We start from the raw sequence: 57,671 nt of genomic DNA, 5'->3' as shown, positions 1-57,671 counted from the left end.
AGCACACGCAGCAGCCACCACAGCACACGCAGCAGCAGCCACCACAGCACACGCAGCAGCAGCAACAGCCGCAGCACACGCAGCCGCCGCCGCGGGGCAAGCGGCGCGGGAAGGTGCTGCTCGTGGTGCTTGCGACGGCGGTCATCGGTGGTGGGGCCGTCTTCGGAGTCCTCCAGTGGAAGAACAACGACTCCTCGTCCACCGGCGGCAACCAGGCCTCCACCTCTGCGGGTCAGCAGGGTGGCGACGCCCCGGCCAGCGGCGGGGACAAGGGCGACGACCCGGCCGACGGCAAGGACAAGCCCAAGGAGGACAAGCCCAAGGAGGGCGAGGCTCCGGCCGGCTGGCACATGGTGAAGGGGAACGGCTTCAGCCTGCCCGTGCCCGACGGCTGGAAGCGGGTGGACCCCAAGCCCGGCCAGTACGACTTCACGCCGGACGGCGGACGCCACCTCATCCGTATCAACGTCGACCCCTCGCCCGACTACAGCAACCCCTACGACCACCTGGTCCGGCTGGAGAAGAACATCAGCACGACCCTGCCCCAGTTCCGCCGGGTGCGGTTGGAGCAGGACACCTACCGCGACCGGAAGAGCGGCGTACTGGAGTTCACGTTCCGGGAGGGCGGCAGGGCGCCGGGCCCGCGCTTCGCGATGGACATGCTCTACATCGACGAGACCGGCCCCGAGTACGCGATGTACGTGACCGGTCCCGCGGCGGAGCGGGGCGTGACCAAGGAGCGCTTCGACGTCCTGACGAGGGGCTGGAGCACCACGCAGTAGCCCCGTCGCGGACCCGTCGTCGGCCCCGTCACGGACCCGTCTGCGCACGTGATGCCGGGGTGGTGACACGGTCACGGCTCTGCATCGCTCAACCACCCCAGTGGTAACCGGAAGCGGGCGCCCGTCAGGATGGGTGCATGACGAACGACGGGGGACAGGCGTACGAGCCCACCAGCTATGGGCTCCGACCGCCGAACGCACCGCACGCACCCCAACCACCGCAGTACAGCGCACCGCAGGGCCCCACCCAGGCGTATGTGCCCGCCCAGGCGCCCCAGGAGCACCAGCCGGCCGACCCGGAGGCCGGTCGCACCGTCGGCGGCCGCTACCGGCTGGTCTCCCGGCTCGGCCACGGCGGCATGGGTACGGTCTGGCGCGCCCACGACGAGGTCGTGGACCGGGACGTCGCGGTGAAGGAGCCCCGGGTCCCCGACCATCTGCCCGAACGCGAGCGGCAGAACGTCTATCTGCGCATGCAGCGCGAGGCGCGGGCCGCCGCCCGGATCGAGCACCCCTCCGTGGTCACCATGCACGACGTGGTCGTCGAGGACGGCAAGCCGTGGATCGTGATGGAGCTGATCCAGGGGCACTCGCTGGCCGACCGGCTGCAGGAGGGCACTCTCGACGTGCGCGAGGCCGCCCGCATCGGGCTCGCCGTACTCGGCGCGCTGACTGCCGCCCACCAGGCGGGAGTACTGCACCGGGACGTCAAGCCCGACAACGTGATGCTCGGGCAGGGCGACCGGGTGGTCCTCAGCGACTTCGGGATCGCCCAGGTCGAGGGCGAGCAGGGGCTCACCGAGACCGGCGGGTTCGTCGGCTCGCCCGAATTCATCGCGCCGGAACGGGTGTTGGGGCAGCGGCCCGGCCCCGCCTCCGACCTGTGGTCGCTCGGCGTCGTGCTGTACGCGGCCGTCGAGGGCATGTCCCCGTACCGCCGTTCCCACACCCCCGCCACCCTCCAGGCCGTCCTGTCCGCGGACCCGCAGACGCCCGCCCGGGGATCCGGGGCCTTCGGTGCGCTGGTGATGAGGCTCCTGCACAAGGATCCGGCGGCCCGCCCGAACCCGGCGGAGGTGCGCCAGGCGCTGGAGAAGGCGACGGGACAGGCGCCGCCGCCCCCGGCGGCCGTGACCCGGGTGATGCAGCCGGGGACCGCCGCGGACTGGGTGCCGCCGGTGTTGCAGCGCAGCAAGAAGGCGCGCTTCGGGCTGCTCGGCGGCGCGCTGGTGGTCGCGCTCGCGCTCGTACTGCTCCTGGTGAACCCCTTCGCGGGCGACAAACCGCCGGAGGGCTGGAAGATGCACCGCGAACTTCAGAGTGTCACCGCGGAGATCTACCTCCCGGGCGACTACAAGAAGATCGAGGACGACAAGGCCTCGCTGGAGAAGTATTACGAGCCCGGCTACGTCTTCCAGGTGCAGTTCGAGCGGACCGCCCTCGCCGACCTGGACAACACCGACGTGAAGCCCACCAAGGAGGCCTGGGCGGAGTACTACCGCAAGGGTGGCGCCAACGGCATGGACGTGAAGAAGGCCGAGATCAAGAGCAGCGTCACCAGCTGGCAGGGCAAGCCGTCCTTCGACACGGTCGTCGACTACACGCCGTACTCCACCAGCGACAGCGACAAGGACCCAATCCGCTACCGGCACCACGAGCGGCTGCTGCTCAGCAAGGAGAAGAAGGCGTACTGGCGGCTCAAGGTGAGCATGCCGTCGGACGGCAAGTTCGCGGCCGAGGGCGAGCAGCTCTTCAACGACATCACCAAGTACCTCAAGATCTTGGATCTCTAGGTTCGACTCGGGGAAGCACCCCTGATCAGGGGCTATGTGCCAGCAGCTGCTGGCGCGGTCGTGAGGGGCCGGTGAAAAGCCATTACCGACGGGTACCCAAAGCGTCCGCCGGGCCATACGCTCGCTCGTATGACGGACTCGCAGGCCCTCACGGCACCCCTCGGCACCAACCCCGTGGCCACCCCGCCCGCAGGCGCACGCACCGCGGCCGATGTGATCACTCCCGAAGTGGTCGCCCAGCTGACCCGCGGAGTGGTCGGTTCCGGAAGGACCGCCAGCCATGCGCCGCTCACCGGCGAGAAGCTGGCCGACCTGCCCGAGTCCACGCCCGAGGACGTGGCCGTCGCCTTCGAGCGGGCCCACACCGCACAGCCGGCCTGGGCGGCCGTGCCCGTCAGGCAGCGGGCCGCGGTACTGCTGCGCTTCCACGACCTGGTCCTCCAGCGGCAGGCCGAGATCCTCGACCTCGTCCAGCTGGAGACCGGCAAGGCCCGCCTCCATGCGCACGAGGAGATCCAGGCCGTTGTGATGGCCGCCCGGCACTACGGCCGCCAGGCCCCCGCGTACCTGAAGGCCAAGCACCACACCGGCGCCGTACCGGTCCTCACCAAGGTGACCGAACAGCGTCAGCCGCGCGGCGTCGTCGGTCAGATCTCGCCGTGGAACTACCCCTTCGAGCTGTCCGTCGGCGACTGCCTGCCCGCCCTTGTCGCGGGCAACGCCCTGGTGATGAAGCCCGACACCGAGACCGCGCTGTCCGCCCTGTGGGGCCGTGACCTGCTCGTCGAGGCGGGCCTGCCGCCCGAGGTCTTCCAGGTCGTCCTCGGCGAGGGCCCCGTCGTCGGCCCCGAGGTCGTCAAGCACGCCGACTACGTCTCCTTCACCGGCTCCACCCGTACCGGCCGCGAGATCGCCCAGAGCGCCGGCGCCCGACTGGTCGGCGTCTCCCTCGAACTCGGCGGCAAGAACGCCATGCTGGTCCTTGCGGACGCCGACGTGGAGAAGGCCGCCGCCGGAGCCGTCCGCGCCTGCTTCGCCTCCGCGGGACAGCTCTGCATCTCCATCGAGCGGCTGTACGTCCACGAGTCGATCGCCGACGACTTCGTGCAGCGCTTCGTCGCCCGTACGAAGGCGATGCGCCTGGGCAACTCCCTCGCGTACGGCGCCGACCTGGGCTCCCTCGTCGGTCCGCGCCAGCTGGAGACCGTGTCCCGGCACGTCGAGGAAGCCGTCAACAAGGGCGCCACCGTCCTGGCCGGCGGCACCGCCCGCCCCGACATCGGCCCCTACTTCTATGAGCCGACCATCCTGGAGGGCGTCGAGTCCCCGATGGCGGTCTGCTCCGAGGAGACCTTCGGCCCGGTCGTCTCGATCTACCGGTTCCGCGACGAGGACGAGGTCGTCGCGGAGGCCAACGGCACGCCGTACGGCCTGAATTCGAGCATCTGGACCAAGAACGGCAAGCGCGGCCACGCCGTCGCCGCCAAGCTGCGCACCGGCACCGTCAACATCAACGAGGGCTACAGCCCGGCGTACGCCAGCGTCCGTGCCCCGATGGGCGGCATGAAGGAGTCCGGACTGAGCCGCAGGCACGGCTCCGAGGGCATCCTCAAGTACACCGAGGCGCAGACCGTCGCCCAGCAGCGGCTGATCCCGCTCGCACCGTCCTTCGGGATGGACGACGAGAAGTACGCCGCGTTCATGACCACCAGCCTCAAGGTGATGAAGGCACTGCGCCTGCGCTGACGGCCAGGGCGGGTCCGACGGCCCGGGCGGCTGGGCGGGCCGGGTGGGTCGGGGCGGTCGGCGTCCCGCCCCACCCTCTTTCGCCTCTCTCTATTCACTTTTCAAGGAACGAGGAGTGCACGTGTCCGAGGAGAGCTCTGCCCAAAACCAGGACGCAGTCGAGGAGTTCGACCGCGAGGAGTTCGACTACGACGTCATCGTCGTCGGCTCCGGCTTCGGCGGTGCCGTCTCCGCGCTCCGGCTCACGGAGAAGGGGTACCGCGTCGGCGTCCTGGAGGCCGGGCGCCGCTTCACCCGCGACACCCTGCCCAGGAACTCCTGGGACCTGAAGAACTACCTGTGGGCTCCCGCGCTGGGCCTGTTCGGGATCCAGCGCGTGCACCTGTTGGGAAATGTCATGGTCCTGGCAGGTGCGGGCGTCGGCGGCGGTTCACTGAACTACGCCAACACCCTCTACGTACCCCCCGCTCCTTTCTTCGAGGACCAGCAGTGGGCGGGCATCACCGACTGGCAGGACGAACTCGCTCCGTACTACGACCAGGCCAAGCGGATGCTGGGCGTGCGCATCAACCCGACCATGACCCCGTCCGACGTCCACCTGAAGGCGACCGCCGAGGCGATGGGAGTGGGCGACACCTTCCATCTCGCCCCGGTGGGCGTCTTCTACGGCGACGGACAGGACGCCGGTGGCGACTGTGCTTCTGCTTCTCCAACGGCCAGGCCGGGCCAGGAAGTTCCCGACCCGTACTTCGGAGGGAAAGGGCCTGCTCGCAAGGGCTGCACCGAGTGCGGCGAGTGCATGACGGGCTGCCGCCACGGCGCGAAGAACACCCTCAACGAGAACTACCTCCACCTCGCCGAACAGGCCGGCGCCGTCATCCACCCCATGACGTCCGTCCTCGGCCTCTCCGAACATCCCGACGGCGGCTACCGCGTCGCCACCGCCCCCACCGACGCGCGCCGCAAGGGCACCCGCAAGATACTCCGCGCCCGCCGCATCGTCGTCGCGGCGGGCACGTACGGCACCCAGACCCTCCTGCACGCCATGAAGGACGGCGGCCACCTGCCGCGCATCTCCGCCAGGCTCGGCGAACTCACCCGCACCAACTCCGAGGCCCTGGTGGGCTCCCAGACCACCGACCGCCGCTACCGCCGGAAGCACGGCGCGCAGCCCGGCACCCCCGACGGGTCCAGGAAGGTCGACTTCACGCGCGGCGTCGCCATCACGTCCTCGATCCACCCGGACACCAACACCCACATCGAGCCGGTCCGTTACGGCAAGGGCTCCAACGCGATGGGTGCGATGTCCATCCTCCAGGTGCCGTACGCGGAGAAGTTCCCGCGCGCCCTGGGCTGGGCCGCCAACGTGGTCAGGCACCCGACGCTCGCCGCCCGCTCCCTCTCCAACCACCGCTGGTCGGAGAAGACCATCATCGGCCTCGTCATGCAGTCCCTCGACAACTCCCTGACCACATACCGCAAACCGGGCGGCATCGGGAAGGGCCTGCTGACCGCCCGCCAGGGCCACGGCGCCCCCAACCCCAAGCAGATACCCGAGGCCAGCCGTGCCGCGTCCCTCCTGGCGAAGGAGATCAACGGTTTCGCGGGCAGCAACGTCGGCGAACTGATGGGCACCCCGCTCACCGCGCACTTCCTGGGCGGCTGCCCGATCGGCGCGACGGCCGACGACGGCGTCATCGACCCGTACCACCGCCTCTACGGGCACCCGGGCATCTCGGTCGTCGACGGCTCGGCGGTCTCCGCGAACCTCGGTGTGAACCCCTCGCTCACCATCACCGCGCAGGCCGAGCGCGCGATGTCGCTGTGGCCCAACAAGGGCGAGCAGGACCCGCGCCCCGCCCAGGGGGCGGCGTACGTACGCCTGGCACCGGTCGAGCCGAAGACACCTGCCGTACCGGCGGAGGCGTTCGGCGCACTGCGGCTGCCGCTCCCGCTGCTGGAGGTTCCGGCGGTTCCGCCGAAGAAGGCCTAGGAATCCCGGCACGCGTCCTGGCACGTCGAGGGATCCCGGCACGTCGACGCGTCCCGGCACGTCGAGGGATCCGGCACACAGCAAGGTGCGGAGATCGGGAAACCCTGCCGACCGGCTCCGGGCGTCCCCGGAGCCGACCGCCTGGGGCGACCGGTCCGGCTGTCCCCTGCCGTCCGGCCGCACACGCTGGAGCGAGGTCCCACGACGTACCGGCCGAAGCCCGTACGTCACACGCCCCAGCCGGGGCCACGCGTGGCACCGGGACCAACGAAGGCACCTTCGCTCCGGTCACGCGCCGTACGAGTGACCGGAGGAACGCACGCGCCCCCGCGGGGCCGGAAGGTCCGCGGGTGCGGGTGCCTCCGGGGGAGCCGCCCGGCCTCAGACGCGGCCCCTGCACAGCTCCAGGAGCGTCATCGCGAGGGCCGTGCCGGGCTTGCCGAGGGCGTCCCTGTAGTGGCCGAGTACGTCCATCTCGCGGGACAGGTTGACCCGTCGGCCGCCCGAGGTGATCCGGGCCTCCTGGATGACCGCCGAAACGGCCATCCGTTCCTGGACGAGGCCGATGATGCGGTCGTCCAGGGCGTCGATGCGCTCACGGGCACCGGTGATGAGGGCGGCCGCGTCCTCGGTGCGGGCGCCGGTGACCTCGGTGATGGTGGGGGTGGTGCTCATGTCCGTGCTCCTGGGGTGAGGGGGCACCCGTACGGCCACCAGGCCCGGAAACGACAGAACGCCCCGGGCCTGTCGGCCCGGGGCGCCTGGGAAGTCGCTTGTCAGTTGCTACAAGCAGCACGACCGTGGCAGCCGGACGGGCCGGGTGCCATAGGTAAAGACGAAGGTCGTGTGCATGCGCATGGGAGGCATTATGGCCCCACTCGTGCGCGATGGCCAACGCGGGCCCGGACGATGGGACGAGCAGGGCCGGGCGGGCGGCCCGGACGGTGGTACAGCAAGGGGATCGGCCGCTCCCGGTAGAATCGACACTCCCGACCCCCTTTCACCGCCGGAAGGCCGCCCGTGCCCGCAGCGCCCCCCGCCGCCCCCGACGTCGTACTCGTCGTCGACTTCGGCGCGCAGTATGCCCAGCTCATCGCCCGCCGTGTCCGCGAGGCCCGGATCTACAGCGAGATCGTCCCGAGCACCATGCCTGTGTCCGAGATGCTCGCGAAGAACCCGAAGGCGATCATCCTCTCCGGCGGACCTTCCTCGGTGTACGCCGAAGGTGCCCCGTCCATCGACCGCGCCCTCTTTGAGGCCGGGGTCCCGGTCTTCGGCATGTGCTACGGCTTCCAGCTGATGGCCACCACGCTCGGCGGCACCGTCGACGACAACGGTGCCCGCGAGTACGGCCGTACGCCGCTCAAGGTCTCCAAGTCCGGCTCCACCCTCTTTGAGGGCACGCCGGCCGAGCAGCCCGTGTGGATGTCGCACGGCGACGCCTGCTCCGCCGCTCCCGAGGGCTTCACCGTCACCGCGTCCACGGACGTCGTGCCGGTCGCCGCCTTCGAGAACGACGAGAAGAAGCTGTACGGCGTCCAGTACCACCCCGAGGTGCTGCACTCCACGCACGGCCAGCAGGTCCTGGAGCACTTCCTCTACCGGGGCGCCGGCATCGAGCCGACCTGGACGACCGGCAACGTCATCGAGGAGCAGGTCGCCCTGATCCGCGAGCAGGTCGGCGACAAGCGCGCCATCTGCGGCCTCTCCGGCGGCGTGGACTCCGCGGTTGCCGCTGCCCTCGTGCAGAAGGCCATCGGCAACCAGCTGACCTGCGTGTACGTCGACCACGGTCTGATGCGCAAGGGCGAGACCGAGCAGGTCGAGAAGGACTTCGTCGCCGCGACCGGCGCCCGCCTGGTCGTCGTCGACGCCGAGAAGCGCTTCCTGGACGCGCTGTCCGGCGTCTCCGACCCGGAGACCAAGCGGAAGATCATCGGCCGCGAGTTCATCCGCGTCTTCGAGCAGGCCCAGCTGGAGATCCTCCAGGAGGAGGGCCCCGCGGTCGCGTTCCTGGTCCAGGGCACCCTGTACCCGGACGTCGTCGAGTCCGGCGGCGGCACCGGCACCGCCAACATCAAGTCGCACCACAACGTGGGCGGCCTCCCCGACGACATCGAGTTCGAGCTCGTCGAGCCGCTGCGCCAGCTGTTCAAGGACGAGGTCCGGATGGTCGGCCAGGAGCTGGGTCTCCCGGAGGAGATCGTCCAGCGCCAGCCGTTCCCCGGCCCCGGCCTCGGCATCCGCATCGTCGGCGAGGTCACCAAGGAGCGCCTGGACCTGCTCCGTGACGCCGACGCGATCGCCCGCGAGGAGCTCTCGGCGGCCGGTCTCGACCGTGAGATCTGGCAGTGCCCGGTCGTGCTGCTCGCCGACGTGCGCTCGGTGGGCGTGCAGGGCGACGGCCGCACCTACGGCCACCCGATCGTGCTGCGCCCCGTGTCCTCCGAGGACGCCATGACGGCGGACTGGACGCGCATGCCGTACGACGTGCTCGCCAAGATCTCGACGCGGATCACCAACGAGGTGGCGGACGTCAACCGGGTCGTGCTCGACGTCACGAGCAAGCCGCCGGGGACGATCGAGTGGGAGTAGTCCCCACGCGCTGAACCGTGCCGACGCCGCCGTCGCCTCTATGAGGTGGCGGCGGCGTCGCCGTGTGCAGTGCCACCGCCGCGCACCCCTGGTTTCCGGTAGTACCAGGAGGTAGCTTCCGCCCCATGACCGCCGAGATACCCGCGCCCCCGCCCGTACCCCTGGACCGGCTCGACTTCGCGATGCCGCCCGTCCACGACGACCCGGCCGACGAACGCAGGTACCGCAAGGAGCGTCTGGCGGGAGCGCTGCGGGTGTTCGCCTCGTACGGGTACGAGGAGGGCGTCTCCGGGCACATCACGGCACGCGACCCCGAATACGCCGACTGCTACTGGGTGAACCCCTTCGGGCTCGCCTTCGCCGACGTGACCGTGAGCGATCTGATCCTCGTCAACGGGGACGGCCAGGTCGTGCGGGGGAGCCGGCACGTCAACCAGGCCGCCTTCACCGTGCACGCCCAGGTGCACAAGGCGCGCCCCGACGTCGTCTCCGTCGCGCACACCCACTCCGTGCACGGGCGGGCCTTCGCCGCCCTCGGGGAGCTCCTCGACCCGATCACCCAGGAGTCCTGCGCCTTCTACGAGTCGCACGCGCTCTACGACGCGTACACGGGCGTCGCCGTCGACCCGACCGAGGGCCGCTGGATCGCCGCGGCGCTCGGCGGCAACAAAGCGGTCGTGCTGCGCAACCACGGGCTGCTGACGGTCGGGGACTCGGTGGACGCGGCGGCCTGGTGGTTCCACACGCTGGAGCGCTCCTGCCAGGTGCAGCTGGCGGCGCGGGCGGCCGGGAAGCCCGTACTGATCGGCCACAAGGAGGCCGTCGAGACGCGCGACCAGATCGGCGGCGACCTCGTCGCATGGATCAACTACCAGTCGATGTGGCGCCGGATCAGCAGGGCGGAGCCCGAGCTCCTGGGGTGAGCGCGCGAGCCCCGGACGACCCGGTGAACGACGTCGCCGGGCGGATCGCCTCGCACCCTCTGCCCGGCGACCACCCGCGGTCGATCCACTGACCGGCCCATCGCTCCGCCCCGCCTCCCCATGGGCCGCGCCACCCCTTCCGTGCGGCACAATTTCCTTTCAGCGCATGCACGTTGACGTGTGGTCAGTGGTTCGGACGGGGAAAGGGCGGCAGCTGCCGTGGCAGTGCAAGAGGCAAGACAGAGCACGCACGGCAGCGGGCACGGCGGAGGTTGTGTCTGCGGCGACTGCCCGAACGGTGCCCGCGAGGGCCACCGGCGCGCCGTGGCCGCCTTCCTGGCCAAGCGCGACGAACTGGCGACGGGGGAGGGGCTGCCCGCCGCCGTCGCGCACTCCGCGGGAGCGTCCCGGCAGTGGGTTTCCGACGAACTGACCCAGTCCGCACGGGATGTCGCGGAGCGTTCGCGCGAGGCCGGTGAGGTCTGGCTGCGCATGCTGTGGCGCCGGACGCTGTTCGTGGTGTGGGGAGCCGTGGTGGTCCTCGCGCTGGTGGAGGCGTTCACCGCCATCGGCGCGGGGTGGACCGTCGCCCGTACCGCGGGGCTTGTCGCCGCTCTCGTCACCGCCACTTTGCTGACGGGCGCCGCCAGGGTGCACCGGGCGCGCGGCGGGCTGCTCGCCCCGCTGATCGGCGAGGACAACCGGCTCTCCACCTCGCGCGCCGTCGCCGCGTCCTGGGTGCTGCTCGTGGTCTTCGCGGTGCTGGTGCTCGCCGTGCAGCTGGCCGGCGCGTCGAACCCGGCCGACCGCGACGCCCTGATCGCCGGGCTCGAACTGGCCCGGGGTGCCGGTGTGCTGACCGTCCTCGCGCTGACCTGCGCGATCGCCGTGATCGTACGGCGGGTGGTGGGCGTGCGCGTGCTGAAGCAGACCCTCCAGAAGGTGCGGGCCGACCGGCCGCGCGCCGCGGACCTGCTGACCGACGACTCGGGGCGGGGGAACTTCGGCGACGTCCAGTACGTTCTCGTGTCGACCGTGGCAGTCGTCTTCTCCGCCGTACGACTCGCCAGGCGGCCCGAGCAACTGCCGGACCTGCCGTGGGGGCTCGCCCTCCTCGTGGTGGTGTCGGCGGCCACGTACTTCGCCGGGAAGTACGCGGAGGGCGGGCGTCCGGTCGTGCTGTCCGTCGTCCGGGCCAGGGAGGCGGGCGACCTCGACGGCCCCGTCCGTACCGGTGACGACATCGAGATCCGCGGTGCGGGCTTCGTACCGCCCGGGGCGCAGACCCCGGACCGGCTGGCCCGCATGGTGGTGCGGATCGGGACGGTCCATGTGCACGTCCCGCTGGTGCCGGTGCCCGGCGGGTTCGCCAACCCGACCGACAGCGCGCTGACCGTGCCGGTCCCCGTCGAGGTGGAGCCCGGCCGGGTCGAGGTGCAGGTGGTGACGGCGGCCGGCGTCGAGACGAACTGCTGCCTGGTCGACATCACGGACTGAGCCCCGCCCGCCCGTCGAACGTATGGTCAGGTGACGGGACGTGAGGCGCGAGGAAGGCAGGGCCGGGCGATGGCATACGGGTACGGGACGGGCAGCACACGCGCGTACGGGACGAACGAACCGCGGGGCTGGAAGCACAGCGCGAGCCGCTTCGCGCTGCTGCCCCTGCGGGTCTTCCTCGGCATCACCTTCATCTACGCGGGCCTCGACAAGCTCACCGACAGCACGTTCCTCTCCGCGAGCGGCGACGGCTCGATCGGCGCCCTGATGGCTTCGGTGCGCGACAGCTCCGCCGTACCCTGGCTCGTCGACCTGGCGCTGAAGGCCCCCGAAGGCTTCGGCCACGCCATCGCGATCGGGGAACTCCTCGTCGGCATCGGCACGCTGCTCGGCCTCTTCGCACGCGTCGCCGCCGTCGGCGGGGCGCTGATCTCGCTCAGCCTGTGGCTCACCGTCAGCTGGCAGAGCACGCCGTACTACTACGGCAACGACCTCGCCTATCTGATGGCGTGGCTGCCACTGGTGCTCGCCGGGGCGTCGGTGTTCTCGCTGGACGCGATGCGCGCCTTGCGCCGCCGCCGGATGCCGTAACCGATCCAGCCGGCGGTCGCCGCCACGAAGAGGCCGCAGACGATCACCGGGAGCAGGGTCCACCACGGGGTGTCCCAGGTGCCGCTCGCATCGGCTGCGTACAGCACGGTCGCGGTCAGGAAGGTGAGGCCCAGGACCGCGCGTCCGGGCAGGAAGTCATGACGCAGCACGTTCCACCGCCACCTGTCCGACGCCGACTTCGAGGTGCAGGGAGACCGTGCCCGCGGGCTTCGCGTCGGGCGGTGGGTCGAGGGTGCGGACCTGCTGCTGGTCGGTGCGGATGTCGATGTCTTCCGGGCTCTGACCGGGCAGCTCGATGTCGCCCACCCCCACCTCCATGTCGACCTGCACGGTCACGTCCTTGGGGACGACGACGCGCAGGGTGCCCGCACCGACCTCGGCCCTGGTGGTCAGGGTGCTGCCCTTCGGCACCACCACTTTGCTGAGGTCGAGGAGACCCTCGCCGGCACCGAGTTCGTACCTCGGCTGGACGGCCTCGACCGTCGCCGGACGCCAGTCGGTGCGGGCCCAGTCGGTGGTGATGTTCTTGGGGATGGTCGTGGCGGCCGCCAGCAGGCCGGCCGTGAGCAGACCGAGGAAGATCGTGCCCGCGCCGACCCGGCCGAGGAACGACGCGAGCAGCAGGCCCACCCCGAACACCGCGAGCGCACACGCCAGACCGGTCGCCAGGCTGGTGCCCAGGGGCTCCGTGTCCCAGGTCGCGGCCGTGCCCGCCGCGCCGGCGAGCAGCGCGGCGAAGAAGGTCAGGCCGCCGAAGGAGCGGGGACGCGGGTCACGGCGCACCGCACCCCCGTTCCTCTTCGAGGGGCGGATGTCCGCGGGCTCTGCGGACGGCCCCCAGAGGTAGCCGTGCGGCACGGGCCCGGTCGTGCCGTCCTTGACGATCGGGTCGCGCCACCAGGACGGGGCGCCGGGAATCGGCGGCGCCTTGGTCTCCGGGGGCGCCGCCACGTCGGCGGCCTGCGTGGCACCCGGTTCCTCCGAGGAGGCAGCGGCGGCCCGGCGCTGCCGGGACCACACGGCGCTGGCGCCGACGACCAGGATGAGCATGACGGAGAACCCGAAGGCGCCGCCGTTGTGCAGCATCGACAGGAACATTCCGCAGCCGACCAGGGCGAGCAGCACGGCGATCAGGGCCGGGCCGTCGACACGGCCGGTCAGCAGCCGCTTCGCCTCGTTCTCCTCGTCGCCCTCCTGGGGGACGAGAAGCCAGGCGAAGCCGTACGCGATCAGCCCGATGCCACCGGTCACGGCGGTCACGGCGAGCACGACACGGAAGATCACCGGGTCGACGTCGAAGTACTGGCCGAGCCCGCCGCAGACACCGCCGACCGCCTTGTGGCGGCGGCTGCGGCGCAGCTGGGGCTTGGGCCCGTCGGCCGGATCCGCGGGACCCGCCGGGCCCCGGGGCGCGGCGGCCACCGGTTCGTCGTGGACTTCTGTCATACGCCCCATGGTGACCGGCATCAGCCGCCCGCGGCACCTGGGGCGACCCTGGCTGATCCCTGATTTCCGCAGGCCGCGCCCTGCGGTATTCCTCAGGGGATTCTGGGGTTTTCCCCCATGTGCCCGGACCTGCGGGCGTGTGACCATCGAGGCATGTCGTCCACCGCCCCGAGCCGCCGAGCGGCCCGCCCGCCCACCGCCGAGCAGGACCCGGCGGCCACGCCCCCGCGCAAGCTCTACCGCAGCGCGGACGGGCGGATGCTCGGCGGGGTCGCCCGGGGTCTCGCGGGGCACCTGGGGCTGCCGGTCGTCTGGGTGCGGATCGCGTTCTTCGCCCTGTTCCTGATGCAGGGGCTGGGCGCGCTGGTGTATGCGGGGTTCTGGTTCTTCGTGCCGCTGGGGGTCGGCGGGGTCGGCGCCGAGCCGCGCAGCGCCTTCGAGACCCTCCCCGACGGGCGGCGCAGGCTGCGGATCCCCGACAAGGGGCAGATCGCCGCACTGGCCGCCCTGTGCATCGGCGCCGCGATCTTCGTCAGCAACGTGGACACGGCCGGCTCCGGGCGGTACGTGTGGCCGCTGCTGCTGACCGGTGCGGGTGTCGTCCTGGTGTGGCGGCAGGCCGACAACGCCCGCCGTGCGCACTGGACGGAGGGCGGCAGCCGCCGCCGGATGCTCCAGGTACTGCGCGGTCTCGCGGGCGTCGCCCTGGTCGGGGTGGGCCTCACGGTCTTCCTGGTCGTGCGCGGTTCGGCCGCCCAGCTGGGCAACGTACTGACGGCCGCGCTCGCCGTGATCGCGGGCATCGGGCTGCTGGCCGGCCCCTATCTCGTCCGCATGACTCAGGACCTGTCCGAGGAGCGCCTGATGCGCATCCGCGCCCAGGAGCGGGCCGAGGTCGCCGCCCACGTCCACGACTCCGTACTGCACACCCTGACCCTGATCCAGCGCAACGCGGACGACGGCTCGGAGGTGCGGCGCCTGGCCCGCGCCCAGGAGCGCGAGCTGCGCAACTGGCTGTACAGGCCGGAGGGCACCGGCAAGGACGAGGACGAGGAACCCACCACCCTCGCGGACGCGGTGAAGCGCGCGGCAGCCGAGGTGGAGGACAAACACGGAGTGCCTCTTGAGGTGGTGGTGGTCGGTGACTGCCCGCTGGACGACAAGCTGGCGGCACAGATGCAGGCCGCACGCGAGGCAATGGTGAATGCCGCCAAGTACGGTGGCGAGGGCGGTGCGGTACAGGTCTTCGCGGAGGTTGAGGGCCGCACGGTTTTCGTGTCCGTGCGGGACCGGGGACCCGGCTTCGACCTCGACGCGATTCCGGACGACCGGATGGGCGTACGAGAATCGATCATCGGCCGGATGGAACGGCACGGCGGCACGGCACGGCTGCGTTCCGCGCCCGACGGGGGCACGGAAGTCGAGCTTGAGATGGAGAGGGCGGCGGACGCATGACCGAGCAGAGCGCACAGACGGAGCAGGGACAGGCCCGGCACGTACGGGTGGTGCTGGTCGACGACCACCGGATGTTCCGCACCGGGGTGCAGGCCGAGATCGGCCAGACCGGGACGACCGGCGTCGAGGTGGTCGGCGAGGCCGCCGACGTCGACCAGGCCGTCACCGTGATCACGGCGACCCGGCCCGAGGTGGTCCTCCTCGACGTGCACCTGCCGGGTGGCGGCGGGGTCGAGGTGCTGCGCCGGTGCGCGCCGTTGATGTCGGACGCCGAGCGGCCGGTGCGGTTCCTGGCGCTGTCGGTCTCCGACGCGGCGGAGGACGTCATCGGCGTCATCCGGGGCGGCGCACGCGGGTACGTCACCAAGACGATCACCGGCGCCGACCTGGTGAACTCGGTGTTCCGGGTACAGGACGGGGACGCGGTGTTCTCGCCGCGGCTGGCCGGGTTCGTACTGGACGCGTTCGCGTCGACGGACGCGCCGCCGGCCGACGAGGACATGGACCGGCTCACCCAGCGGGAGCGCGAGGTGCTGCGTCTGATCGCGCGCGGCTACGCCTACAAGGAGATCGCGAAGCAGCTGTTCATCTCCGTGAAGACGGTCGAGTCGCACGTCTCGGCGGTGCTGCGCAAGCTCCAGCTGTCCAACCGGCACGAGCTGACCCGCTGGGCGACCGCCCGACGGCTGGTCTGACCTGCGGCTTCACCGGGCGTTCAGGTGCGGCAGGGGTGTGAGTCAGGTGACAGACACGTGAAAAGGGGCAACCGCGGTGGCGATCGGGCCATCTAGTACCCACGTGATGAGTCTGACCGGGACCCCCTTCTTCGTGACCGCGATCGCCCTGCTCGTGGTCGCGGTCGTCCTGCCGCTGGCCCTGTGGAGCCGGGTGCGCGGACCCGCCGCCGTGCGCGGCTTCGTACGGCTGCTGATGCTGGTGTTCGCGCAGGTCACCGCCATCACGGTGGTCTTCGTCGGGGTGAACAACGCCAACGGGCTGTACGACAGCTGGGAGGACCTGCTCGGTACGACGGACCGGGCGGGGACGGCGGCGGACCTCGGCCCCGACGGCATAGGCGGTCAGAAGCTGTCCGAGCAGCCGAAGGAAGCCGCGAAGTTCAAGCCGGTCGACGACGCCAGGATGGGGGCGGGCGTCCAGGTCACCGAGCTCAAGGGCCGGATCTCCGGGGTCGAGGGCGAGGTGTACGTGTGGCTGCCGCCGCAGTACGACGATCCGGCGTACAAGGACAAGAAGTTCCCGGTGGTCCAGCTGCTGCCCGGCTACCCCGGGTCCGCGAAGGCCTGGTTCGGCACCCTTGAGGTGAACAAGCAGCTGGGGCCGCTGATGGAGCAGGGCAAGGTCAAGCCGTTCATCCTGGTCTCGCCCCGCACCACCCTGCTCGGCGACCAGACCGACACCGGCTGTGCCAACATCCCGGGCAAGGTCAACGCGGACAGCTGGCTGAGCGTCGACGTGCGGAAGATGGTCTCCGACACCTTCCGCGCCTCGGACAAGGCCGCGGACTGGGCCGTCGGCGGCTACTCGGCGGGCGCGCACTGCGCGGCCAAGCTCGCCGTCGCGCACCCGGACCGCTACCGCGCGGGCGTCAGCCTCTCCGGTTTCAACGACCCGAAGGGCGAGCCCGCCGCCCTCACCGCCGCGACCCCCGAACTGCGGCGCGCCAACAACCCGTACATGATGCTGAAGGCGGCGAACAAGGCGGGGAAGCCGCCGCGCACCGCCCTGTTCATGTCGGGCGCGGCCGGTGACGGCTTCGAGGCGGGGACCGCCATGAAGGCGGAGGCGAAGGCACCGACGACGGTGCGGGCCGTGAAGCTGACCGGGCCCCACGGCACCAGCGTGTGGAAGCAGCAGGTGCCGGAGGTCTTCCGGTGGCTGTCGGAGCAGCTGGGCAAGTAGTCGCCGCAACCGGGCAGGCAGCCACCCTCGGTCAGTACCGGCGGTCGGCGCCGACGGTCCAGTACCGGCGGTCAGTACGGGCTGCCGGTCCCGCAGTGCGGGCCGCCGGTCCCGCAGTGCGGGCCGCCGGTGCCACAGTGCGGGCCGCCGGTGTCGGCTCGGTGCCGGTTCTCAGTACTGCCGGCCGTGGCCGCGCCCGCCGCGCAGTCGGCCCAGGAGCTGCCTGGCCTGCGAGCGCCTGCGCGGGTTCGCGGCCTCGCGGCGGCCTCGGGCGATGGTCCGGCGGCCCTGCGGGCTGCGCGCGTAACTCTTGATCCTGCTGATGATGCCCGGCATGACTGTGCCTCCCTCTATGAGGCCGTGGCGGCCACGGCCTCATAGAGGCGGTTACCCCGGGAAGAGTGGCCGACCCTGTCGATCAGGGGGCATTGCGCAGGGGGCCTCACGCGGGCCGTGTCGCCCCCGTCAGCGGCATCTCGTCGATCGGTGCGATCCGCACCGGGGCACCGGGCCGCGGGGCGTGGATCATCTTGCCTTCGCCGATGTACAGCCCGACATGGGTGATGCCGGAGTAGAAGAAAAGCAGATCTCCCGGCGCGAGTTGGGAACGCGAGACGCGTTCTCCCGCGTTGATCTGGGTGTAGGTGGTGCGCGGGAGCGCCACCCCGGCAGAGCGCCAGGCGGCCTGGGTCAGGCCCGAGCAATCGAAGGAGGAGGGGCCCGTGGCACCCCAGACATAAGGCTTTCCCAGAGCGGAGTACGCGAACGAAACGGCCTGCGAGGCACGGGCGTTGGGTGCCCGGACGTCGCCGCGAGGCATCTCGGTGCGATCCCCGCGACTGGCACGGTCGCCGCCACCCGCCTCGCCGTGCCCGTCCTGGGCGGCGTACCGGGCACGGTCGTCGGCGGTGAGCCGGGAGAGCAGTTCCTCCGCGCCGGAGATTTTCTTCTGGATCTCCGCCTTCTGCTTCTTCAACTCGCCCTGCTGTTCGGCGAGTTCGGTGAACCTCTGACCGGCGCTGCCGCGCAGGCGGGCGATCTCGGCCACCTGCCGCTGCGCGCCCTGCACCTTGACGGCCTGCCGGTCGCCCGCCCGCCCGGCGATCGCGGCCCGCTCCAGATACTGGTCGGGGTTCGAGGTCAGCGCGACCTGGAGCGCGGGCTCGATGCCCCCGGTGCGGTACTGGGCCGCGGCCAGCGAACCGAGCGAGCCGCGTGCGGAGTTGAGCCGCTCCGTCCTGCGTGCTGCCTCGTCCCGCAGCTGGTCGAGCGACTTCTTGGTCCGCTCGGCCTTCTCCTGCACGCCGTTGTACGTCTCGGTGGCGGCCTCGGCGTCGTGGTACAGCTTGTCGATCTTCGACTTGATCTGTGCCGGAGTGAGCGTCGGCTCCGCCTGTGCGGTGCCCTCCAGTGCGGTGGTGCCCGCGGCCCCTGCCAGTGCGAGGGTGACCGCGGTGGTGCGGGCGGTACGAACGGTACTGCCGGTGAGTGAGCGCTGCTTGGGCTTCCGGTGCGCTGCCACGAGGGCGTTCACGTCCTTCCACGGGTCCGTCCGGCCGGTGGGGGAGGGGAGTCGGCCGTCTGGGGAGGGACGCTAAACCTGGGCGTCACGGCACAGCCTTCGAATGAGCGCTAATGGCAGGAAGAGGGCGAGTGCTGATCGCAGATGATCGACGACTGGGATGCGGAATCACCACTTCCGCGCCCACTGTGATCGATGGGACGGAATGGCCCGCCCTGCCGCGATCCCCCTGCTAACGCCTGGCTAGGCTCCGCCCCATGGATGTACTGATCAATGTTTTCGTAGGACTCCACATCATCGGCATCGCCTCGCTCCTCGGCGGCTTCCTGACCCAGATGAAGGCGATGGGCGCGGGCACCGCCCGCTTCACGCCCCCGATGCTGCACGGTGCGCTGACCATGCTGGTCACCGGCATCGCCCTGGTCGGGCTCAACCAGGCCCAGGACCACACCCTCAACAACGTCAAGCTCGGCATCAAGCTGGCGATCCTGGTGGTGATCCTGGGCCTCGTCTACGTCAAGCGCGATGACGAGAAGGTGGAGAAGGCGCTGTTCGGCGCGGTCGGCGGGCTGACGGCGGTCAATATCTTCGTCGCCGTCCTCTGGACCTGAGTTCCGGCGGGACCGGTCAGGCCGGCCGTACGCTCCCGTAGATCGGCATGTAGTAGATCGACTCCTCGCGCACCTTCGCGTTCGGCTTCGGTGCGTGGATCATCATTCCGTTGCCCTTGTAGATGCCGACGTGGCTGATGTCGTCGTAGAAGAACACCAGGTCACCCGGTTTGAGGTCCTTCGTCGCGATCCGGGTGCCGACCTTCACCTGGTCCCAGGTGGTCCGCGGCAGGGTCACCCCGGCGGCCCGCCAGGCGGCCTGGGACAGCCCCGAGCAGTCGTACGAGGAGGGGCCGGTCGCGCCCCAGATGTACGGCTTGCCGATCTGGGCGCGGGCGAAGTCCAGCACCTTCGCGGCCTTCGTGGAATACGAGCTTCCGGAGCCGGAGCCGGAGCCGGAGCCGGAGTCAGAGCCGCTGCCGGAGCCCGAGCCGCTACCGGAATCCGTGCCCGTGCCTGTGCCCGTACCGGTACCGGTACGGGTACCCGACCCGGATCCGGACCCCTGCCCGGGCTCCTTCTCCTTCTCTTCCTCCCGCTCCTTCTCCCTGGCCGCCTCCTCCGCCTGCTGCCGCGCCAGCTCCTCCGCCTTGCGCTTGGCCTCCGCCTCGCGCTTGCGCTCCAGCTCCGCGAGCTTGGCCTTCTCCTCGGCGGTCAGCCGCGACAGCAGCCCGCGCGCCTGCCCGAGCTTGTCCTGTACGTCCTGCTTGGACTCCCGCAGCGAGGCCTGCGACGTGGTCAGCCGCTCCAGACCGCGGGTCGCCACGGCCCGGTGCTTCGCGGCGGACTGCTGCTGTGCGCTGTAGTCGGCGACCAGCTTCTTCTGCCGATCGGTGGTCCGCGCCATCAGCCGCCGCGAGTCGAAGTACGACTGCGGGTCGTGCGCCAGGAGCAGAGCGGCCGTGGAACCGACCGATCCGCTGCGGTACTGGGTGGCAGCGAAGGTACCGAGCGCCCGCCTGGCCTCGTTGAGCTTGTCGGTGCGCTGCGCGACGTCGTCGAGGAGCCCGTCGAGCTTCTCCTTCTGCTGCCGGGTGGCTTCCTTGGCCGCGTTGTACTTCTGGGTCGCCGTCCCGGCCTGCCGGTAGAGGTCGTCGACCTTCTTCTGCACCTCTTCGACCGAGGGCTTCGGCGAGGCGGGTGCGGTGGGCGCGGCCTGGGCGGACTGGGCGACCAGGCCGACGGTGACCAGGGCGGCGGTGGTGACGCCGAATCCGGGAGCGGTGGAACGTATCAGCGACGTGGCGCGGGTACGCGGCTTGCGATGCGATGCCAAAGCAGGCATTCCTTCCGTGGACCGCCTACCGGGTTAGCTGTCGGGTTCGGGCGGACTGACGGAAGGTGCCCTACGGCCCAGGTGTGTGTGGGGGACGGGCCGATTCACCCCGGTGATGCGTGTGGGTCCCCGGTTCCGAACCACCGTGCGGGCGGCGCGAATTCGGCGTGAGGGCACCGTTCCGGCGCGGTTCGCCGAGGGGGGTACGGGCCGCTCGCGCAGCACCGTAGCCAATCCCCGTGACGGGTGGGAAGCCTGATGTTCGATATGCCCGATACATTTTCGTGACCTTTGCAAGCGGTGAGGGTCGGGTCACGGAAGGTGGTCGCGGGTGGTGCTGGGCAAGGTCACGGACGGTGGTGGCGGAAACCGGGACCTGCTGTCAGTGCGGCCGCCTAGACTCGGTAGGCGATGAGCAGCCTCTTTGACGACAGCTTCCTGGCCGACCTCCAGCACAAGGACGACGCGGCCCCGCCTCCCCCGGAGGACACCGATGACGGTGCCCCCGCGGAGGAGGTTCCGCACGACCTCTTCCAGGGCGCCTTCGACGGCCCGCCGCCGCCCCGCGACGCGTACTACCGGGACGGCGCCCCCCGCCCGGTGGTCGACCCGGCGGCCCTGCTCGACGGGCTGAACGACAACCAGCGCGCAGCCGTCGTGCACGCCGGATCGCCGCTGCTCATCGTGGCCGGAGCCGGTTCCGGCAAGACCCGTGTGCTCACCCATCGCATCGCGCACCTGCTCGCGGCCCGCGGTGTGCATCCCGGCCAGATCCTCGCGATCACCTTCACCAACAAGGCCGCGGCCGAGATGAAGGAGCGCGTCGAGGCCCTGGTCGGCCCGCGCGCCAACGCGATGTGGGTGTCCACCTTCCACAGCGCCTGCGTCCGCATCCTGCGCCGCGAGTCCAAGAAGCTCGGCTTCACGAGCTCCTTCTCGATCTACGACGCCGCCGACTCCAAGCGTCTGATGGCCCTGGTCTGCCGCGACCTCGACATCGACCCGAAGAAGTTCCCGCCGAAGTCCTTCAGCGCCAAGGTCTCCAACCTGAAGAACGAGCTGATAGACGAGGAGACCTTCGCCGGCCAGGCCGCCGACGGCTTCGAGAAGACCCTCGCCCAGGCCTACGCGATGTACCAGTCCCGCCTCCGCGAGGCGAACGCACTGGACTTCGACGACATCATCATGACCACGGTGCATCTGCTCCAGGCGTTCCCCGACGTCGCCGAGCACTACCGGATGCGCTTCCGGCACGTGATGGTCGACGAGTACCAGGACACCAACCACGCCCAGTACACGCTGGTACGGGAGCTGGTCGGGCCCTCCGGCGAGGGCAAGGCCCCCGGTGAGCTGTGCGTCGTCGGCGACGCCGACCAGTCGATCTACGCCTTCCGCGGCGCGACGATCCGCAACATCCTCCAGTTCGAGGAGGACTACCCGGACGCGAAGACGATCCTGCTGGAGCAGAACTACCGCTCCACCCAGACCATCCTCACCGCCGCCAACGCCGTCATCGAGCGCAACGAGAACCGCCGCGCGAAGAACCTCTGGACCGACGCCGGCGCCGGATCCCAGATCACCGGGTACGTCGCGGACACCGAGCACGACGAGGCCCAGTTCATCGCCGAGGAGATCGACCGCCTCACCGACGCGGGCGACGCCAAGGCCGGCGACGTCGCCGTTTTCTACCGTACGAACGCCCAGTCCCGCGTCTTCGAAGAGATCTTCATCCGGGTCGGCCTGCCGTACAAGGTCGTCGGCGGCGTCCGCTTCTACGAGCGCAAGGAGGTCCGGGACATCCTGGCCTACCTGCGCGTGCTGTCGAACCCCGAGGACACCGTCCCGCTGCGCCGCATCCTCAACGTGCCCAAGCGCGGCATCGGCGAGCGCGCCGAAGCCATGATCGACGCGCTGTCGCTGCGCGAGCGGATCAGCTTCCCGCAGGCCCTGCGCCGCGTCGACGAGGCGTACGGAATGGCCGCCCGCTCGTCCAACGCCGTCAAGCGGTTCAACACGCTGATGGAGGAGCTCCGTACGATCGTCGAGTCCGGAGCAGGACCGGCCACCGTCCTCGAAGCCGTACTGGAGCGGACCGGATATCTCGCCGAGCTGCAGGCGTCCACCGACCCGCAGGACGAGACCCGCATCGAGAACCTTCAGGAACTCGCCGCGGTGGCCCTCGAATTCGAGCAGGAGAACCAGGGGGACGACGACGGCGAAGCCCCCGGCACCCTCTCCGACTTCCTGGAGAAGGTCGCGCTCGTCGCCGACTCCGACCAGATCCCCGACGCACCTGCTGAATCTGATGCTGACGCATCGGGCGAGGACGGCTCCGGCGTCATCACCCTCATGACGCTGCACACCGCCAAGGGCCTCGAATTCCCGGTCGTCTTCCTGACCGGCATGGAGGACGGCGTCTTCCCGCACATGCGCTCGCTGGGCAACACCAAGGAGCTGGAGGAGGAGCGGCGCCTGGCGTACGTCGGAATCACGCGCGCCCGCGAACGCCTCTACCTCACCCGTTCGACCATGCGCAGCGCCTGGGGCCAACCCTCGTACAACCCGGCCTCCCGCTTCCTGGAGGAGATCCCGGACACCCACCTGGAGTGGAAGCGCACCGGCGCGCAGATCCCGGCGGGCCCGGTCTCCGGCTCCAAGGCGGGCTCGGTGGCGTCCTCGCTGTCCTCTTCGCTGGCCAATTCCCGCTCCCGGGGCGGCCCTTCGGGCTTCGCCACCCGGCGTGCGGCGGAGAAGCCGGTGATCAATCTCGCCGTCGGAGACCGCGTCACGCACGACCAGTTCGGCCTCGGCACGGTGATGACGGTGACCGGGTCGGGTTCGGACGCGCAGGCCACGATCGACTTCGGCGGCGAGCGCCCGAAGAAGCTGCTGCTGCGGTACGCGCCGGTCGAGAAGCTGTAGCTCCGCACAGGTACGAATGAGGGCCCGCACCGGATGTCCGGTGCGGGCCCTTTCCCGTAGGCCTTCCGTACGAACGGTGCCGGGGGTTTACGTCGTCGGGTCGAGGCCGTGGCTGCGGTACCAGGCCAGCGGGTCGACGGCGGACTCGCCGCCCGGTCGTACCTCGAAGTGGAGGTGCGGCCCGGTGGAGTTCCCGGAACTGCCGGAGAAGCCGATGACGTCGCCGGCCTTCACGGGACCCGAGCGGATCTTGGTGGTGGAGAGGTGGCAGTACCAGGTCTCGACACCGCTCGGCGAGACGACCTTCATCATGTTGCCGTACGCGCTGTTGAACTCGGCGCTGACCGTGCCGTCGGTCGCCGCCATCACGGGCGTGCCCAGGTCGACGGGGAAGTCGATGCCGGTGTGCACGGCCGCCCAGTTGACGCCTGCCTGGCCGTAGTACGCGCTGAGTCCGTGCTGGGCGACGGGCAGGGCGTACTTGGGGCGGGCCGCCTCCTTGCGCGCGGCCTCTTCGGCCTTGCGCTTCTTCTCGGCGTCCTGGCGTTCCTTGAGGTCGATACGTTCCTGCGTACGGCTGGCGCGGTCGCCGAAGTCGCGGGCGTCGGCGCTCAGTCCGGCGAGCTGGGTGTCGAGCTTGTTGTTGACGGCGACGGGCTTCACGGTCGCCGGGTCGGCGGCGGCCATGGTCGTCGGCTTCGGCTTCGACTCGTCGGCACCGGCGATTCCGCCCACGGAGGCGGCGGCGACTCCTGCGACGCCCATGACACAGGCGGAGGGTACGGCGACGGTGAGGAGCGCGGAGCGTTTGGCGGGGGTGCGGCGGCGGCCGCGGCTCGCGGGGGCTCGGCGGGCGGCGCGGGGGCCGGCCGCCGCGGGTTCCGGCTCGGGGCCGGGGCCGGAGTCACCCGCGTCGTGTGCGTGCGGGTGCACGTCGTCGGGGGAGACCACGGGGAACTCGGCGGTGCTGAAGTCGGTGTCCCGGCCCTGGTCCTGCGTGAGGTCGGTGTCCTGAGCGAAGGCGGCGTCCGGCGGGAGCGCGGTGTCCTGCGGGAAGGCGGTGTCCTGCGAGAAGGAGGTGTCCTGCGCGAAGTCGGCCGGTGCGGCGGCCGGTTCCGGCGACTCGGCCGCGGCGGAGTTCCAGGCGGTGGCGTCGAAGGCCCCGGTTTCGAAAGAGCTGGTCTCGAAGGAGCTGGTCTCGAAGGCCGCGGAGTCGAAGGAGCCGGTCTCAGTGCTCGGGTCGTACGCCTGCCACTGGTGCCCCGACGACGAGTCGGCCGCGTACGCGAACTGCGTCGCGTCGAACTGGCCGGTCTCGAACGGATCCTGGTGCGCCTGATGCACCTGGTCCGCCTGGTTCCAGGCGCTCGCGTCCCACTGCCCGGTGACCATGGCGTCGTTGTCGTACGAGCCGGTGTCGTACGAAGCGCGGCCGCCCTGGGCGGGGATGTCCGCGCTCTGCGGGTAGCCGCCGAGATGGGACCAGGTGCCGGTGGAGTCGTAACCCTGCTGCGTGTGCGCGGTGTAGGCGTCGTACGCCACGTGCTGCGAGGAGCCGGTGTCCCACTGGGAGGTGTCGTACTGACCGCTGGGACTGTCCGTACCGGGCAGTCCGCCGAAGAGCGGATCGGTGTCAAAGCTGCCGGTGGGGTACGTGCCGTACCCGGCGTGGGGTTGCTGGTCGTTCACCAACGTCTCTCTCGCCTCGGCAGCAGGATCTGGTTTCCGGGGGGTACGGGGGGCACCCCGAGTGAAAGCAGTGGCGCGACTGTACCCGGCGGTATGCGGCGGCGACAATCTCCGGCAGGTTTTGCGCATTCAGGAAACGGGCATTCGGCCGTCTTTTGGCGGACGGCGGGCAGCGGCTTGGCGCTGCGTTCGGCAAATGTTCGAGGAATGCAAGGTCTTGATCACGTCACATTCACACCTTGAGCACCGTGGCTGCCGGTTATCCCGGGCGTCACGCGACGGAGATGCCCGGAGAGCCCGCGTCGGCCGCGCCCTGTGTCTGAAGGGCCTGCCGGATTCCGGCGGCGACGGCCGGGTGTACGGGCAGCGCGAGATGGCCGATCCCGCTGACCTGCACGTTCTGGGCGATCAGATCGGGGTGGTGGATACGGGCTGTTTCCACCGGCAGCATCAATTGATCAAGGTCGCTCCAGAAACTCACGAAACGGGTCCGGCAGTCGGGTGCGGGCAGCGCCAGTTCTTCGATCACCGAGGAGCCGGGACGCATCTGTCGTACGAGAGGGTGCGCGCTCATCGGTGGGGCTACACGCGTTCCCTCGTGCGGAGTTCCGAGTGTGACAAGTGTCCGTACGCGCGTGTCGCCGCCGAGTCGCTGCGCGTAATAACGGGCGATCAGACCGCCGAGGCTGTGCCCGACGATGTCGACCTCGCGGTGCCCCGTCCTGGCACAGATCTCCTCGACATGACGGCCCAGGAGTTCGGCGGCGGTGCGGATGTCGCAGGTGAGCGGCGAGTAATTGAGCGAGGCGAGATGGCACCAGCCGTGCCGGGCCAGCGAGCGGCGCAGCAGCACGAACACGGAACGGTTGTCGACGAATCCGTGCAGCAGCACGACCGGCGGGCGGGACCGGCCGGCGGTGGGTATCTCGGGCTCGGCGGGGCGCTCCGGCCGTATCCCCGAGGGATAGAGGAGCAAGTGCCCGAACAGGATGGCCAATTCGAGCGCGGTGGCGCGCAGCAGCGGGCCGAAGGGGGAGAGGAGGAGTGGCTGGGGCGGAACGATCATGGCGGCCGACCTCCCGAACGGCACGCGGGGGGACGGCCCTGTCCCCCGTGTGCCCTCATGGGGTGCCGTGGCGGAGGTCGGTGGAGCAAGGGAGTGGGCCGTACCACCGTGCCGTGCGGCTGACGGCACGGTGGTACGGCGACCTCGTTACGGCTCCCCGTGCGTGCGTCCCGGCTGCGGCGGCCGTGCGTGGCTGCGGTGCCGGCTGGTGCGGGTACGACGCACAGCGAACGTTTCCCAACGTGTGATTTCCCCCTCTCCGTCCACCGCGAAACGGCGCCGTGCGGGATGCTGTGGATAACGTTCGTTCACTTCCCTGTCCCTCCCGGGGCAGGGGACGTTGCGCCAACGGCGGCGCGGTGCGTACTGGGAGGCAGCAGCGATGGGTGTTACGGGACCGATCCGTGTGGTGGTGGCGAAGCCGGGTCTTGACGGACACGACCGCGGGGCCAAGGTCATCGCACGGGCGCTGCGGGACGCCGGTATGGAGGTCATCTACACGGGCCTGCACCAGACTCCCGAGCAGATCGTGGACACCGCGATCCAGGAGGACGCGGACGCGATCGGCATGTCGATCCTGTCCGGCGCCCACAACACGCTCTTCGTGAAGGTCATCGACCTGCTCCGGGAGCGCGACGCGGCGGACATCAAGGTGTTCGGCGGCGGGATCATCCCGGAGGACGACATCGCTCCGCTGAAGGCGAAGGGCGTGGCGGAGATCTTCACGCCGGGGGCGACGACGACGGCGATCGTGGAGTGGGTACGGGCGAACGTGCGGCAGCCGGCGGGGGCGTGAGCGATCCGGCCTGTCGGGGCCGCTTCAGCCTGCCCGGCATCTGAGGACACGCGGCGCGGCGCGGCCCCGTCAGGGGCGAGGGGCTGCACTGGACATGCGGCTCCGCCGCGCGGGCGCGACCAGCTACGACGCCCACCGGCCCCGTTAGGGGCGCGGGGAACTGCGCGATCAGCCACGACGCACCCGCACGTACAACCCACCCACCCGCCCCGCGGCGAGCGGTTTAGGTGGAGGGGCGGGGAGGGGCCCAATCCGCGAAGCGGCCCACCGGCCCGCACGGGACGCGGTCGCGGGGCGCGGGAGGTGCGGTGGCGAGGGCGTGCGGTCGGGAGGGTGGGGCTTCGCGTGGGGGCCGCCCCCTTGCCCACCCGTCCCGCCCCCGGGGGCGGCCCCGCTGCCCAAGGAGGCGGCGGCGGGGGGAGGGGGAGAGAGCGCGCGGGTGAGGGGCCGGGCCCGCTGCCCAAGGAGGCGACGGGGGGCGGCGCTTGCGCCTAAGGAGGCGACGGGGGCGGCGCTTGCACCTAAGGAGGCGACGGGGGCGGCGGTATCGAGGTGCCTGACCGCGCCCCTCTACCCCTCTCCCTCCAGTTCTCGCACCATTGCCGCCCGCAGTCTCAGCGTCCCCACCAGGCGTTGGAAGGCTTCCGACCAGTAGCCCCCTGCCCCCGGCGACGCGCCCTCCGCCTCGTCCGGTGTGGTGGTCAGGATTTCCAGGCGGTCCGCCTCGCCCGGGTCGAGGCACCGTTCGGCCAGTCCCATCACGCCGCTGAAGCTCCACGGATAGCTCCCCGCGTCCCGCGCGATGTCGAGCGCGTCGACAACCGCCCGGCCCAGTGCCCCCGACCACGGCACCACGCACACCCCCAGCAGCTGGAACGCCTCCGACAATCCGTGTGCCGAGACGAACTCGGCCACCCAGTCGGCCCGTTCCCCGTCCGGCAGGGTGGCCAGCAGCTTTGCCCGCTCGGCGAGAGAGGCCGTGCCCGTACCCGCCTCGGGCGGCACCGACGGAGCCCCCAGCAGTGCCCGCGCCCAGTTCGAGTCGCCCTGGCGTATCGCCGCCCGGCACCAGGCCGCGTGCAGTTCCTCGGCCCATCCGTCGGCGACGGGCAGCCGCACGATCTCCCGTGCCGTACGCCCCCCGAGCCTTGCCGACCAGGCGCCGAGCGGTGCGGACTCCACCAACTGGCCGAACCACCAGGACCGTTCACCCCGCCCGGCCGGTGGTTTCGCCACCACTCCGTCCCGCTGCATGGCCGCGTCGCACTCGTGCGGCGCCTCCACCGCGATACCGCCGGCATCGCCCGTACGGTCCAGGGCCACGCAGGACGTGGCCCGGTCCGCCATCCGTGCGCCGAACGCGGAGGCGGGCAGTGCGGAGAGGAGTTCCGCGGCGACGGCCCGGACGTTGCGGCTGCGGTCCGACAGCGCCTGCTCCAGGAACTCCTCGTCCCTCCCGCTCAACCCGGTGCGCAGCGAGTCCAGGAACATCAGCCGGTCCTCGGCGCGCTCCGTGGCCCAGGCCGTGGTGAGCAGGACGAGCGCGGCGGCCGGCTCCGCCGCCCGTACGGCACCGAGCAGTCCCACCCGCTCGGCGAACAGCCCCTCCTCCCACAGCTTCCGCACGGCCTCGGCGTCCTGTACGTCCGGGAGTGCGGTCCCGCCCGCGGTGCCGCGCAGGGCGTACTTCCACTCCGGGTTGAGCCGGGCCAGCCACAGTCCGCGCGACCCCGCGAACTCCAGGGCCTGGGGCCGCAGGTCCGTACGGGCCCGAGCCGCGTCGAGCAGGGCGGGCAGCAGATCGGCGGGCGCCTGGAAGCGGTGCCGGTTGGCGGCGGCGAGCCACTGGGGGAGCAGTTCGGTCAGGTCGGGGGCGCTGCCGCGGCGCCCGCCGGACTGGGCGGGGGCGGCACGGTCGGCGAGGAGCAGGGCGAGCCGGTGGCGGGCGGGTGCGGGGAGCGGCGGGCGGGTGTCCTCCGGAGCGGAGGGAGGCAGCTCGCCCGCCGGGGCGGGGGCCAGACCCGCTCGGCGGCGGAGGGTGTGGAGGGCGGCGGCGTCGAGGAGGGCGGTGGGGGGATCCTGCGCCGGGGATCTGGGACCGGGGACGACACCGGGACCGGGGCCGAGATGGGGGTCGGGAGGCGCCGGGCGGCGGTCGGTGCCCAGGAGGGCGGAGGTGACGAGGTCTTCCCAGGTGGTGGTCATTGAGTCCCTCCAGGTGAAGTGAAGTGAAGAGTGGGGTGGGGTTGTGGTGCGGGTGAGGGCGGCGTCAGTGCCCGTGTGGTGCACAGGCAGGGCCGGATGAGGGGCCGGAGGAAGTGTCGGGCGGGACGCCGGACGAAACGCCGGACGCGGCGTCGAGCGAGGTGTCAGGCGAGCGCGACCGGCATCGGTGAGGTGGAGGACCAGGCGGTCAGGGGAAGGAAGCCCTGGTGGCCGCATTCGCCGAAGACGGAGACCGGGGCGCCGCCGGAGAGGGCGGCGAGTTTCCAGAGGGCCGGTCTGCCCAGTGCCGCCCGAGCGACGGGGAGTGCCAACTCGCCGTCCGCGTCGGCGAGTTGCCAGCCGTCGGCGGACGGCACCGGTATCGCCGACGCGAGGGATACCGGCCAGGAGTCCAGCCACGGGTCGTCGCGCAGTGCCCGGGAGTATGCCTCCAGCGCCTCGGTGGCGGTGCCGCCCGGTGGTGGTGCGGCCACCGGGGACGGGGTCCCGAACTGCGCGCCCAGGCCGGCCCGCAGCTGCCCCGAACCGCCGTGCGGCAGCAGCTCGGCGTCGACGGTGAGGCCCACCGGGAGCACTGTCTCCGGGGCCCGGCCGGCCGCGCCGAAGGACAGCACCAGCGCGGTGCGGCCCGACTCCTGGCCGTACAGCCAGATGCGGCGGGTGGTGACCAGGCCGGCGGCCTGGTCGTACTGTGCGAGGACCAGCCAGCGGTCGCGGACCGCCGGGCCGTCGGGGGCGGACGGCAGGCCGACCCGCGTGCGTACCGTCGTCGCGAGCGGGGCGGGCAGTCGGTCCCGGCCCAGCCATGCCCCGTCGAGCAGGTGCAACAGCGCGCACTCCTCCAGGAGCCGCACCGGCCAGCCGGGGCCGGTCGCCGGTATCGACCCCAACTCCCGCACTCGCGCGGCCAGTCCGGGAGCCTGTGCGTCGACCATGCGGGCCGCGGTCTCTTCCCAGAGTCCGTACCCCGAACGCTCGGCGGCGGCCAGGCCGCCGCGCAGCAGGTCCGTCAGGCGCTGCTCCAGCTCCGAGGCGCCCGCTTCGATCCGGGCCGCCCGGCGCTCGGCACGCCGTCGGGCGGCCTCCGGATCGGCCGTCCTGTCGGCGGACGCGCCCTCCGCCGTCCCCTTCCCCTCGCGCGCGGCTCCGGCGGCTCCGGCCGCCCGCTCCCTGCGGCCCCGGAGCCACTCGGCGGCCCAGTCCGCGGGCTCCGCGCCCCGCACCACCGCCGGGTCCTCCGAGGCCCAGAGCAGCAGCAGTCCCAGTGCGTGCTTGCAGGGGAACTTCCGGCTGGGGCAACTGCACTTGGAGGCCGCCCCGGACCCCGTCAGATCGACGACGGTCTGATACGGCCTGCTGCCGCTCCCCCTGCACAGCCCCCACAGCGCGCCCGCGCCGTCGCACCCCGCGTCCGACCACGGCCCGGCAGTGCCGAGCCTGCTTCCCGCTTTGCGTGAGGCGGCATCAGGAGCCAGTGCCAGCACCTGATCCGCCGTCCAGCGCACCCCCAGCTGATTCATGTCTCCGACCGTAGAGGCCGCCACTGACAATCGCCCTGACCAGCGAATCGACCAGGGTGATCCACTTGACTTTACTTCCTCTTTGCGATTCTGTGCGGTCCTCAACACTTCCTGATCCGGGGGGATTCACCACATGAACCGCACCATCCGCGCCGCTGTCTGCGCCGCCGCCGTCACCGGCCTCATGTTCGGACTCGGCGCCTGCGCCGAGGTGGAGAAGGCCGTCAAGGCGGGCGCATCCGAGGGGGCGGACAAGGCCGCCAAGGAGCTGCTCGACAAGCCCTACGAGGTGACGTACGAGGTCACGGGCAAGGACGTCAAGACCATCGAGTTCGCCGCCGGGTCGGGCACTGCCGCGGAACCTCGGACGGAGGAGGACAAGAAGCCCGTCCTCCCGTGGAAGAAGACGGTCACGATGAACGGCGTCATGCCGCCCTCCGTCATGCCGAACGTTTCCGACGTGCTCAAGCCCGACCCCGACGTCACCTGCAAGGTCACGTACAAGGGCAAGGTGCTCAAGGAAGCCACCGGCGCGAAGGCCGTGGCCGGCGGCTGCATCGCCGTGGCGCCCATGGAGCGGTAGCCGGGTGGCGGACCCCGGGCCGGGGGAGGCGCCCCGGCCCGGACGAAGTACCCGCACAGGCCCGTCAATTGGGGTCTGACCTGCGACGACGCTTGATTGTCAGTGGCATGGTGCACGGTGGAATCCACATCCGGGAAATCTGGAGGGGGATTCCATGACCACGCCTGCAATCGACCTGGCCGCCACGTCCGAGGCCGGTACGGCCACCACGTCAGGGGCCCACGCGGCCACCACGTCCGGGGCCGGCGCGGCGGACGTTTCCGAGGCCCTGCGACCGCACGCCGAGGACGCGTTCGCGCAGGAGCTGAAGGCGCTGGCCGCGGCCGACGACCGGCCGCGGCCCGCCCGCTGGCGGCTCTCGCCGTGGGCCGTGGCCACATATCTGCTCGGCGGCGCCCTGCCCGACGGCACGGTGATCACCCCGAAGTACGTGGGCCCGCGCCGCATCGTCGAAGTCGCCGTCACGACACTCGCCACGGACCGCGCCCTGCTGCTGCTCGGAGTCCCCGGCACCGCCAAGACCTGGGTCTCCGAGCACCTGGCCGCCGCCGTCAGCGGTGACTCCACCCTGCTCGTCCAGGGCACCGCGGGCACACCCGAGGAAGCCATCCGGTACGGCTGGAACTACGCCCAGCTGCTCGCCCACGGCCCCAGCCGCGACGCCCTGGTGCCCAGCCCCGTCATGCGGGCCATGACCGAGGGCATGACCGCCCGCGTCGAGGAGCTCACCCGCATACCGGCCGACGTGCAGGACTCCCTGATCACGATCCTGTCGGAAAAGACCCTGCCCATCCCCGAGTTGGGCCAGGAGTGCCAGGCCGTCTCCGGCTTCAATCTGATCGCCACCGCCAACGACCGCGACCGCGGGGTCAACGACCTCTCCAGCGCGCTCCGCCGCCGGTTCAACACGGTCGTCCTGCCGCTGCCTGCGACCCCGGAGGCCGAGGTCGACATCGTGTCGCGGCGCGTCGACCAGCTGGGCCGCTCCCTCGACCTGCCGGGCGGCGCCGACGCCATCGACGAGATCCGCCGCGTCGTCACCGTCTTCCGCGAGCTGCGCTCGGGAGTCACCGCCGACGGCCGTACGAAGCTCAAGTCCCCGTCCGGCACGCTGTCCACGGCCGAGGCGATCTCCGTCGTCACCAACGGCCTGGCCCTGGCCGCGCACTTCGGCGACGGCGTGCTGCGCTCCGGCGACGTCGCCGCCGGCATCCTCGGTGCGGTCGTCCGCGACCCGGCGGCGGACCGGGTGATCTGGCAGGAGTACCTGGAGACGGTCGTCCGCGAGCGGGACGGCTGGAAGGACTTCTACCGCGCCTGCCGCGAGGTGACCGCATGACGACCGCCGCGGCTGTCGCAGCCGCCGCCGTTCCCGAGGGGCCACCGCCGAGCACCGCGGTCCCCGAGGTACCACCTCCGAACACCCCTGTTCCGCAAGGCCCTTGGCTGCTGGGGGTCCGCCACCACGGCCCAGGATCGGCCCGTGCCGTGCGGGACGCGCTCGACGCCGCGCGCCCCCGCGTCGTACTGGTCGAGGGCCCGCCGGAGGGCGACGCGCTGCTGCCGCTCGCCGCCGACCCGCAGATGACTCCACCGGTCGCCCTCCTGGCGCATGTGGTGGACGACCCGGGCCGGGCGTCGTTCTGGCCGCTGGCCGAGTTCTCGCCGGAGTGGGTCGCGATCCGCTGGGCGCTGGCGCACGACGTACCGGTCCGCTTCTTCGACCTGCCCGCGGCCCACTCGCTGGCGCTGCGGGCGGAGGACGGGGAGAACGGGTCAGGCGGGGAGAACGGGGCAGAGGGGGAGGACAGGGCTGATGGGGAGGGCGAGGGGCAGGAAGCGGAGGAGGCCGCCGCGCTGGCGGTGGATCCGCTCGCCGCGCTCGCCGATGCCGCCGGGTACGACGACCCGGAGCGCTGGTGGGAGGACGTCGTCGAGCACCGGGGAGCAGGCGGCGGCGACCCGTTCGCGCCGTTCGAGGCGCTCGCCGAGGCCATGGGGGCGCTGCGGCAGGAGTACGGGGACGGGGGACACCGTCGCGACCTGGTGCGCGAGGCCTACATGCGCATCCAACTCCGCACCGCACGCAAGGAGTTCGGGGCAGAGGTCGCCGTCGTCTGCGGTGCCTGGCACGTGCCCGCGCTCGGCGGGAAGCCGCCCACTCTCGCCGCCGACCGGGCCCTCCTCAAGGGCCTGCCCAAGGTCAAGGCCGAGCTGACCTGGGTGCCCTGGACCCACCGACGGCTCGCCCGGCACAGCGGGTACGGAGCGGGCATCGACTCGCCCGGCTGGTACGGACACCTCTTCGGTGCGGCGGACCGCCCCGTCGTGCGCTGGATGACCAAGGTCGCGGGACTGCTGCGCGAAGAGGACCGCCCCGTCTCCTCCGCCCACGTCATCGAGGCCGTCCGGCTCGCCGAGACCCTCGCCGTGCTGCGCGGCCGGCCCCTCGCCGGGCTCACCGAGACGACCGACGCGATCAGGGCCGTGCTGTGCGACGGCTCCGACGTGCCGCTCTCGCTGGTGCACGACAGGCTGATCGTCGGCGACGTCCTCGGTGAGGTTCCGGACTCCGCCCCCGTCGTGCCGCTGCAACGCGACCTCACCCGGCAGCAGCGCACGCTCCGCCTCAAACCTGAGGCGGCGGAGCGGGAGTTGGACCTCGACCTCCGCAAGGACACCGACGCCGCCCGCAGTCGCCTCCTGCACAGGCTGCGCCTCCTCGGCATCGGCTGGGGCGAGGCGGCAGAGTCCCGCGGCAGCACCGGCACCTTCCGCGAGGGCTGGCGGCTGCGCTGGGAACCCGAGCTGTCGGTGCGGGTTGCCGAAGCAGGGGTGTGGGGCACCACCGTCCTGGCCGCCGCGACCGCGAAAGCGGAAGCACAGGCCGCCGCCGCGACCGCCCTCGCCGACATCACCGCCCTCGCCGAGCAGTGCCTCCTTGCCGAACTGCCCGGTGCGCTCCCGGTGGTGATGCGGGCCCTCGCCGACCGCGCCGCCCTGGACAGCGACGTCGGCCACCTCGCCCAGGCCCTCCCCGCCCTCGCCCGCACGCTCAGATACGGCGACGTGCGCGGCACCGGGACCGCCGCCCTCGCCGAAGTCGCGGCGGGCCTCGCCGAACGGATCTGCGTCGGCCTGCCCCCTGCCTGTACGGGACTCGACGCGGACGGCGCCGCCGAAATGCGCCGCCACGTCGACGCCGTGCACACCGCGATCGGCCTCCTCGAACCGCCGGGCGGCGACGCCGACTCGCGCGACCTGCGCGGACGTTGGGCCCAGGTGCTGCGCAGGCTCGCAGGCCGGGACACCGTCGCCGGGGCCGTCCGGGGCCGCGCCGTCCGTCTCCTCCTCGACGACGGACGGCTCGACGAGGACGACGCCGCCCGACTCATGGGCCTCGCGCTCTCGCCAGGCACCCCGCCCGCCGACGCGGCGGCCTGGATCGAGGGCTTCGTCGGCGGAGCGTCCGGCTCGGGCATGCTCCTGATCCACGACGAACGCCTCCTCGGCCTCGTCGACAGCTGGCTCACCGGGGTGTCGCCGGACGCCTTCACCGACGTACTGCCGCTGCTGCGGCGCACGTTCGCCGCGTACGAACCGGGGGTCCGCCGCACCCTCGGCGAGCTGGTCAGGCGCGGGCCCGCACGGCCGGGCGGCGGCCCGGCGGCCGGGGCGGTCGGGGCGGGCGCGGAAGCGGGACCGCCGGGCTTCGGCCCCGTACTCGACCAGGAGCGCGCCGACGCCGTACTGCCGGTACTGCACCTGCTGCTCGGCACCAGCACCAGCACAGGCACCAGCACCGACCAACAGCAAGCGCACAGCGACCACCAGCACGACCACCAGCACGACCACACGGAGGTGACCACGCGATGACCACGGCAACAAGCGGTAAGGACCCGGCCGTCGACGAACGGCTCCGGCGCTGGCGCATGGTCCTCGGCGGGGACTCCGCCGACGGCACCGGCTGCTCGCTCACCGGCCAGGACGCGGCGATGGACGGCGCCCTCGCCGCCCTCTACGGCACCGCGGACGGCGGCCCCTCCCGTACGAAACGCACCGGCGAGCGGTCTGCCGGACTCGGCGCTTCCGCCCCTTCCGTGGCCCGCTGGCTCGGCGACATCAGGACGTACTTCCCCAGCTCCGTCGTCCAGGTCATGCAGCGCGACGCCATCGAACGGCTCGGCCTGTCCGCGCTGCTCCTGGAGCCGGAGATGCTGGAGGCCGTAGAGGCCGACGTCCATCTGGTCGGCACCCTCCTCTCGCTCAACAAGGCGATGCCCGAGACGACGAAGGAGACCGCGCGGGCCGTCGTGCGCAAGGTCGTCGAGGACCTGGAGAAGCGCCTCGCCACCCGCACCCGGGCCACCCTCACCGGCGCCCTGGACCGCAGCGCCCGCGTCAACCGGCCCCGGCACCGCGACATCGACTGGGACCGAACGATTCGCGCCAACCTGAAGAACTACCTGCCGGAGCAGGGGATGGTCGTCCCCGAGCGGCTGATCGGTTACGGCCGGGCCTCCCAGTCGGTCAAGAAGGAGGTCGTCCTCTGCATCGACCAGTCGGGATCGATGGCCGCGTCCGTCGTCTACGCGTCCGTCTTCGGTGCGGTCCTCGCCTCGATGCGGTCCCTGCAGACCCGGCTCGTCGTCTTCGACACCGCTGTCGTCGACCTCACCGATCAGCTGGACGACCCGGTCGACGTGCTGTTCGGCACCCAGCTCGGCGGCGGCACCGACATCAACCGGGCGCTCGCCTACTGCCAGTCGCAGATCACCCGGCCGGCGGACACCGTCTTCGTGCTGATCAGCGACCTGTACGAAGGGGGCATCCGCAACGAGATGCTGAAGCGGGTCGCCGCGATGAAGGCGTCCGGCGTTCAGTTCGTCACGCTGCTCGCGCTCTCGGACGAGGGCGCCCCCGCCTACGACCGCGAGCACGCCGCCGCCCTCGCCGCACTCGGCGCACCGGCCTTCGCCTGCACCCCGGACCTCTTCCCTGAGGTCATGGCGGCCGCGATCGAGAAGCGGCCCCTTCCCATACCGGACATGGGCTGAGGCGGCGTGACCTGCGGTCGGCCGGGGGTCCGGGGGTTGCCCCCGGGGGATGCAGCCCCGAGGTCATGGCGGCCGCGATCGAGAAGCGGCCGATACCTGTACCGGACGCCGCATGAGTGGACGCGAAGCGATACGAGGGGAGCAGGAGGGGACACTGCGTGACGCCGATCATGGCTCTGGGTGGCACCCTGTGACAGGTATCACCGCTCTGGTGTGACCTGCGATTTAGGGACCAACGTCCCTCGGGGATAACCTGCGAGACGGACATGCCGCGTACCGGACACCGTGTACGCCTCCCTTGTGACAGCGCCGTCACGTTGCCTTCGCGGCACGCCCATCGCATTGAACGCAACGCGATCACCAGAACCCGCGATCATCAGAAAAGGGACGGACGCGCGTGGACCTGTTCGAGTACCAGGCGAGGGACCTCTTCGCCAAGCACGGTGTACCGGTGCTGGCCGGTGAAGTCATTGACACGCCTGAGGCGGCGCGCAAGGCCACTGAGGGCATGGGCGGCAAGTCCGTCGTCAAGGCTCAGGTGAAGGTCGGCGGCCGTGGAAAGGCCGGCGGCGTGAAGCTCGCCGCGACCCCGGACGAGGCCGTCGCTCGCGCGACGGACATCCTCGGCATGGACATCAAGGGCCACACGGTCCACAAGGTGATGATCGCCGAGCTCTCCCCGGAGATCGAGGCGGAGTACTACGTCTCGTACCTCCTCGACCGCACCAACCGCACCTTCCTCGCGATGGCATCGGTGCAGGGCGGCATGGACATCGAGGAGGTCGCGGAGAAGACCCCCGAGGCCCTCGCGAAGGTCCCGGTCAACGCCAACGACGGCGTCACCATCGAGAAGGCCCGCGAGATCGTCTCCCTGGCGAAGTTCCCGGCCGACGTGGCCGAGGGTGTCGCCGAGGCCATGGTGACCCTGTGGGACACCTTCGTCGCCGAGGACGCCCTCCTCGTCGAGGTCAACCCGCTGGTGAAGACCAAGGACGGCCGCATCCTGGCGCTGGACGGAAAGGTGTCTCTCGACGAGAACGCCGACTTCCGCCAGCCCGACCACGAGGCGCTTGAGGACAAGGCAGCGGCCAACCCGCTCGAAGCCGCTGCCAAGGCCAAGAACCTCAACTACGTCAAGCTGGACGGCGAGGTCGGCATCATCGGCAACGGCGCCGGCCTGGTCATGTCGACCCTGGACGTCGTCGCGTACGCCGGTGAGAACCACGGCAACGTGAAGCCCGCCAACTTCCTCGACATCGGTGGCGGCGCCTCCGCCGAGGTCATGGCGAACGGCCTGGAGATCATCCTCGGCGACCCGGACGTCAAGTCCGTGTTCGTCAACGTCTTCGGTGGCATCACCGCCTGTGACGAGGTCGCCAACGGCATCGTCCAGGCCCTGGAGCTGCTCAAGTCGAAGGGCGAGGAAGTCACCAAGCCCCTCGTTGTCCGTCTCGACGGCAACAACGCGGAGCTGGGTCGCAAGATCCTCTCCGACGCCAACCACCCGCTGGTCCAGCGCGTGGACACCATGGACGGCGCGGCCGACAAGGCCGCCGAGCTCGCCGCAGCTGCGAAGTAAGGAAGAGGGACTCCAAACACCATGGCTATCTTCCTCACCAAGGACAGCAAGGTCATCGTCCAGGGCATGACCGGTGCCACGGGCATGAAGCACACCAAGCTCATGCTGGCCGACGGCACCAACATCGTCGGTGGCGTGAACCCGCGCAAGGCCGGCACGTCCGTCGACTTCGACGGCACCGAGGTCCCGGTCTTCGGCTCCGTCAAGGAGGCCATGGAGAAGACGGGCGCCGACGTGTCCGTCCTCTTCGTGCCGCCGGCCTTCTCCAAGGCCGCCGTCGTCGAGGCGATCGACGCCGAGATCCCCCTCGCCGTCGTCATCACCGAGGGCATCGCGGTGCACGACTCCGCCGCCTTCTGGTCGTACGCCTCGGCCAAGGGCAACAAGACCCGCATCATCGGCCCGAACTGCCCTGGTCTCATCACCCCGGGCCAGTCCAACGCCGGCATCATCCCGGGCGACATCACGAAGCCGGGCCGCATCGGCCTGGTCTCGAAGTCCGGCACGCTGACGTACCAGATGATGTACGAGCTCCGTGACCTCGGCTTCTCGTCCGCCGTCGGCATCGGTGGCGACCCGGTCATCGGCACGACGCACATCGACGCGCTCGCCGCGTTCGAGGCCGACCCCGACACCGACCTGATCGTCATGATCGGTGAGATCGGCGGCGACGCCGAGGAGCGTGCGGCCGACTACATCGCGAAGAACGTGACCAAGCCGGTCGTCGGCTACGTCGCGGGCTTCACCGCCCCCGAGGGCAAGACGATGGGTCACGCGGGCGCGATCGTCTCCGGTTCGTCGGGCACCGCCCAGGCGAAGAAGGAGGCCCTTGAGGCCGCCGGCGTCAAGGTCGGCAAGACGCCGACCGAGACGGCGAAGCTGGCACGCGCGATCCTGGCGGGCTGATTCGCAGGATCCGTACGGTTTCCTGTACGGCTTTACGTACGCGGAAGGCCCGCACCCCGGAAACGGGGTGCGGGCCTTCCGCGTTGTCCGGTCGCGGTCGCGGTCGCGGATGTGGGTGCGGATGCGGGTGCGGCTCGGATGCGGTGCGGGTGCGGGTGGGCAGGGGCGCTCAGCGGTACTGCGGAACCAGGCGTTCCGGGCCGTTCGCCGGTTCGGCGCGGAGCTTGGCGCGCAGTTGCATGTCGTACGCGGTGAGGCGCTGCGGACCGCTGTGCGCCGGAACTCCGCCGACCGGTTCGCCCGGCGGGCGCGGCGGTTCGTACTGCGTCGGGGCCGTCGACAGCGTGAACGCCGTCGCGCCGACGATCAGCGTGGTGAACGCGATGGCCGCCCGCGTCCAGAACCGGGCCTTGCGCTCGCTTCTCGTACGGACCGTTTCGCCCGGCGGCAGGTCGTCGGTCGACTGCGTCAGGGCGAGGGTGCTGAGACGTTCCTGCAGAAGCGCGGACCGGTCGGTGGGGGTAGGGGCCTCGGTCAGTTCCGGGAGCTTCTGCGCGACGACGGTACGGGCGTGCTCCAGGCGGTTCGCGGTGGCCGGGGTGCTGGCCTCGGTCTCGGCGGCGGTCTCGGGGAGGTCCAGGCCGAGGCCGTCGTAGAGGAGGAGGGTGCGGCGGTACGGGGGCGGGAGTTCGAGGAGGGCGTTGAGGAGGGCTTCCGGCCCGTCGGTCGTCCCGTTGCCGGTCTCGTGGTCTGTCCCGTTGGCCGTTCCGTTGCCTGTTCCGTTGCCCGTCCCGTCGGTGGTTCCGCCGGTCGTTCCGCCGGTCGGAGGGTCGATGTGGCGGTGGCTGCGGCGCAGGCGGTGCCAGGGGGACATCGCGTACTCGTACGCCGCAGCCCGCACCCAGCCCGCCGGATCGCGGTCGGTCGCGACCTCGGGCCAGCGCTGCCAGGCGAGGTGGAAGGCCCGCTCGACCGATTCGTGCGAGAGACGGTGCCGCCCGGTGAGGAGGTAGGCCTGGCGGAGGAGGGAGGGGGCGGTGTGGGCGTAGAGGCGGTCGAAGGCTTGGGAGGGTGAGGGGGCTTCCCTCGTCTGCTCCTCCGCTGCTGTGGCATCAGGAGTGGTCGGAGTGGCCGGAGCCGCCCGAGTCTCTGGAGCCGCTGGGGTCGCTGGGGCCGCCGGGGTCGCCAGGACCACCGGAGCCGCCGGGACCACCGAGGCCACCGGGGCTGACGAAGTCGGTGTGGGTGGGGTCGCTCGCGCAGTGGATTTCGTGGGGGTGGCCGGTGCGGACCTGGTCGGTGCAGGCTTGGCGGCTGTCGTGCGGACCGGTTCGGCCGTGCCCTTGGTGGTCAGTTCTTCGTCGATGCCGGTGAGCAGGCGTGCGTACACCTCGCGTTTGCGGCCCCGCGGGCTGGTGCGGCCCGTTTCCCAGGAGCGGACCGTCTCGCGGGTCACGCCGACGATCTCGGCCACCTGTACCTGCGACAGTGCCTTCGCCTCGCGCAGTCTGCGGCGTTCCTTCGGGGACGGCAGAGCAGGGGCGGCGGAGGCGGCGGGAGAAGGGGGTGTGGTGGGTGTGCTGCGGGTCATGGGAGCACCTCCGTGATTCCCGCGATTCCCGTGACTCCTGCGATCCCCGCGGTCCCCGTCGTACTGCACCGGGCGAAAAAGTACATAAACGTATATTGGGCGACACGTCGGCTGTTCGCGCGTTACGCGAAGATGGCGCGTGTCGTGGGCAGCATGGCCGCGTGAACCCGAATCCAGTGACCGAGCACGAGCACGAGCACGGCGGACGCCCCGAGCGAGAGTCCGAGCACGAGTCCGAGCACGAGTCGGAGCGCGTGTCGGAGCGCGAGAGTCAGCGGTACGGCGCCGGGCTGTCGGCCGCGTCTGCTGCGTCCGCTGCATCGGCCGTGTCGGCCGGGTCGGACGCGGCGTCCGTCGAGGCCGGGGCTGCCAGGACCGTCGGGCACGGCCCCGGGCGGAACGGGCCTTCCGCCTGGGGTGTCTGTCTGGTGCGCGGGGTGCTGGCCGCCGGGCTGGGGCTCGGCGCGTTCGCCGTACTGGTGATGGTGCTGTGGATCAGCTCGCCCTACCCGGACGCGGGGGCCGGCGCGGCGCTGCACGTCGCCGCCGGGCTGTGGCTGCTCGCCCACGGCGCGGATCTCGTACGTCACGACACCCTGAGCGGTGTGGCCGCGCCCGTCGGGCTGACCCCGATGCTGTGTGCCGTGCTGCCCGTCTGGCTCGCGCACCGGGCGGCGCGCGACGCGCTGGAGGAGGACGGCGGCGAGGACGGTGCGCCGCCGCGGAACGTGCCCTCCGGATGGGCTGCCTTCGGCGGGGTGACGGTCGGGTACCTGGCGGTGGGATGCGCCGTGACGCTGTACGCGGCCGGCGGTCCGCTGCCCGCCGCGCCGGGCACCGTCGCGGTGTGGCTGCCGCTCCTCGTGACCGTTGCCGCCGCTGCCGGGGTGTGGACGGCGTACGGGCGGCCGCACGGGCCGCTGCCCGGGTGGGTTCCGGAGGGCGTGCGGCGCGAGTTCGTACGCCCCCGACTCGGGACGGCCGCGCGTGCGGCCGCGGCCGGAACGACCGTGCTGGTGGGTGGTGGTGCGCTGGTCGTCGGGGTCTCGCTGAGCTGGCACGCGGACCTGGCGCAGGAGTCGTTCCTGCAGCTCGCGGCGGAGTGGTCGGGTCGATTCGCGGTGCTGCTGCTGGCGTTGGCGCTGGTGCCCAACGCGGCTGTGTGGGCTGCCTCGTACGGGACGGGGGTGGGGTTCGGGCTGGGTACGGGGGCGGTCGTGACGCCGTTCGGGGGTGCGGGGGCGGCGGCGCTGCCGCACTTCCCGTTGCTGGCCGCGCTGCCGGGTCAGGGGCGGGGTACGGCGCTCAACTGGGCCGTGTCGGGCGTGCCGTTGGTCGCAGGGCTGACGGTCGCGTGGTTCACCGTGCGGGTGGCTGCGCCTGCGTATGCCGTACGGGAGGAAGCGTGGGGGCGGCGCAGGACGGCGGGCACGGCGGCGCTGGCGGCGGTGGGCTGCGGGGCGGCGATGGCTCTGCTGGCGGCGGCGTCGGGCGGCCCGCTCGGAACGGAACGGCTCGCGGAGTTCGGGCCGGTGTGGTGGAGGACGGGGCTGGGGGCGCTGGTGTGGGTGGCGGGGGTGGGGGTGCCGGGGGCGTTGGCGCTGCGGGGGTGGAGGGTGCGGGAGGGGAGGCCGTGGTTGTTGGGCGGGGGATGGTGGCGTGGGGTTGGGGGTGGGGGGGAGCTTGCTGGGGTTGGGGTTGGGGTTGGGGTTGGGGTTGGAGTCGGGGGCGGAGTTGGAGTTGGGGGTGGCCAGGGGGATGGGGTCGGGCTTGTTCAGGGGGGCCTTGAGGGCGGAGAGGTGGGGGGTGCGTGGCATGACAGTGGGGCGCGGGAAGTGCGGTGGGCGGCTTTGAGGGAGGCGTCCGGGGGGTTGATGGCGGAGTTGCCGAGGGAGTTGCCGGAGGAGGGGGTGGAGGAGGGGGCGGAGCAGGGGCCTTTGGCGCCGCCGCTTCCTGCTTTGCCGCCGGAGGTTCCTGCGGTGGGGGATTCGGTGGCGCAGGCGTCGGTTCTTCCGGCTTCTGCTCCGCCCGTGCCGGTGGCTCCGCCGGTGGTGGGGGTGGCGTCGGAGCCGGAGCCGGAGCCGGAGCCGGGGCAGGAGCCGGATGGGGGCGGCGTGGGGTGACGGGGTGGGGCGGGGCCGGTTGTGTTCGTGCGGGTGGGTGGGCCGCTTCGCGGATTTGGCCCCTCCCCGCCCCTTCCCGAAACCGCTCGCCGCGGGGCGGGCAAGCATCACGGCTGGCGCCGGTGGGGGCGGGGGTTCCGGGCTGCGCCCGGTGCACGGCTGCGCCGCGCGTCCTCAAACTCCCCCAAGGTCTTAAGGACCAGGGGGTACCCCCTCGACGGGCTGAAGTGGCCTGCCTGAAGTGGCCCGGACGGGCTGAAATGGCCTGCCTGAAGTGGCCCGCCTTGCTCCTTCTGCTTATTCCTTCACGCCGAAGACCGGGATCAGGGACTTCGGGAGTTCGTCGTTGCACGCGACCTGTGCGGACTTCGTCAGGGAGTCCGCGACGCAGGTGTAGTAGTCCCGGTAGACGAGCTGCACCGTGAACGTCGTTGCCACGATCGCCAGTGCCAGCGCCGCCGTCACCAGTCCGCTCACCGCGGCCGTCGTCTGCGGCCTGGTGCTCACCGGCGGGGTGGCGGGCGCGGCGGGCGGCCCCGTCAGGGCAGCCGTGGCGTCCGGCTTCGGCTGCTTGTTGCGCAGGGAGCTGATGCCCCAGTAAAGAGCCAGCGCGCCCAGCAGCAGCGAGATCTCCCGCTGGGTGAACAGGGCGAAGAAGAACGCCCACATGCCCGCCAGCAGCGCGTACCGTGCGCGGCGCTGTGCCGGGTCCGTCGGGTCCCAGCGCAGGTTGGTTCCGGGGCCGCCCTCGGCGCCGTCCGGTCCGTTCTGGCCGCGGCCGGTGCCGCCCGTTCCGCCGGGGCCGCCGAAGCCGCCACTGCCCCGGCTCGGCGGCTGGCGGTCGCTCCACCGACTGCCCCAACCCGAGCCGCCGGAGCCGGAGTTGTCCGGGTCGTTCGGGGTCTCGCCGGTCGGCCTGCGCGGTTGCCAGGGCTGGTCCGGGCGGCCCTCGGGCGGCGGTGCGAACGGGTTGTCGTCACCGGAGCCGGAGCCGGAGCCGGAGCCCGAAGGGTTCGTGCCCGTGCCCGAGCTCGAAGGGTTCGTGTCCGTGCCCGAAGGGTCCGTGCCCGTTCCCGCCCCCGTCCCTGATGCTTCCGTGTCGCCGCCACCCTTGCGTTCCCGCAGCAGCACCGGCCCTCCGTCGGCCGCGAGCGGAAGCGGAAGCGGCAGAAGCAGCGGGAGCGGGCGGCGGCGGAGAGCCGCGCGGCGGCGTCGGTCCGTCATCTGGTGAACGTCTTCCCCTCGGACCCTCCGGCGGAAGGTCGTATGTCGTCTGGAATTCCGCGCCTGTGGCCGACCTGCTGTCGGCCTCGTAAGGAGCCGGGGCGGAGTCCTGCCCTGACGCTACCTCCCGCCCGTGCACCCGTCCCGTGGGGGCGGCCCGGTGTGCCGGTATCGTTGCGAGCGGTCGGCGCCTTCGTAGGGTTCCCCGTATGACGGGGTGCGATTCGTTCGTACGACCACACAAACCGCACCACCCGCGAGAAAGAGACCCGCCGTGGCCTCCCCGCCCCCCTCCGTACCGCCCGTACCCCTTCTCCCGCCTGCCGCCGGACGTCCTGCCCGTCTCGTGGTCCTGGTCTCCGGTTCTGGTACGAACCTCCAAGCCCTGCTCGACGCCATCCCGGCGGACCGTCAGGACGGCCGGGACAGCCCGTACGGCGCGGAGATCGTCGCCGTGGGCGCCGACCGCACCGGCATCGCCGGGCTCGAACGGGCCGAGCTGGCCGGCATCCCCACCTTCGTCTGCAGGGTGAAGGACCACGGGACGCGGGAGGAGTGGGACGCGGCGCTGGCCGAGGCCACCGCCGCCCACGAACCCGACCTCATCGTCTCCGCGGGGTTCATGAAGATCGTGGGGAAGGAATTCCTCGCCAGGTTCGGCGGCCGGGTCGTCAATACGCACCCCGCCCTACTGCCCAGTTTTCCCGGTGCGCACGGTGTCCGTGACGCCCTCGCGTACGGCGCGAAGGTCACCGGGTGCACCGTCCACTTCGTCGACGACGGCGTCGACACCGGCCCGATCATCGCCCAGGGCGTGGTCGAGATTCGGGATGAGGACGACGAAGCCGCTCTCCATGAGCGGATCAAGGAAGTCGAGCGCACGCTGCTCGTCGAGGTCGTGGGGCGTCTCGCCCGCAACGGCTACCGCATAGAGGGACGAAAGGTTCATGTCGGTGAACTCCGTTAACCCGGAAAACTCGGCCAACGCCAACTCAGACAACTCGGTCAAGAAGCCCGTCCGGCGGGCGCTCGTCAGCGTCTACGACAAGACCGGTCTTGAGGAGCTGGCCCTGGGCCTGCACGAGGCCGGCGTCGAGCTGGTGTCGACCGGCTCCACCGCCGCGAAGATCGCCGCGGCCGGCGTCCCGGTCACCAAGGTCGAGGAGCTCACCGGGTTCCCCGAGTGCCTGGACGGCCGGGTCAAGACGCTGCACCCGCGTGTGCACGCCGGCATCCTCGCCGACCTGCGCCTGGAGGACCACCAGCGGCAGCTCGCGGAGCTCGGCATCGAGCCCTTCGACCTCGTGGTCGTCAACCTCTACCCCTTCACGCAGACCGTCGCGTCCGGTGCGACGCCCGACGAGTGCGTGGAGCAGATCGACATCGGCGGCCCTTCGATGGTCCGCGCCGCCGCCAAGAACCACCCGTCCGTGGCCGTCGTCACCAGCCCCGAGCGGTACGCGGACGTCCTCGCGGCGGTCAAGGGAGAGGGCGGCGGCTTCGACCTCACCGCCCGCAAGCGCCTCGCGGGCGAGGCCTTCCAGCACACCGCCGCGTACGACGTCGCCGTGGCCGCCTGGTTCGCCGACGACTACGCGGCCGCCGACGACAGCGGCTTCCCGGACTTCATCGGGCAGACCCACGCCCGTAAGAACGTCCTGCGGTACGGCGAGAACCCGCACCAGGGCGCCGCGCTGTACGTCAACGGCACGGGCGGTCTCGCCGAGGCCGAGCAGCTGCACGGCAAGGAGATGAGCTACAACAACTTCACCGACACCGACGCCGCCCGCCGCGCCGCCTACGACCACGCCGAGCCCTGCGTCGCGATCATCAAGCACGCCAACCCGTGCGGCATCGCCATCGGTGACGACGTCGCCGAGGCCCACCGCAAGGCGCACGCCTGCGACCCGCTGTCCGCGTTCGGCGGCGTGATCGCCGTCAACCGCCCGGTCAGCGTCGCCATGGCCGAGCAGGTCGCGGAGATCTTCACCGAGGTCATCGTCGCCCCGGCGTACGAGGAAGGGGCCGTCGAGGTCCTGGCCCGCAAGAAGAACATCCGCGTGCTGCGCTGCGACGGCGCCCCGTCCGACCGGGTCGAGGTCAAGCCGATCGACGGCGGCGCCCTCCTCCAGGTCACCGACCGCCTCCAGGCGGACGGCGACGACCCGGCCAACTGGACGCTGGCCACCGGGGACGCCCTCTCGGCGGACGAGCTGACCGAGCTCTCCTTCGCCTGGAAGGCCTCCCGCGCCGTCAAGTCCAACGCCATCCTGCTCGCCAAGGGCGGCGCGTCCGTCGGCGTCGGCATGGGCCAGGTCAACCGGGTCGACTCCGCGAAGCTCGCCGTCGAGCGGGCGGGCGAGGAGCGGGCGCGCGGTGCGTACGCCGCGTCCGACGCCTTCTTCCCGTTCCCCGACGGGCTGGAGATCCTGCTCGCCGCGGGCATCAAGGCCGTGGTCCAGCCCGGTGGTTCGGTCCGTGACGAGCTGGTCGTCGAGGCGGCGAAGAAGGCGGGCGTGACGATGTACTTCACCGGCACGCGCCACTTCTTCCACTGATCGTCAACAGCAGTGTGTGACGGAAGCCGTGCACTCCCCCGAGGAGCACGGCTTCCGTCACCCACCCCGCACCTGCTCAGCAGCGCGGCAGCCCCGGGATCGGCTCCCACGGTCCGCCCTTGCTGAACGCGGTGGCGCTCACCCAGACCCTCTTGTTCCCGTTGTCGTCGTCGGTCAGTGCCCACCAGTCGTTGTGGTTGTTCGCGCCGTCGTAGACGGCCTGGCCCTTGGCCTGGCAGTAGAAGTAGTTGTTGCCCGCCCACAGGTTGCCCATCGGGTGGGAGACGTCGCGGTACTTCTCACTGACCGCGTTGCGCCACGTGTTGAAGTAGTACTTCCCCTGGATCTGCACCTGGGCGGTCTGTGCAGAGGCCGGTGTGTCGGCCTGGGCGACGCCCGGTGCCACCAGTACCGCGGCCCCCGCGACCGTGGCACCGAGAGCGGCGATCATCGAACGGGTCCTGCGCATGAAGTCCCCCTGTGGAACTAGGAGTTGGCGCTTCGTGCCGCCGCTTCGGCGGCACACCAGAACCATCCCCCGCAGGCCTCCGCCCCGGTACCTCAGAAGTCTCAGGGTGTCCTGTCGCCCGCCACCGCGTACTCCTTGAGGTAGTGCGCGACCTTGTCCGCATGGGGGCGGAGCTTCGCCGGTGCTCCTCCCCACTCGTTGACGCGGGAGGCGGAGGAGCGATGCGCGACGGCACCCGCGACCGAGGTGGAGACGTTCAGGTTGGGCCACAGCTCCGGGGTGATGGCGCACAGGTAGCGGCCCAGTGCCGGGATCGACTGCTCCGGCGGGAACGGCGGCTTAGGGTTCCCGGTCGACGGACGCTCGTTGCTGCGCAGCCAGTACCGCACCACCCGGGGCGTCCAGCGGGCGATCCCGAACTCGTCGTTGGCCGGATCGGACAGGTTCGGGTCGAAGTTGCTCTCCACCTTCAGGATCGCCGCGATCTGCGCGGGCGTGACGTCCTTCTCGCCGCACTGGTGCGCCGAGTCGACGATCAGCTTCCGGTACGCCACCGGGATGCCCTTGTCGGTGGCCAGCTCGGCGGCCCCGTACTCGCCCGCTGGTACCGCCGGTACCGTCCCGTCGTCCCGCAGCGCCAGGAGCCCCAGCGAGACGCCCGTCAGCACCGCCACGAGTCCGGCCGCCCACGCCGTCCGCACGGCACGCCGCGAGCGGGGGCGCAGCCGGGGGAGCCGGGGCGAAGGCGCGGAGTCGGTCACCGCCTCGATGCGGCGCAGCAGCGCGGCGGCCGTGTGCGCGGAGCGCTCCTCGTGCGTACGGGCCAGGCAGTCGGTGACGATTGGGCGCCAGGCGTCCGGCAGCCCGGGGTCGAGGTGCAGTTCAGCCTGCCCGCGCGCATAGCTCAGCAGGGCCTCCGAGCGGGCGGCGGGCCCGCCCCCGCTGCTGCCGCCGCCGGGCAGCGGGGGCTTTCCCGTCAGGACGAGATGGGCGAGCACGCCGAACGCCCAGACGTCCGTGGTCGGTCTGACCTGCCGCCCGTTGTCGCTGATCTCCGACCACAGCAGCTCGGGCGGCGTGTAGTCGGGCGTGGCGAAGGCCGGTGCGTACGCATGCGTGCCGTCCATCTCGGCGGCCAGGTTGAAGTCGCCGAGCCGGACCGTGCCGTCCGCCATCAGCAGTACGTTGCCCGGCTTGAGGTCGCCGTGCACCCAGCCCGCGTGGTGCAGCTGGTGTATCCCCTCGCAGACCTGGGCGAGCAGGGCCGGCCCCGCGGCGGGCACCGGCTCCCGGGCGAGCAGCGCGTCGAGCGAGCCCTCGGCCCGTTCCAGTACGAGGACGGTCGCGCCGTCCAGCTCGGGCCGCTCCGGGTCGTCCACGGTCAGCGCCTCGTACATCCGGATCAGGCGCGGCCGGGACAGCTTGCGGTGCATCGCCAGCTCGCGCTGCGCGAGCTCGCGCAGGTGGTTCAGCTGGCGCGGGGTGCGGGTGCCGGTGGGGAGGAACTTGAGCGCCGCTTCGGAGGGCAGGCCCGCGGGCGCACCGGACGCCTTGACCGCCGCGTACACGCTGCCGAAGGCCCCCGCCGCGAGCGGTTCACGCACCTGCCAGGCCCCGACGCGGTAGCCGGCCGGTACGGAGACGGCGAAGGGGGTGGTCACCGCGGGTCCAACTCTCTTTCCAGCAGCGCCAGTTCGGATTCCCGTACGAGATCGAAGCGCAGGGCGAGCGAGACCAGGGACTCCTTCTTGCCGTTCAGCCGGGGCCCGCAGTCCGCCGACTCCGGGGGCTGCTTGAGGCGCAGCTTCACCGCGAGGTAGTCGATGTTCCACTGCACGGCGGTGCGCGACGCGGCGGGCCAGCCGGGCCGCAGCCGCTCCGCGACCTGGTCGACGGTCGGCAGCGGCGCGTGCGGCTCGCCGCGCAGCCGGGGTTCGCACAGTGCGGTCAGCACGGCGAAGTACCGCTTCGTGCGGTCGAGGGCGAAGGCGGGCGCGGTGAGGGTGCCTTCGAGGGACGGGTCGGCCGCCACGTAGTCGTGCCGCGGGGCCCAGACCTCGAAGCCGAGCAGCTCCCCGGCGGCGGGCAGCACCACCCGCGAGAACTCGAACGGAACGGGAGCGTCCAGCCGGCCGGGCGCGATCTTGATGTGCTCCCCCGCGCCCTCCGGGTTCTCGACGACGTACGTCTGCCGGGAGCTGAGGTTGCTGAGCGTCCAGAACGCGCCGCTGGCCCGGATCTCCCCGGCGGTACGGGAGATTCCGTCGTGCGTGAGCGTGAGATGGGGCGGGCGTGCGCCCGTGCCCGGGACCGTGCCCGTCCTGGACTCCGGCGGTGGGGTACGGCCGAAGCGCAGGCTCTCGCCCGGCGCGAGCCGGAATTGCTCCTCGGGACCCGCACATTGCGCGGGAACCACGATGATGCTGTACATGCTGCACACCCTTCCCAGGCGAACCCCCGCCAGATTAGGGAGCGGACGGGTCCTGAGAAAGGCGGAAGGCCGCCAATTCCCCGGATCGAGTGGGGAATTGGCGGCCTTCACCGGGCATCGCAGACGGTCGCGCCTGCCGCGTGCCTACTTCTTGATGACGATCGTGCCGCCCGCGCGGTCGTGCCAGCCCTGGAGCTTGCCCGAGTTGTCGAAGAACGGGGAGAGGTAGACCAGGAGCGTGCCGAGGCCGCAGAAGAGCGAGCCGACCATCGGGATGATCCAGCGGATGAAGCCCGCACCCAGGCCGGGGGCCTGACCGGTGCTCTCCTTGATGACCTTGACGCCGAGGACCATCTTGCCGAGCGTGGCACCCCAGATGGAGACCATCAGCCACTCGTAGAGCAGGGCGATGAGGGCGAAGACGGCGATGGCGCCGAAGAAGGCGGCGACGATGCCGACGCTGGCGTTGGCCGCGTCGTTGATGCACTGGTCGTAGCCCGGGGACATGTAGTTGCCGCAGTCCTTGATGGACTCCGAGGCGCCCACCAGGCCCGCGAGGCCGATCGCCGAGAAGATCGCGTACAGGATGCCGTACGCCACGCCGTCGAGCGCGCGGGCGCCGAGGCGGCGGCCCATCGTGGCGAGCTCGACGTTGCCGAGGGCCGGCACGTTGATGTAGCCGTTGTTGGCCTGGAGGGTGCCGCCCGGAGGCATCTGGCCGGCGGGCTGCTGGGGGTAGCCGTAACCCTGCTGCGGGACGCCCTGCGGGGCCTGCTGCGGGTAGCCGTAACCGGGCTGGCCCTGCGGCGGCTGCTGGGGGTAGCCGTAGCCGGGCTGGCCCTGCGGCGGCTGCTGCGGCTGGCCCTGGGGCTGGCCGTACGGGTTGTTGGGGTCGCCGAAGCTCACGAGCGATTCCTCCGTTGGTGGTGCTGGGGACGATGCGGTCCGAGCGGAGGAAGTTACGTGGATCGAGCGGTGTGCCCCCCTGTGCCGCCGCGGAACTGCGCGCCACATCGTCGTATTACCGTCTGCTTCTTGTCCAGCCGGAAGCACCAGGTGTTGTGAAGGTGCAACGTTTGGTTCGAGCCGGTGACAAACCGGCGGGGGCACGAGCGGGGGCACGAGCGGGGGCACGAGCGGGACCTAATTGGAACCTCACCCCCGTCATCCGCGAGGATGGGCGCATGACCGCCCAGATTCTCGACGGCAAGGCCACCGCAGCCGCGATCAAGTCCGAACTCACCGGCCGCGTGGCGGCCCTGAAGAGCCGGGGAGTCACTCCCGGGCTCGGCACCCTGCTGGTCGGCGACGACCCGGGCAGCAAGTGGTACGTCGCGGGCAAGCACCGCGACTGCGCCCAGGTCGGCATCGCCTCCCTCCAGCGCGAGCTGCCCGACACCGCCACCCAGGAGGAGATCGAGGCAGTCGTAAGGGAACTCAACGAGGACCCCGCCTGCACCGGCTACATCGTCCAACTCCCGCTCCCCAAGGGAATCGACACCAACCGCGTCCTGGAGCTGATGGACCCGGCCAAGGACGCCGACGGCCTGCACCCGATGAGCCTCGGCCGCCTCGTCATCGGCGAGCCGGGACCGCTGCCCTGCACCCCGTACGGCATCGTCCAGCTGCTCCGTCACCACAAGGTCGAGATCGCCGGCGCCCATGTGGTCGTCGTCGGGCGCGGCATCACCATCGGCCGCCCGATGCCGCTGGTCCTCACCCGCAAGTCCGAGAACGCGACCGTCACCCAGTGCCACACCGGCACCCGTGACCTCTCCTCGCACCTGCGCCAGGCCGACATCATCGTGGCCGCCGCCGGTGTCGCGCACCTGATCAAGCCCGAGGACGTCAAGCCCGGCGCGGCCGTCCTGGACGTCGGCGTCAGCCGCGACGAGAACGGCAAGATCGTCGGCGATGTGCACCCCGGTGTCGCCGAGATCGCGGGCTGGGTCGCCCCCAACCCGGGCGGCGTCGGCCCGATGACCCGTGCCCAGCTCCTGGTCAACGTCGTTGAGGCCGCCGAGCGCGCAGCCGGCATCGACGCGGGCTGACCGGGAACAGGACCGGGATTCGTACGGGAAGTACGGGAAGAGGGAGCGACGCCATGGGCGGCAGGGCAGCGGACGACCGCACGGAAGCGGGCGGCACCGGCAAGGGCGGTGCGAACGAAGAGGCGGCAGCGCCCGCTGCCGAGGCGCCCGACACGGCCGAGGCGCCCGACGCTGCCGGAACGCCCGACACGGCCACGGACCCGGAGCCGGCCGAGGTCACCGCCGAGGACCCGGAGCCCCGGGCCAAGGGCGTCGTCAGCGCGCCAGGTCCCGACGGTCCCGTCCGCACCACCCGTCGCTTCCCCCTCTTCACCCGGGACACCGCCCGCCCCGAGGGCGGCGGCCGGGCCGCTGCCGGGGACGCTCCGGCGCCCGCCAGGCAGTGGCCGCTGCTCACCGTCCTGGGGGCGACCGGGATCGGGCTGCTGCTGGTCGCGGTCGACGCGTTCGGCATCGGCTTCCGGCTCGGCACGGTCCTGATCGGGATCGCGCTGCTCGCCGGCGCGGTGCTGCGCTGGGTGCTGCCGTCGGTCGGGATGCTCGCGGTCCGCTCCCGCTTCACCGACATCGTGACGTACGGCGTCCTCGGTCTGTCCATCACGCTGCTGGCGCTGATGGCGCAGCCGAACGGGCTGAAGATCCCGCTCCTGGAGTCGGTGGTCCGCTTCACGGTGCGCTGACGCCCGCGCGAGCGGTCTCGACGCACGGCCGGTGGCCCGGCCTCTCCCCCCGTGGAGAGGCCGGGCCACCGGTGTGTCGGAAGGCGGTGCCTAGCGGCAGCTGGGGCTGTTGCGGATGTTGATCGCGTACGGCCGCCAGCCCGACTTGATGGTGTAGGAGCGGTTCGGACGGGCGCACTCCCAGTGCCTGCCGGTGCCGTTGAGGCGCTGGAGGTAGATGCGGGCGCCGTCGTCGCGGCGGCTGTTGATGACGTGGTTGGCGGTGCGGGCGCGCGGGCCGAGCGACTGGTAGCCCCGGTCCTTGTAGGCGGCCTTGAAGCTGTTGCCCCGGTAGAAGCAGACGTTCGGCCAGCGGCAGCGGGCCGCGGCGTTGACGTCCGCGGACCGGACGGCCGACGACTGGACGGCCTGCGACTGGACGGCGGACTGCGTCCTGGCCGGTGCGGCTGCCGCGCCCGGGGCCGCTCCGACGGCGAACAGTCCGCCGACGGACAGGGCCGCGGTGGCGAGTGCGACGCCGCGCTTCTGGGTGAGCTGCATGGGTGGTTCCTCCCCGTTGCTGTACGAGTACTGCTGCTGCCGTGTACGAGTACTGCCGTGCTGTACGGGTGCTGCTGTGCGGTACGACAACGACTCTGCGGTGCGACTTCCGGTCGCCGCCAGAGCACTCCGCCTGGCCGGGACAGCGTGGGACGTCCCCCGCTCCGAGCTGCGGGGACGCACCGTCCCAGGACGTCGCCGTGGGATGCGGGGGACGCCACCGACTGGCCGGAAGACGCCCCTGGCGCGGGAACCGGGCGCGAACCGGGAACCCCCGCGACGGCCCTTCGCATCATGAGTGGGGACTGCCGGGGGTAGGACTACTCCGGGTCGGGGGTCCGGGGCCGCGCCCCGGAGAAGCGCAAGCGCGTACGGGGTGGAACATGTCGCGTTGGAAGACACTGCCGGCGGAACTGGGGGAGCGGGACCGTCAACTGATCGTCCAGCTCCGGCGGTTGAAGGACCACAGCGGTCTCAGCCTGGCCGCACTGGAGGCGAAGACCACCAGCAGCCGCTCCTCCTGGGAGCGCTACCTCAACGGCCGCACACCGCCGCCGAGGGAAGCGGTCGAGGAACTGGCCAGGGTCTGCGGGAGCGACTCGACGAGACTGCTGGTGCTGTACGACGTCGCCGCCCGCGACCGGGGGCGGGCGGCGGACGAGGCCGGTGGGGCCGACGGGGCCGTGTCGCAGGAGGCCCAGGCTGCCCCGGCGGACCCGGAGACTCCGGCGGTCCCGGGGCGGCGGCAGCCCCGCACCGTGCGGCTCGGCCCGGCCGTGTGTGCCGCCGCCGCGCTCGCACTGCTGGTCGCCTTCGCCGCCGGATACGTGCTCGCCCGCACGGTGTCCGGCGACGGGACCGCATCCGGCACCGGCGCCTACACGTACGAGGAGGGGCGTACGTACCCCTGTGGAACCGGCCGCAAGGACGGCCTGCGCTACGCCGGGCACAGCGTCAGCCGGGACGCGCTGCTGATGCCCAACACCCAGGGGGCGGACGTGGCCGAGGCGCAGTGCCTGCTCCGGCAGCACGGGTTCGACCCGGGGGCGGTCGACGGGCTGTACGGGACGCGGACGCAGGACGCGGTGAAGGCCTTCCAGCGGCAGCAGAAGCAGCAGCGGCTGGTCGTGGACGGCCTTGTCGGCGAGGACACCTGGCGGGAGCTGCGCCGATGAGGGAGCCGACGGCTGAAGGGAAGGGCGAGCGGAAGCAGCGGGCGACGGGTGGGGAGTGTGCCCATCTCGCGCAGGAGCTGAGGGGGCTGAAGGAGCGCACCGGGCTGAGCCTGGCCGCGCTGGCGGAGCGCACTCCGTACAGCAAGTCGTCCTGGGAGCGCTATCTCAACGCCAAGAAGCCGGTGCCCCGGCAGGCCGTCGAGGCGCTGTGCGCGGTCGCTGCCGAACCGGCCGCCCGGCTGCTCGCCCTGTGGGAGCTGGCCGACACGGCCTGGAGCGGCCGATCCGCACCCGGCGGCGAGCGGCGGACCGAGGGCGCGTCGACGCCCGCGGACCGGTCCGCCCGGCCGGCGGATCCGGCCGCCGCCTCCGCGCACGTACCGGAGAAGAAGGGGTCGTGGCGGCCGTACGCCCTGATCACGGCCGGTGCGCTGGCGGGCGCGGCGGTGGCGGTGACGGTCGGCTTCGCCGTGCTCGGCGCGGGGGGACCGGGCGGGCCCGGAGCCGGGGGAGCGGTCGGTACGGGGCTGTCGCCGCGGCCGACCGGGGCGGCGGTGGAGGCGGGCTGCCTCGGAGTGCGGTGCGTGGGGCGTACGCCCAAGGGCATGGGGTGCGGCCAGTCGGGGGCGGCGACCTCGCTGGTGGACCGTTACGCGCGCGGCGGCCAGCGACTGGAGATCCGGTACAGCAGCGTCTGTCGGTCGGTGTGGGTACGGGCGTCCTTCCTCAAGGTGGGCGACAAGGTGGCGCTGTACCCGGCGCTGGAGGACGAGGGGGAGGCCCGCGGTGGGGCCGGAGCGGGCACGGCCGGATCACCCGGAGCGGGCGTCGACGGCGGCGCGGTCGAAGCGGGTGCCAGGAACGGGGACAGCGGGATGAAGGTCATGCGGGCGGAGGCGGTCGATGTGGGGGATGCCACAGGTTGGGTCGTGACGCCGATGCTCGCGCCGCGTGATCCGTCCGGGGTGCGGGCCTGTCTGGAGCCCGCGCTGGGCGGCGCCCCGGAGTGTTTCGACAAATGATCGACGTGCACAACTGGAAGGAACTATTCCGGTGTTGGGTGCCGTCTTGGGCTGCGGTGCCTCGTCGTGGATCACCAGAAAGATCTTGTTTTGCGGCAAGCTGGTGGAATCCAGTGAAAGCGCGGACTTGTGCGGACAAAGCGGGCATGCCAGGCCGAAGGGCAGGGCTCCGGCAATCCGCACACAGCAACGATGGGACACTGGTACGGGCGATCGGAACGGGGGCGCGCAATGGGGTGCGCCGGAGTTCCGATTTGCTCCCGTGCGCTCCCGCCCCAGGAACTGACATCCTGGCGTTGCGCATCCCTCTGGGTAGCCAGGTTCATAGGGGCATGGGCAGGGGGCAGGAAAGAGCGCGGGGCACATCAGGAACGTACGGGGGGACAAGGGGGAAGCAATGCCTCGTTGGAAAGCGCTGCCGGAGGGACTCGACCCGCAGGTCAGGGAGTTCGCGAACCAGCTGCGCAGGCTCGTGGACCGCAGCGGCCTGAGCGTCGCGGCCGTCGCGGACCGCACCGGGTACAGCAAGACGTCCTGGGAGCGCTATCTCAATGGACGGCTGCTCGCACCCAAGGGCGCGGTCGTCGCGCTGTCCGAGGTGACCGGGACCAATCCCGTTCACCTCACCACCATGTGGGAGCTCGCGGAGCGCGCCTGGAGCCGTTCCGAGATGCGCCACGACATGACGATGGAGGCCATCCGGATCTCCCAGGCGCGTGCCGCGCTGGGCGAGTTCGGGCAGCCCGCGTCGAAGAACGGGAAGGCGCGCAAGCAGGGCAGCGCCGCCGCCCCGCCCTCGCGTCCCGGTTCCGCTGCCGGTCCTGGCCCGTCCCGTGGCTCGGACCCGGCGCTGACCGACACCGGCCAGCAGCGGCGTGCCGCCAGGCCGGCCAGCAACGACGCGTTCGACATGACCACCAATCTGAAGATCCCGAGCGAGCTGACCAAGCAGCGCACCGGGCAGGGCCCTTCCGCGCCCGCCCGCCCTGCTCCCGGCCGTCCGGCGACGGGCCGCCCCGCCACCGGACTTCCCGCCACGGGCCGTCCCGAGCACGAGCGCGACTACGCCAGCGACTTCGAGCGCGGCTTCAACCAGGGCCAGAGCTACAACAACCCGTCGGCCTCGGCGGCGCCGGGCCGGTCCGGCTCCGGCGGTGCGGGCGGTTACGGCCGTCCGTCGGCGCCCGAGTCCCCGCGCCCCGGCCCGCCGCCGCCGAACTCGGCGCCGGACCGGCAGCGTCAGCGGCGCAAGCTGACGATGTTCCTGGCGGGCGTCGTCGGCGCGCTCCTGGTGATCGTCGCCGCGGTCCTGCTGACCAGCAGTGACAAGGACAAGGACCCGAAGGCGGGCAAGTCCCCGGCCGCTTCGCAGTCCAAGTCCACCGCGCCCAAGCTGCCCGCCGGCGTCAAGTGCAACGGCAAGGCCTGCGACGGCAAGGACCCCGAGGCGATGGGCTGCGGCGGCGAGTACGCCACCACGTCCGCCCGCGGCAAGGTCGGCACCGCCGCCATCGAGGTCCGCTACAGCAAGACCTGCGGCGCGGCCTGGGCCCGTATCACCGGTGCGGCGTCCGGCGACAAGGTGACCGTCTCCTCGGACACCTCGGCGGCCGGTCAGAAGGGTGTGGTCGGCGCCGCCGACACGGACGCCTACACCAAGATGGTCGAGGCGGCCACGGCGGACGAGGCGAAGGCCTGCGCGACGCTGAAGTCCGGCAAGAAGGACTGCACGGTCCCGGAGTAACGGGGCCGCACGGTCCCGGCGCCACCGGGGCCGTCCCGCCCCGGCACGGCCGGGGCGGAAAGAATCTCAGAAGTACGGGGCATGTCCGCCGCTCCTCGGGGCAAGCGGATGTCATCCCCCCACGGGTGTACGCCAACCCGCGACGGCCGTTCGCGCTCCCCCCCTCTGCGCGGACGGCCGTTGGCGTTCCCGGGCCCCGGCGGCAGCAGGGCCGAGCCCGATGTGCACCTGATGTGCGCCGTCCCACACGGACCCGGGGGCCGGGTCCGTCCCGGGCGCGATAGCCTGACGGGCGGACATCTCTCCACATCGAGATATCCCGCACACAAGGGGCAGGGACCCCCGCCACTTCGCTTGTCTTACGGAGATCGCCATGACCCGCACTCCCGTGAATGTCACCGTCACCGGCGCGGCCGGACAGATCGGCTACGCGCTGCTCTTCCGCATCGCCTCCGGTCACCTGCTCGGCCAGGACGTGCCGGTCAAGCTGCGTCTTCTGGAGATCCCGCAGGGCCTGAAGGCCGCTGAGGGCACCGCCATGGAGCTCGACGACTGCGCCTTCCCGCTGCTCCAGGGCATCGAGATCACCGACGACCCGAACGTCGGCTTCGACGGCGCCAACGTCGCGCTGCTCGTCGGCGCCCGCCCCCGTACGAAGGGCATGGAGCGCGGCGACCTGCTCTCCGCCAACGGCGGCATCTTCAAGCCCCAGGGCAAGGCCATCAACGACAACGCCGCGGACGACATCCGCGTCCTCGTCGTCGGCAACCCGGCCAACACCAACGCGCTCATCGCGCAGGCCGCCGCCCCGGACGTACCGGCCGAGCGCTTCACCGCGATGACCCGCCTGGACCACAACCGCGCGCTCTCGCAGCTCTCGAAGAAGACCGGCACCCCGGTCTCCGAGCTGAAGAAGCTCACGATCTGGGGCAACCACTCGGCCACCCAGTACCCGGACATCTTCCACGCCGAGGTCGCGGGCAAGAACGCCGCCGAGGTCGTGGGCGACGAGAAGTGGCTGGCCGACACCTTCATCCCGACCGTCGCCAAGCGCGGCGCCGCGATCATCGAGGCCCGTGGCGCGTCCTCGGCCGCCTCGGCCGCCAACGCCGCCATCGACCACGTGCACACCTGGGTCAACGGCACGGCCGCCGGCGACTGGACCTCGATGGGCATCCCGTCGGACGGCTCGTACGGCGTCCCCGAGGGCCTCATCTCGTCCTTCCCGGTCACCTGCAAGGACGGCAAGTACGAGATCGTCCAGGGCCTGGAGATCAACGACTTCTCCCGCACGCGCATCGACGCGTCGGTCCAGGAGCTCAAGGAAGAGCGCGACGCGGTGCGCGAGCTCGGCCTGATCTGACGTCTCGTCGGACGGAGTCCGGCGCAGCTTCCCGAAGCCCATGAGGCCCCCTGGGGCCGAGCGGTGCGAGGGGAGCATGAAGGGTCAGTGCGCGACGCGGTGCGCGAGCTCGGCCTGATCTGACGTCTCGTCGGACGGAGTCCGGCGCAGCTTCCCGAAGCCCATGAGGCCCCCTGGGGCCGAGC

Annotated in this window: 46 protein-coding genes and 1 riboswitch (1 of these 47 only partly in view); of the genes, 29 read left to right on the top strand and 17 right to left on the bottom strand. The window is 71.5% G+C overall.

Going from position 1 to position 57,671, the window contains the following annotated elements; all coding sequences use genetic code 11:
- From ACH4SP_RS23570 to ACH4SP_RS23555, 4 genes are all read left to right on the top strand, one after another.
- On the top strand, positions 1–782 hold the 3' end of the coding sequence (locus tag ACH4SP_RS23570; protein WP_398417513.1) for a serine/threonine-protein kinase. 1,090 nt of this gene lie to the left of the window's left edge; only the last 782 of its 1,872 coding nucleotides appear in the window; its start codon lies off the left edge, out of view; the stop codon is at positions 780–782.
- A 137-nt stretch (positions 783–919) separates the two neighbouring features.
- Positions 920–2,575 (top strand): serine/threonine-protein kinase, encoded by a 1,656-nt coding sequence (locus ACH4SP_RS23565; protein WP_398417512.1) that lies wholly within the window; start codon positions 920–922, stop codon positions 2,573–2,575.
- A 129-nt stretch (positions 2,576–2,704) separates the two neighbouring features.
- The gene (locus ACH4SP_RS23560; protein WP_398417511.1) at positions 2,705–4,321 is read left to right on the top strand and encodes a succinic semialdehyde dehydrogenase; all 1,617 of its coding nucleotides are present in this window, start codon (positions 2,705–2,707) and stop codon (positions 4,319–4,321) included.
- A gap of 121 nt (positions 4,322–4,442) precedes the next feature.
- Positions 4,443–6,314: a GMC oxidoreductase gene (locus ACH4SP_RS23555; RefSeq protein ID WP_398417510.1), complete on the top strand. Its 1,872-nt coding sequence runs from the start codon at positions 4,443–4,445 to the stop codon at positions 6,312–6,314.
- Between the two features lie 381 nt (positions 6,315–6,695).
- On the opposite strand, the gene ACH4SP_RS23550 is transcribed toward ACH4SP_RS23555, so the two are convergent.
- On the bottom strand, positions 6,696–6,989 hold the full coding sequence (locus ACH4SP_RS23550; protein WP_398417509.1) for a chorismate mutase: 294 nt from the start codon (positions 6,987–6,989) through the stop codon (positions 6,696–6,698).
- A 345-nt stretch (positions 6,990–7,334) separates the two neighbouring features.
- On the opposite strand from ACH4SP_RS23550, the gene guaA reads away from it, so the two are divergent.
- The 4 genes from guaA (at position 7,335) to ACH4SP_RS23530 (ending at position 11,920) form a co-directional block, all read left to right on the top strand.
- Positions 7,335–8,909, top strand: a complete 1,575-nt coding sequence (guaA, locus tag ACH4SP_RS23545) for a glutamine-hydrolyzing GMP synthase (RefSeq protein ID WP_398417508.1) — start codon at positions 7,335–7,337, stop codon at positions 8,907–8,909.
- A gap of 125 nt (positions 8,910–9,034) precedes the next feature.
- Positions 9,035–9,832, top strand: coding sequence for a class II aldolase/adducin family protein (locus tag ACH4SP_RS23540; RefSeq protein ID WP_398417507.1), 798 nt, complete (start codon positions 9,035–9,037; stop codon positions 9,830–9,832).
- Between the two features lie 219 nt (positions 9,833–10,051).
- Entirely contained in the window at positions 10,052–11,329 is a 1,278-nt protein-coding gene (locus tag ACH4SP_RS23535) for a hypothetical protein (RefSeq protein ID WP_398417506.1), read from the top strand.
- A 69-nt stretch (positions 11,330–11,398) separates the two neighbouring features.
- The gene (locus ACH4SP_RS23530) at positions 11,399–11,920 is read left to right on the top strand and encodes a DoxX family protein (protein WP_398417505.1); all 522 of its coding nucleotides are present in this window, start codon (positions 11,399–11,401) and stop codon (positions 11,918–11,920) included.
- On the opposite strand, the gene ACH4SP_RS23525 is transcribed toward ACH4SP_RS23530, so the two are convergent.
- Complete coding sequence (locus tag ACH4SP_RS23525) at positions 11,827–12,090, bottom strand: hypothetical protein (protein WP_398417504.1); 264 nt, start codon at positions 12,088–12,090, stop codon at positions 11,827–11,829. The genes ACH4SP_RS23530 and ACH4SP_RS23525 overlap by 94 nt on opposite strands.
- A complete protein-coding gene (locus ACH4SP_RS23520) occupies positions 12,077–13,387 on the bottom strand; it encodes a PspC domain-containing protein (RefSeq protein ID WP_398417503.1) in 1,311 nt (436 codons plus the stop codon). The genes ACH4SP_RS23525 and ACH4SP_RS23520 overlap by 14 nt, the downstream gene beginning before the upstream one ends.
- A gap of 153 nt (positions 13,388–13,540) precedes the next feature.
- On the opposite strand from ACH4SP_RS23520, the gene ACH4SP_RS23515 reads away from it, so the two are divergent.
- The 3 genes from ACH4SP_RS23515 (at position 13,541) to ACH4SP_RS23505 (ending at position 16,762) form a co-directional block, all read left to right on the top strand.
- Positions 13,541–14,842, top strand: a complete 1,302-nt coding sequence (locus tag ACH4SP_RS23515) for a PspC domain-containing protein (protein ID WP_398417502.1) — start codon at positions 13,541–13,543, stop codon at positions 14,840–14,842.
- Positions 14,839–15,537 carry a LuxR C-terminal-related transcriptional regulator gene (locus ACH4SP_RS23510; protein WP_398417501.1) on the top strand — a complete coding sequence of 233 codons (699 nt, stop codon included), beginning with the start codon at positions 14,839–14,841 and terminating at the stop codon, positions 15,535–15,537. The genes ACH4SP_RS23515 and ACH4SP_RS23510 overlap by 4 nt, the downstream gene beginning before the upstream one ends.
- A gap of 106 nt (positions 15,538–15,643) precedes the next feature.
- Positions 15,644–16,762, top strand: coding sequence for an alpha/beta hydrolase (locus tag ACH4SP_RS23505; RefSeq protein WP_398417500.1), 1,119 nt, complete (start codon positions 15,644–15,646; stop codon positions 16,760–16,762).
- 171 nt (positions 16,763–16,933) lie between these two features.
- On the opposite strand, the gene ACH4SP_RS23500 is transcribed toward ACH4SP_RS23505, so the two are convergent.
- On the bottom strand, positions 16,934–17,098 hold the full coding sequence (locus tag ACH4SP_RS23500; protein WP_398417499.1) for a hypothetical protein: 165 nt from the start codon (positions 17,096–17,098) through the stop codon (positions 16,934–16,936).
- Positions 17,099–17,204: 106 nt separating this feature from the next.
- Complete coding sequence (locus tag ACH4SP_RS23495) at positions 17,205–18,284, bottom strand: NlpC/P60 family protein (protein ID WP_398417498.1); 1,080 nt, start codon at positions 18,282–18,284, stop codon at positions 17,205–17,207.
- 257 nt (positions 18,285–18,541) lie between these two features.
- On the opposite strand from ACH4SP_RS23495, the gene ACH4SP_RS23490 reads away from it, so the two are divergent.
- Positions 18,542–18,895, top strand: coding sequence for a hypothetical protein (locus ACH4SP_RS23490; RefSeq protein WP_398417497.1), 354 nt, complete (start codon positions 18,542–18,544; stop codon positions 18,893–18,895).
- Positions 18,896–18,911: 16 nt separating this feature from the next.
- On the opposite strand, the gene ACH4SP_RS23485 is transcribed toward ACH4SP_RS23490, so the two are convergent.
- Positions 18,912–20,180, bottom strand: a complete 1,269-nt coding sequence (locus tag ACH4SP_RS23485) for an NlpC/P60 family protein (RefSeq protein WP_398417496.1) — start codon at positions 20,178–20,180, stop codon at positions 18,912–18,914.
- A riboswitch (cyclic di-AMP (ydaO/yuaA leader) is annotated at positions 20,178–20,349 on the bottom strand. (Overlaps the previous gene by 3 nt.)
- 233 nt (positions 20,350–20,582) lie before the next feature.
- On the opposite strand from ACH4SP_RS23485, the gene pcrA reads away from it, so the two are divergent.
- The gene (gene pcrA / locus ACH4SP_RS23480; RefSeq protein ID WP_398417495.1) at positions 20,583–23,093 is read left to right on the top strand and encodes a DNA helicase PcrA; all 2,511 of its coding nucleotides are present in this window, start codon (positions 20,583–20,585) and stop codon (positions 23,091–23,093) included.
- Positions 23,094–23,180: 87 nt separating this feature from the next.
- Here the strand turns inward: pcrA and ACH4SP_RS23475 are convergent, their stop codons facing one another.
- Together ACH4SP_RS23475 and ACH4SP_RS23470 are read right to left on the bottom strand one after the other, a co-directional pair.
- A complete protein-coding gene (locus tag ACH4SP_RS23475) occupies positions 23,181–24,782 on the bottom strand; it encodes a M23 family metallopeptidase (RefSeq protein WP_398417494.1) in 1,602 nt (533 codons plus the stop codon).
- Positions 24,783–25,053: 271 nt separating this feature from the next.
- On the bottom strand, positions 25,054–25,848 hold the full coding sequence (locus ACH4SP_RS23470; protein WP_398417493.1) for an esterase/lipase family protein: 795 nt from the start codon (positions 25,846–25,848) through the stop codon (positions 25,054–25,056).
- 382 nt (positions 25,849–26,230) lie between these two features.
- Here ACH4SP_RS23470 and ACH4SP_RS23465 point away from each other — a divergent pair, with 382 nt between their 5' ends.
- The gene (locus ACH4SP_RS23465) at positions 26,231–26,644 is read left to right on the top strand and encodes a cobalamin B12-binding domain-containing protein (protein ID WP_362428642.1); all 414 of its coding nucleotides are present in this window, start codon (positions 26,231–26,233) and stop codon (positions 26,642–26,644) included.
- A 570-nt stretch (positions 26,645–27,214) separates the two neighbouring features.
- Here the strand turns inward: ACH4SP_RS23465 and ACH4SP_RS23460 are convergent.
- Positions 27,215–28,849 (bottom strand): DUF5691 domain-containing protein, encoded by a 1,635-nt coding sequence (locus tag ACH4SP_RS23460; protein WP_398417492.1) that lies wholly within the window; start codon positions 28,847–28,849, stop codon positions 27,215–27,217.
- Between the two features lie 164 nt (positions 28,850–29,013).
- On the bottom strand, positions 29,014–30,390 hold the full coding sequence (locus ACH4SP_RS23455; protein WP_398417491.1) for an SWIM zinc finger domain-containing protein: 1,377 nt from the start codon (positions 30,388–30,390) through the stop codon (positions 29,014–29,016).
- 133 nt (positions 30,391–30,523) lie between these two features.
- On the opposite strand from ACH4SP_RS23455, the gene ACH4SP_RS23450 reads away from it, so the two are divergent.
- The 6 genes from ACH4SP_RS23450 (at position 30,524) to sucD (ending at position 38,515) form a co-directional block, all read left to right on the top strand.
- Positions 30,524–30,973 (top strand): hypothetical protein, encoded by a 450-nt coding sequence (locus tag ACH4SP_RS23450; RefSeq protein ID WP_398417490.1) that lies wholly within the window; start codon positions 30,524–30,526, stop codon positions 30,971–30,973.
- A 154-nt stretch (positions 30,974–31,127) separates the two neighbouring features.
- Positions 31,128–32,312, top strand: coding sequence for an AAA family ATPase (locus tag ACH4SP_RS23445; protein ID WP_398417489.1), 1,185 nt, complete (start codon positions 31,128–31,130; stop codon positions 32,310–32,312).
- A complete protein-coding gene (locus tag ACH4SP_RS23440) occupies positions 32,309–34,849 on the top strand; it encodes a DUF5682 family protein (protein ID WP_398417488.1) in 2,541 nt (846 codons plus the stop codon). Before ACH4SP_RS23445 ends, ACH4SP_RS23440 begins: the two co-directional genes overlap by 4 nt.
- Positions 34,846–36,030, top strand: a complete 1,185-nt coding sequence (locus ACH4SP_RS23435; RefSeq protein WP_398417487.1) for a VWA domain-containing protein — start codon at positions 34,846–34,848, stop codon at positions 36,028–36,030. Before ACH4SP_RS23440 ends, ACH4SP_RS23435 begins: the two co-directional genes overlap by 4 nt.
- Positions 36,031–36,427: 397 nt before the next feature.
- A complete protein-coding gene (gene sucC, locus ACH4SP_RS23430; RefSeq protein ID WP_398417486.1) occupies positions 36,428–37,609 on the top strand; it encodes an ADP-forming succinate--CoA ligase subunit beta in 1,182 nt (393 codons plus the stop codon).
- 21 nt (positions 37,610–37,630) lie between these two features.
- The gene (gene sucD, locus ACH4SP_RS23425; RefSeq protein WP_398417485.1) at positions 37,631–38,515 is read left to right on the top strand and encodes a succinate--CoA ligase subunit alpha; all 885 of its coding nucleotides are present in this window, start codon (positions 37,631–37,633) and stop codon (positions 38,513–38,515) included.
- A 169-nt stretch (positions 38,516–38,684) separates the two neighbouring features.
- Here the strand turns inward: sucD and ACH4SP_RS23420 are convergent, their stop codons facing one another.
- Positions 38,685–40,106 carry a sigma factor-like helix-turn-helix DNA-binding protein gene (locus ACH4SP_RS23420; RefSeq protein WP_398417484.1) on the bottom strand — a complete coding sequence of 474 codons (1,422 nt, stop codon included), beginning with the start codon at positions 40,104–40,106 and terminating at the stop codon, positions 38,685–38,687.
- A gap of 161 nt (positions 40,107–40,267) precedes the next feature.
- Between ACH4SP_RS23420 and ACH4SP_RS23415 the strand changes: the two genes are divergently transcribed.
- Positions 40,268–42,229 carry a DUF6350 family protein gene (locus ACH4SP_RS23415; protein ID WP_398417483.1) on the top strand — a complete coding sequence of 654 codons (1,962 nt, stop codon included), beginning with the start codon at positions 40,268–40,270 and terminating at the stop codon, positions 42,227–42,229.
- 297 nt (positions 42,230–42,526) lie between these two features.
- Here ACH4SP_RS23415 and ACH4SP_RS23410 read toward each other — a convergent pair whose 3' ends face one another.
- Entirely contained in the window at positions 42,527–43,453 is a 927-nt protein-coding gene (locus tag ACH4SP_RS23410; protein ID WP_398417482.1) for a hypothetical protein, read from the bottom strand.
- A 346-nt stretch (positions 43,454–43,799) separates the two neighbouring features.
- Here ACH4SP_RS23410 and purN point away from each other — a divergent pair, with 346 nt between their 5' ends.
- The gene (gene purN, locus ACH4SP_RS23405; RefSeq protein WP_398417768.1) at positions 43,800–44,420 is read left to right on the top strand and encodes a phosphoribosylglycinamide formyltransferase; all 621 of its coding nucleotides are present in this window, start codon (positions 43,800–43,802) and stop codon (positions 44,418–44,420) included.
- Positions 44,401–46,011, top strand: a complete 1,611-nt coding sequence (gene purH / locus ACH4SP_RS23400) for a bifunctional phosphoribosylaminoimidazolecarboxamide formyltransferase/IMP cyclohydrolase (protein ID WP_398417481.1) — start codon at positions 44,401–44,403, stop codon at positions 46,009–46,011. The genes purN and purH overlap by 20 nt, the downstream gene beginning before the upstream one ends.
- A 76-nt stretch (positions 46,012–46,087) precedes the next feature.
- On the opposite strand, the gene ACH4SP_RS23395 is transcribed toward purH, so the two are convergent.
- The 4 genes from ACH4SP_RS23395 to ACH4SP_RS23380 form a co-directional block, all read right to left on the bottom strand.
- A complete protein-coding gene (locus ACH4SP_RS23395) occupies positions 46,088–46,480 on the bottom strand; it encodes a hypothetical protein (protein WP_398417480.1) in 393 nt (130 codons plus the stop codon).
- Between the two features lie 101 nt (positions 46,481–46,581).
- Positions 46,582–48,141 (bottom strand): serine/threonine protein kinase, encoded by a 1,560-nt coding sequence (locus ACH4SP_RS23390; protein WP_398417479.1) that lies wholly within the window; start codon positions 48,139–48,141, stop codon positions 46,582–46,584.
- Positions 48,138–48,911, bottom strand: a complete 774-nt coding sequence (locus ACH4SP_RS23385) for an FHA domain-containing protein (protein ID WP_398417478.1) — start codon at positions 48,909–48,911, stop codon at positions 48,138–48,140. The genes ACH4SP_RS23390 and ACH4SP_RS23385 overlap by 4 nt, the downstream gene beginning before the upstream one ends.
- A 144-nt stretch (positions 48,912–49,055) precedes the next feature.
- Entirely contained in the window at positions 49,056–49,817 is a 762-nt protein-coding gene (locus ACH4SP_RS23380) for an RDD family protein (protein WP_398417477.1), read from the bottom strand.
- Between the two features lie 278 nt (positions 49,818–50,095).
- Between ACH4SP_RS23380 and ACH4SP_RS23375 the strand changes: the two genes are divergently transcribed.
- Both ACH4SP_RS23375 and ACH4SP_RS23370 read left to right on the top strand, forming a co-directional pair.
- Complete coding sequence (locus ACH4SP_RS23375; protein ID WP_398417476.1) at positions 50,096–50,962, top strand: bifunctional methylenetetrahydrofolate dehydrogenase/methenyltetrahydrofolate cyclohydrolase; 867 nt, start codon at positions 50,096–50,098, stop codon at positions 50,960–50,962.
- Between the two features lie 53 nt (positions 50,963–51,015).
- Complete coding sequence (locus ACH4SP_RS23370; protein ID WP_398417475.1) at positions 51,016–51,642, top strand: DUF3017 domain-containing protein; 627 nt, start codon at positions 51,016–51,018, stop codon at positions 51,640–51,642.
- Between the two features lie 90 nt (positions 51,643–51,732).
- On the opposite strand, the gene ACH4SP_RS23365 is transcribed toward ACH4SP_RS23370, so the two are convergent.
- Complete coding sequence (locus ACH4SP_RS23365) at positions 51,733–52,182, bottom strand: hypothetical protein (protein WP_398417474.1); 450 nt, start codon at positions 52,180–52,182, stop codon at positions 51,733–51,735.
- Positions 52,183–52,565: 383 nt separating this feature from the next.
- Between ACH4SP_RS23365 and ACH4SP_RS23360 the strand changes: the two genes are divergently transcribed.
- From ACH4SP_RS23360 to ACH4SP_RS23345, 4 genes are all read left to right on the top strand, one after another.
- Positions 52,566–53,357 (top strand): peptidoglycan-binding protein, encoded by a 792-nt coding sequence (locus ACH4SP_RS23360; RefSeq protein ID WP_398417473.1) that lies wholly within the window; start codon positions 52,566–52,568, stop codon positions 53,355–53,357.
- Positions 53,354–54,379 carry a helix-turn-helix domain-containing protein gene (locus ACH4SP_RS23355; RefSeq protein WP_398417472.1) on the top strand — a complete coding sequence of 342 codons (1,026 nt, stop codon included), beginning with the start codon at positions 53,354–53,356 and terminating at the stop codon, positions 54,377–54,379. Before ACH4SP_RS23360 ends, ACH4SP_RS23355 begins: the two co-directional genes overlap by 4 nt.
- A gap of 397 nt (positions 54,380–54,776) precedes the next feature.
- Positions 54,777–56,123, top strand: a complete 1,347-nt coding sequence (locus tag ACH4SP_RS23350; protein WP_398417471.1) for a DUF2690 domain-containing protein — start codon at positions 54,777–54,779, stop codon at positions 56,121–56,123.
- Between the two features lie 373 nt (positions 56,124–56,496).
- Positions 56,497–57,486, top strand: coding sequence for a malate dehydrogenase (locus ACH4SP_RS23345; protein ID WP_362428701.1), 990 nt, complete (start codon positions 56,497–56,499; stop codon positions 57,484–57,486).
- Positions 57,487–57,671: the final 185 nt, after the last annotated feature.

The organism is Streptomyces sp. NPDC021093 (genome assembly GCF_044333135.1).
GTDB lineage: Bacteria > Actinomycetota > Actinomycetes > Streptomycetales > Streptomycetaceae > Streptomyces.
The sequence above is the reverse complement of the archived record's forward strand: the minus strand, read 5'-3'. Positions and strand labels throughout refer to the sequence as shown.

Coding starts and splice junctions, on each gene's coding strand:
- ACH4SP_RS23470 (WP_398417493.1), bottom strand. CDS start 25,848: ATGATCGTTCCGCCCCAGCCACTCCTCCTCTCCCCCTTCGGCCCGCTG.
- ACH4SP_RS23500 (WP_398417499.1), bottom strand. CDS start 17,098: ATGCCGGGCATCATCAGCAGGATCAAGAGTTACGCGCGCAGCCCGCAG.
- ACH4SP_RS23510 (WP_398417501.1), top strand. CDS start 14,839: ATGACCGAGCAGAGCGCACAGACGGAGCAGGGACAGGCCCGGCACGTA.
- ACH4SP_RS23450 (WP_398417490.1), top strand. CDS start 30,524: ATGAACCGCACCATCCGCGCCGCTGTCTGCGCCGCCGCCGTCACCGGC.
- ACH4SP_RS23550 (WP_398417509.1), bottom strand. CDS start 6,989: ATGAGCACCACCCCCACCATCACCGAGGTCACCGGCGCCCGCACCGAG.
- ACH4SP_RS23505 (WP_398417500.1), top strand. CDS start 15,644: ATGAGTCTGACCGGGACCCCCTTCTTCGTGACCGCGATCGCCCTGCTC.
- ACH4SP_RS23345 (WP_362428701.1), top strand. CDS start 56,497: ATGACCCGCACTCCCGTGAATGTCACCGTCACCGGCGCGGCCGGACAG.
- ACH4SP_RS23360 (WP_398417473.1), top strand. CDS start 52,566: ATGTCGCGTTGGAAGACACTGCCGGCGGAACTGGGGGAGCGGGACCGT.
- ACH4SP_RS23440 (WP_398417488.1), top strand. CDS start 32,309: ATGACGACCGCCGCGGCTGTCGCAGCCGCCGCCGTTCCCGAGGGGCCA.
- ACH4SP_RS23465 (WP_362428642.1), top strand. CDS start 26,231: ATGGGTGTTACGGGACCGATCCGTGTGGTGGTGGCGAAGCCGGGTCTT.
- ACH4SP_RS23565 (WP_398417512.1), top strand. CDS start 920: ATGACGAACGACGGGGGACAGGCGTACGAGCCCACCAGCTATGGGCTC.
- ACH4SP_RS23530 (WP_398417505.1), top strand. CDS start 11,399: ATGGCATACGGGTACGGGACGGGCAGCACACGCGCGTACGGGACGAAC.
- ACH4SP_RS23350 (WP_398417471.1), top strand. CDS start 54,777: ATGCCTCGTTGGAAAGCGCTGCCGGAGGGACTCGACCCGCAGGTCAGG.
- ACH4SP_RS23540 (WP_398417507.1), top strand. CDS start 9,035: ATGACCGCCGAGATACCCGCGCCCCCGCCCGTACCCCTGGACCGGCTC.
- ACH4SP_RS23410 (WP_398417482.1), bottom strand. CDS start 43,453: ATGACGGACCGACGCCGCCGCGCGGCTCTCCGCCGCCGCCCGCTCCCG.
- ACH4SP_RS23520 (WP_398417503.1), bottom strand. CDS start 13,387: ATGACAGAAGTCCACGACGAACCGGTGGCCGCCGCGCCCCGGGGCCCG.
- ACH4SP_RS23485 (WP_398417496.1), bottom strand. CDS start 20,180: ATGCCTGCTTTGGCATCGCATCGCAAGCCGCGTACCCGCGCCACGTCG.
- ACH4SP_RS23420 (WP_398417484.1), bottom strand. CDS start 40,106: ATGACCCGCAGCACACCCACCACACCCCCTTCTCCCGCCGCCTCCGCC.
- sucD (WP_398417485.1), top strand. CDS start 37,631: ATGGCTATCTTCCTCACCAAGGACAGCAAGGTCATCGTCCAGGGCATG.
- ACH4SP_RS23445 (WP_398417489.1), top strand. CDS start 31,128: ATGACCACGCCTGCAATCGACCTGGCCGCCACGTCCGAGGCCGGTACG.
- ACH4SP_RS23385 (WP_398417478.1), bottom strand. CDS start 48,911: ATGTACAGCATCATCGTGGTTCCCGCGCAATGTGCGGGTCCCGAGGAG.
- pcrA (WP_398417495.1), top strand. CDS start 20,583: ATGAGCAGCCTCTTTGACGACAGCTTCCTGGCCGACCTCCAGCACAAG.
- ACH4SP_RS23455 (WP_398417491.1), bottom strand. CDS start 30,390: ATGAATCAGCTGGGGGTGCGCTGGACGGCGGATCAGGTGCTGGCACTG.
- ACH4SP_RS23355 (WP_398417472.1), top strand. CDS start 53,354: ATGAGGGAGCCGACGGCTGAAGGGAAGGGCGAGCGGAAGCAGCGGGCG.
- ACH4SP_RS23395 (WP_398417480.1), bottom strand. CDS start 46,480: ATGCGCAGGACCCGTTCGATGATCGCCGCTCTCGGTGCCACGGTCGCG.
- ACH4SP_RS23460 (WP_398417492.1), bottom strand. CDS start 28,849: ATGACCACCACCTGGGAAGACCTCGTCACCTCCGCCCTCCTGGGCACC.
- ACH4SP_RS23435 (WP_398417487.1), top strand. CDS start 34,846: ATGACCACGGCAACAAGCGGTAAGGACCCGGCCGTCGACGAACGGCTC.
- ACH4SP_RS23370 (WP_398417475.1), top strand. CDS start 51,016: ATGGGCGGCAGGGCAGCGGACGACCGCACGGAAGCGGGCGGCACCGGC.
- ACH4SP_RS23490 (WP_398417497.1), top strand. CDS start 18,542: ATGGATGTACTGATCAATGTTTTCGTAGGACTCCACATCATCGGCATC.
- purH (WP_398417481.1), top strand. CDS start 44,401: ATGTCGGTGAACTCCGTTAACCCGGAAAACTCGGCCAACGCCAACTCA.
- ACH4SP_RS23375 (WP_398417476.1), top strand. CDS start 50,096: ATGACCGCCCAGATTCTCGACGGCAAGGCCACCGCAGCCGCGATCAAG.
- ACH4SP_RS23365 (WP_398417474.1), bottom strand. CDS start 52,182: ATGCAGCTCACCCAGAAGCGCGGCGTCGCACTCGCCACCGCGGCCCTG.
- ACH4SP_RS23560 (WP_398417511.1), top strand. CDS start 2,705: ATGACGGACTCGCAGGCCCTCACGGCACCCCTCGGCACCAACCCCGTG.
- ACH4SP_RS23515 (WP_398417502.1), top strand. CDS start 13,541: ATGTCGTCCACCGCCCCGAGCCGCCGAGCGGCCCGCCCGCCCACCGCC.